Annotated in this window: 57 protein-coding genes and 1 riboswitch (1 of these 58 only partly in view); of the genes, 33 read left to right on the forward strand and 24 right to left on the reverse strand. The window is 69.1% G+C overall.

Going from position 1 to position 54585, the window contains the following annotated elements:
• Window positions 1–89 precede the first annotated feature (89 nt).
• A riboswitch (cobalamin riboswitch) is annotated at window positions 90–299 on the reverse strand.
• Window positions 300–378: 79 nt separating this feature from the next.
• On the reverse strand, window positions 379–1473 hold the full coding sequence (locus QSK35_RS35925; protein WP_285752164.1) for a S1 family peptidase: 1095 nt from the start codon (window positions 1471–1473) through the stop codon (window positions 379–381).
• Window positions 1474–1635: 162 nt separating this feature from the next.
• On the opposite strand from QSK35_RS35925, the gene QSK35_RS35930 reads away from it, so the two are divergent.
• A complete protein-coding gene (locus tag QSK35_RS35930; RefSeq protein WP_285752165.1) occupies window positions 1636–2130 on the forward strand; it encodes a DUF1269 domain-containing protein in 495 nt (164 codons plus the stop codon).
• Between the two features lie 3 nt (window positions 2131–2133).
• Here the strand turns inward: QSK35_RS35930 and QSK35_RS35935 are convergent, their stop codons facing one another.
• Entirely contained in the window at window positions 2134–2400 is a 267-nt protein-coding gene (locus tag QSK35_RS35935; RefSeq protein WP_352244181.1) for a UBP-type zinc finger domain-containing protein, read from the reverse strand.
• Window positions 2401–2439: 39 nt separating this feature from the next.
• Between QSK35_RS35935 and QSK35_RS35940 the strand changes: the two genes are divergently transcribed.
• The 5 genes from QSK35_RS35940 to QSK35_RS35960 are packed head-to-tail and all read left to right on the forward strand — an operon-like array spanning window position 2440 to window position 7027.
• Complete coding sequence (locus QSK35_RS35940; protein ID WP_285752166.1) at window positions 2440–4110, forward strand: NAD(P)/FAD-dependent oxidoreductase; 1671 nt, start codon at window positions 2440–2442, stop codon at window positions 4108–4110.
• Complete coding sequence (locus tag QSK35_RS35945; protein WP_285752167.1) at window positions 4107–5498, forward strand: ATP-binding protein; 1392 nt, start codon at window positions 4107–4109, stop codon at window positions 5496–5498. The genes QSK35_RS35940 and QSK35_RS35945 overlap by 4 nt, the downstream gene beginning before the upstream one ends.
• Window positions 5499–5558: 60 nt before the next feature.
• A complete protein-coding gene (locus QSK35_RS35950) occupies window positions 5559–5990 on the forward strand; it encodes an SRPBCC domain-containing protein (protein ID WP_285752168.1) in 432 nt (143 codons plus the stop codon).
• Window positions 5980–6351, forward strand: a complete 372-nt coding sequence (locus QSK35_RS35955; protein WP_285752169.1) for a metalloregulator ArsR/SmtB family transcription factor — start codon at window positions 5980–5982, stop codon at window positions 6349–6351. Before QSK35_RS35950 ends, QSK35_RS35955 begins: the two co-directional genes overlap by 11 nt.
• Window positions 6323–7027 (forward strand): DUF899 domain-containing protein, encoded by a 705-nt coding sequence (locus tag QSK35_RS35960; protein WP_285752311.1) that lies wholly within the window; start codon window positions 6323–6325, stop codon window positions 7025–7027. Before QSK35_RS35955 ends, QSK35_RS35960 begins: the two co-directional genes overlap by 29 nt.
• Here QSK35_RS35960 and QSK35_RS35965 read toward each other — a convergent pair.
• The gene (locus tag QSK35_RS35965; RefSeq protein ID WP_285752170.1) at window positions 6985–7470 is read right to left on the reverse strand and encodes a DUF8453 domain-containing protein; all 486 of its coding nucleotides are present in this window, start codon (window positions 7468–7470) and stop codon (window positions 6985–6987) included. The two genes, QSK35_RS35960 and QSK35_RS35965, sit on opposite strands and share 43 nt — an antisense overlap.
• A gap of 234 nt (window positions 7471–7704) precedes the next feature.
• Between QSK35_RS35965 and QSK35_RS35970 the strand changes: the two genes are divergently transcribed.
• The 7 genes from QSK35_RS35970 to QSK35_RS36000 all read left to right on the forward strand — a co-directional run bounded on the left by QSK35_RS35970 (window position 7705) and on the right by QSK35_RS36000 (window position 14297).
• Window positions 7705–8127 (forward strand): hypothetical protein, encoded by a 423-nt coding sequence (locus QSK35_RS35970; protein ID WP_285752171.1) that lies wholly within the window; start codon window positions 7705–7707, stop codon window positions 8125–8127.
• Between the two features lie 111 nt (window positions 8128–8238).
• Window positions 8239–9627 (forward strand): ABC transporter substrate-binding protein, encoded by a 1389-nt coding sequence (locus tag QSK35_RS35975; RefSeq protein ID WP_285752172.1) that lies wholly within the window; start codon window positions 8239–8241, stop codon window positions 9625–9627.
• Window positions 9624–11435 (forward strand): ABC transporter permease, encoded by a 1812-nt coding sequence (locus tag QSK35_RS35980; protein ID WP_285752173.1) that lies wholly within the window; start codon window positions 9624–9626, stop codon window positions 11433–11435. Before QSK35_RS35975 ends, QSK35_RS35980 begins: the two co-directional genes overlap by 4 nt.
• Complete coding sequence (locus tag QSK35_RS35985) at window positions 11432–12124, forward strand: ABC transporter ATP-binding protein (protein WP_285752174.1); 693 nt, start codon at window positions 11432–11434, stop codon at window positions 12122–12124. Before QSK35_RS35980 ends, QSK35_RS35985 begins: the two co-directional genes overlap by 4 nt.
• Window positions 12121–12771, forward strand: coding sequence for an ABC transporter ATP-binding protein (locus QSK35_RS35990; RefSeq protein WP_285752175.1), 651 nt, complete (start codon window positions 12121–12123; stop codon window positions 12769–12771). The genes QSK35_RS35985 and QSK35_RS35990 overlap by 4 nt, the downstream gene beginning before the upstream one ends.
• A complete protein-coding gene (locus tag QSK35_RS35995) occupies window positions 12768–14006 on the forward strand; it encodes a choice-of-anchor P family protein (RefSeq protein WP_285752176.1) in 1239 nt (412 codons plus the stop codon). The genes QSK35_RS35990 and QSK35_RS35995 overlap by 4 nt, the downstream gene beginning before the upstream one ends.
• Before the next feature lie 3 nt (window positions 14007–14009).
• The gene (locus QSK35_RS36000) at window positions 14010–14297 is read left to right on the forward strand and encodes a hypothetical protein (RefSeq protein WP_285752177.1); all 288 of its coding nucleotides are present in this window, start codon (window positions 14010–14012) and stop codon (window positions 14295–14297) included.
• On the opposite strand, the gene QSK35_RS36005 is transcribed toward QSK35_RS36000, so the two are convergent.
• Window positions 14294–15496 carry a diacylglycerol/lipid kinase family protein gene (locus QSK35_RS36005; RefSeq protein WP_285752178.1) on the reverse strand — a complete coding sequence of 401 codons (1203 nt, stop codon included), beginning with the start codon at window positions 15494–15496 and terminating at the stop codon, window positions 14294–14296. The genes QSK35_RS36000 and QSK35_RS36005 overlap by 4 nt on opposite strands.
• A gap of 85 nt (window positions 15497–15581) precedes the next feature.
• Between QSK35_RS36005 and QSK35_RS36010 the strand changes: the two genes are divergently transcribed.
• The gene (locus tag QSK35_RS36010) at window positions 15582–16919 is read left to right on the forward strand and encodes a DUF2252 domain-containing protein (RefSeq protein WP_285752179.1); all 1338 of its coding nucleotides are present in this window, start codon (window positions 15582–15584) and stop codon (window positions 16917–16919) included.
• 5 nt (window positions 16920–16924) lie between these two features.
• Here the strand turns inward: QSK35_RS36010 and QSK35_RS36015 are convergent, their stop codons facing one another.
• From QSK35_RS36015 to QSK35_RS36030, 4 genes are all read right to left on the reverse strand, one after another.
• On the reverse strand, window positions 16925–17773 hold the full coding sequence (locus tag QSK35_RS36015) for a leishmanolysin-related zinc metalloendopeptidase (RefSeq protein ID WP_285752180.1): 849 nt from the start codon (window positions 17771–17773) through the stop codon (window positions 16925–16927).
• A 41-nt stretch (window positions 17774–17814) separates the two neighbouring features.
• Entirely contained in the window at window positions 17815–19101 is a 1287-nt protein-coding gene (locus tag QSK35_RS36020) for a 3-hydroxybutyrate oligomer hydrolase family protein (RefSeq protein WP_285752312.1), read from the reverse strand.
• Window positions 19102–19188: 87 nt separating this feature from the next.
• Window positions 19189–20064 carry a hypothetical protein gene (locus QSK35_RS36025; RefSeq protein ID WP_285752181.1) on the reverse strand — a complete coding sequence of 292 codons (876 nt, stop codon included), beginning with the start codon at window positions 20062–20064 and terminating at the stop codon, window positions 19189–19191.
• A 263-nt stretch (window positions 20065–20327) separates the two neighbouring features.
• The gene (locus QSK35_RS36030; protein WP_285752182.1) at window positions 20328–21467 is read right to left on the reverse strand and encodes an HNH endonuclease signature motif containing protein; all 1140 of its coding nucleotides are present in this window, start codon (window positions 21465–21467) and stop codon (window positions 20328–20330) included.
• 455 nt (window positions 21468–21922) lie between these two features.
• Between QSK35_RS36030 and QSK35_RS36035 the strand changes: the two genes are divergently transcribed.
• Window positions 21923–22102 (forward strand): hypothetical protein, encoded by a 180-nt coding sequence (locus tag QSK35_RS36035; RefSeq protein ID WP_285752183.1) that lies wholly within the window; start codon window positions 21923–21925, stop codon window positions 22100–22102.
• 18 nt (window positions 22103–22120) lie between these two features.
• Here the strand turns inward: QSK35_RS36035 and argG are convergent, their stop codons facing one another.
• Entirely contained in the window at window positions 22121–23569 is a 1449-nt protein-coding gene (gene argG, locus QSK35_RS36040; protein ID WP_285752184.1) for an argininosuccinate synthase, read from the reverse strand.
• Between the two features lie 112 nt (window positions 23570–23681).
• On the opposite strand from argG, the gene QSK35_RS36045 reads away from it, so the two are divergent.
• The 3 genes from QSK35_RS36045 to ilvD are packed head-to-tail and all read left to right on the forward strand — an operon-like array spanning window position 23682 to window position 26896.
• On the forward strand, window positions 23682–24626 hold the full coding sequence (locus QSK35_RS36045; RefSeq protein ID WP_285752185.1) for a polyprenyl synthetase family protein: 945 nt from the start codon (window positions 23682–23684) through the stop codon (window positions 24624–24626).
• A gap of 38 nt (window positions 24627–24664) precedes the next feature.
• A complete protein-coding gene (locus QSK35_RS36050) occupies window positions 24665–25198 on the forward strand; it encodes a hypothetical protein (protein WP_285752186.1) in 534 nt (177 codons plus the stop codon).
• A gap of 9 nt (window positions 25199–25207) precedes the next feature.
• A complete protein-coding gene (ilvD, locus tag QSK35_RS36055) occupies window positions 25208–26896 on the forward strand; it encodes a dihydroxy-acid dehydratase (RefSeq protein WP_285752187.1) in 1689 nt (562 codons plus the stop codon).
• Between the two features lie 63 nt (window positions 26897–26959).
• Here ilvD and QSK35_RS36060 read toward each other — a convergent pair whose 3' ends face one another.
• Window positions 26960–29221, reverse strand: a complete 2262-nt coding sequence (locus tag QSK35_RS36060; protein ID WP_285752188.1) for a glycosyl hydrolase family 95 catalytic domain-containing protein — start codon at window positions 29219–29221, stop codon at window positions 26960–26962.
• Window positions 29222–29374: 153 nt separating this feature from the next.
• Between QSK35_RS36060 and QSK35_RS36065 the strand changes: the two genes are divergently transcribed.
• The 4 genes from QSK35_RS36065 (at window position 29375) to QSK35_RS36080 (ending at window position 32890) form a co-directional block, all read left to right on the forward strand.
• Window positions 29375–30130, forward strand: a complete 756-nt coding sequence (locus QSK35_RS36065; RefSeq protein WP_285752189.1) for an alpha/beta fold hydrolase — start codon at window positions 29375–29377, stop codon at window positions 30128–30130.
• Between the two features lie 54 nt (window positions 30131–30184).
• Window positions 30185–31519, forward strand: coding sequence for a M28 family peptidase (locus tag QSK35_RS36070; RefSeq protein WP_285752190.1), 1335 nt, complete (start codon window positions 30185–30187; stop codon window positions 31517–31519).
• Between the two features lie 95 nt (window positions 31520–31614).
• Window positions 31615–32589, forward strand: coding sequence for a TAXI family TRAP transporter solute-binding subunit (locus tag QSK35_RS36075; RefSeq protein ID WP_285752191.1), 975 nt, complete (start codon window positions 31615–31617; stop codon window positions 32587–32589).
• Window positions 32590–32605: 16 nt separating this feature from the next.
• Window positions 32606–32890 carry an Rdx family protein gene (locus QSK35_RS36080; protein ID WP_285752192.1) on the forward strand — a complete coding sequence of 95 codons (285 nt, stop codon included), beginning with the start codon at window positions 32606–32608 and terminating at the stop codon, window positions 32888–32890.
• On the opposite strand, the gene QSK35_RS36085 is transcribed toward QSK35_RS36080, so the two are convergent.
• Window positions 32891–33751: an SDR family NAD(P)-dependent oxidoreductase gene (locus QSK35_RS36085; protein WP_285752193.1), complete on the reverse strand. Its 861-nt coding sequence runs from the start codon at window positions 33749–33751 to the stop codon at window positions 32891–32893.
• Window positions 33732–35051 (reverse strand): cytochrome P450, encoded by a 1320-nt coding sequence (locus QSK35_RS36090; RefSeq protein WP_285752194.1) that lies wholly within the window; start codon window positions 35049–35051, stop codon window positions 33732–33734. Before QSK35_RS36090 ends, QSK35_RS36085 begins: the two co-directional genes overlap by 20 nt.
• Window positions 35052–35148: 97 nt before the next feature.
• Here QSK35_RS36090 and QSK35_RS36095 point away from each other — a divergent pair, with 97 nt between their 5' ends.
• The 6 genes from QSK35_RS36095 to QSK35_RS36120 all read left to right on the forward strand — a co-directional run bounded on the left by QSK35_RS36095 (window position 35149) and on the right by QSK35_RS36120 (window position 38997).
• Complete coding sequence (locus QSK35_RS36095; protein ID WP_285752195.1) at window positions 35149–35733, forward strand: TetR/AcrR family transcriptional regulator; 585 nt, start codon at window positions 35149–35151, stop codon at window positions 35731–35733.
• A gap of 40 nt (window positions 35734–35773) precedes the next feature.
• Window positions 35774–36775: a glycoside hydrolase family 88/105 protein gene (locus tag QSK35_RS36100; RefSeq protein ID WP_285752196.1), complete on the forward strand. Its 1002-nt coding sequence runs from the start codon at window positions 35774–35776 to the stop codon at window positions 36773–36775.
• A 184-nt stretch (window positions 36776–36959) separates the two neighbouring features.
• A complete protein-coding gene (locus tag QSK35_RS36105) occupies window positions 36960–37415 on the forward strand; it encodes a hypothetical protein (RefSeq protein WP_285752197.1) in 456 nt (151 codons plus the stop codon).
• A gap of 40 nt (window positions 37416–37455) precedes the next feature.
• Entirely contained in the window at window positions 37456–37641 is a 186-nt protein-coding gene (locus QSK35_RS36110) for a hypothetical protein (RefSeq protein WP_285752198.1), read from the forward strand.
• Window positions 37642–37787: 146 nt separating this feature from the next.
• Window positions 37788–38327, forward strand: coding sequence for an RNA polymerase sigma factor (locus tag QSK35_RS36115; protein WP_285752199.1), 540 nt, complete (start codon window positions 37788–37790; stop codon window positions 38325–38327).
• Between the two features lie 34 nt (window positions 38328–38361).
• A complete protein-coding gene (locus QSK35_RS36120) occupies window positions 38362–38997 on the forward strand; it encodes a hypothetical protein (RefSeq protein WP_285752200.1) in 636 nt (211 codons plus the stop codon).
• Between the two features lie 286 nt (window positions 38998–39283).
• On the opposite strand, the gene QSK35_RS36125 is transcribed toward QSK35_RS36120, so the two are convergent.
• Window positions 39284–39757 (reverse strand): hypothetical protein, encoded by a 474-nt coding sequence (locus QSK35_RS36125; protein ID WP_285752201.1) that lies wholly within the window; start codon window positions 39755–39757, stop codon window positions 39284–39286.
• Between the two features lie 194 nt (window positions 39758–39951).
• Here QSK35_RS36125 and QSK35_RS36130 point away from each other — a divergent pair, with 194 nt between their 5' ends.
• Window positions 39952–40806 carry an NAD(+)/NADH kinase gene (locus QSK35_RS36130; RefSeq protein ID WP_285752202.1) on the forward strand — a complete coding sequence of 285 codons (855 nt, stop codon included), beginning with the start codon at window positions 39952–39954 and terminating at the stop codon, window positions 40804–40806.
• Between the two features lie 85 nt (window positions 40807–40891).
• Window positions 40892–41281, forward strand: coding sequence for an SCO5389 family protein (locus tag QSK35_RS36135; RefSeq protein ID WP_285752203.1), 390 nt, complete (start codon window positions 40892–40894; stop codon window positions 41279–41281).
• Here QSK35_RS36135 and QSK35_RS36140 read toward each other — a convergent pair.
• Window positions 41268–42611 carry a hypothetical protein gene (locus QSK35_RS36140; protein ID WP_285752204.1) on the reverse strand — a complete coding sequence of 448 codons (1344 nt, stop codon included), beginning with the start codon at window positions 42609–42611 and terminating at the stop codon, window positions 41268–41270. The genes QSK35_RS36135 and QSK35_RS36140 overlap by 14 nt on opposite strands.
• 123 nt (window positions 42612–42734) lie before the next feature.
• The gene (locus tag QSK35_RS36145) at window positions 42735–44999 is read right to left on the reverse strand and encodes a M4 family metallopeptidase (RefSeq protein WP_285752205.1); all 2265 of its coding nucleotides are present in this window, start codon (window positions 44997–44999) and stop codon (window positions 42735–42737) included.
• A 238-nt stretch (window positions 45000–45237) separates the two neighbouring features.
• Between QSK35_RS36145 and QSK35_RS36150 the strand changes: the two genes are divergently transcribed.
• Complete coding sequence (locus QSK35_RS36150; RefSeq protein WP_285752206.1) at window positions 45238–45606, forward strand: HNH endonuclease; 369 nt, start codon at window positions 45238–45240, stop codon at window positions 45604–45606.
• Here QSK35_RS36150 and QSK35_RS36155 read toward each other — a convergent pair.
• From QSK35_RS36155 to QSK35_RS36180, 6 genes are all read right to left on the reverse strand, one after another.
• Window positions 45592–46044, reverse strand: a complete 453-nt coding sequence (locus QSK35_RS36155) for a DUF8820 family protein (RefSeq protein WP_285752207.1) — start codon at window positions 46042–46044, stop codon at window positions 45592–45594. The genes QSK35_RS36150 and QSK35_RS36155 overlap by 15 nt on opposite strands.
• Window positions 46045–46061: 17 nt before the next feature.
• Window positions 46062–47240, reverse strand: coding sequence for a DUF6745 domain-containing protein (locus tag QSK35_RS36160; RefSeq protein ID WP_285752208.1), 1179 nt, complete (start codon window positions 47238–47240; stop codon window positions 46062–46064).
• A gap of 194 nt (window positions 47241–47434) precedes the next feature.
• Window positions 47435–49471: a hypothetical protein gene (locus QSK35_RS36165; RefSeq protein WP_285752209.1), complete on the reverse strand. Its 2037-nt coding sequence runs from the start codon at window positions 49469–49471 to the stop codon at window positions 47435–47437.
• A complete protein-coding gene (locus QSK35_RS36170; RefSeq protein WP_285752210.1) occupies window positions 49471–50607 on the reverse strand; it encodes a 5'-methylthioadenosine/S-adenosylhomocysteine nucleosidase family protein in 1137 nt (378 codons plus the stop codon). Before QSK35_RS36170 ends, QSK35_RS36165 begins: the two co-directional genes overlap by 1 nt.
• Before the next feature lie 18 nt (window positions 50608–50625).
• Window positions 50626–51333 carry an NUDIX hydrolase gene (locus tag QSK35_RS36175; RefSeq protein WP_285752211.1) on the reverse strand — a complete coding sequence of 236 codons (708 nt, stop codon included), beginning with the start codon at window positions 51331–51333 and terminating at the stop codon, window positions 50626–50628.
• Between the two features lie 194 nt (window positions 51334–51527).
• Window positions 51528–52415, reverse strand: a complete 888-nt coding sequence (locus QSK35_RS36180) for an NAD-dependent protein deacetylase (RefSeq protein ID WP_285752212.1) — start codon at window positions 52413–52415, stop codon at window positions 51528–51530.
• Between the two features lie 40 nt (window positions 52416–52455).
• On the opposite strand from QSK35_RS36180, the gene QSK35_RS36185 reads away from it, so the two are divergent.
• Window positions 52456–53226 carry a dienelactone hydrolase family protein gene (locus QSK35_RS36185; protein ID WP_285752213.1) on the forward strand — a complete coding sequence of 257 codons (771 nt, stop codon included), beginning with the start codon at window positions 52456–52458 and terminating at the stop codon, window positions 53224–53226.
• On the opposite strand, the gene QSK35_RS36190 is transcribed toward QSK35_RS36185, so the two are convergent.
• Entirely contained in the window at window positions 53215–53757 is a 543-nt protein-coding gene (locus QSK35_RS36190) for a hypothetical protein (RefSeq protein WP_285752214.1), read from the reverse strand. The two genes, QSK35_RS36185 and QSK35_RS36190, sit on opposite strands and share 12 nt — an antisense overlap.
• Window positions 53758–53899: 142 nt before the next feature.
• Window positions 53900–54103, reverse strand: a complete 204-nt coding sequence (locus tag QSK35_RS36195; RefSeq protein WP_285752215.1) for a hypothetical protein — start codon at window positions 54101–54103, stop codon at window positions 53900–53902.
• Between the two features lie 179 nt (window positions 54104–54282).
• On the opposite strand from QSK35_RS36195, the gene QSK35_RS36200 reads away from it, so the two are divergent.
• Window positions 54283–54528, forward strand: a complete 246-nt coding sequence (locus QSK35_RS36200; protein WP_285752216.1) for a DUF4342 domain-containing protein — start codon at window positions 54283–54285, stop codon at window positions 54526–54528.
• Here QSK35_RS36200 and QSK35_RS36205 read toward each other — a convergent pair whose 3' ends face one another.
• A protein-coding gene (locus QSK35_RS36205) for an anti-sigma factor family protein (RefSeq protein ID WP_285752217.1) crosses the window boundary here: on the reverse strand, window positions 54529–54585 show its final stretch. 171 nt of this gene lie beyond the right edge of the window; 57 of the gene's 228 nt are visible here — the last part of the coding sequence; its start codon lies off the right edge, out of view; it ends in the stop codon at window positions 54529–54531. It lies immediately after the preceding gene.

A 54585-nucleotide genomic window follows, 5' to 3' on the forward strand; every position in this document is an offset into this window, starting at 1 on the left:
GGCGACACCGAGAGCAGCGAGGAGTAGACGGGCGCGCGCGACCGCCACGTCCTCCCGCCCTCCCTCGGGGCCGCGGACGCCCGCACGCGGACGCGTGCGGGGTGCTGGCAGGTCTTCGGACTCACGGGCGGGCCTTCTCAGGCGCCTACCGGCCGTCGCTTCCCAGACTCCACGTCCAGTGCTCAGTTGACGGCTTTCGTTCCCGTTCACCGCTGCGGGGCAGTCCCGGATTCACACCGGGTTCCCTCTTGCGACGACCGATCTGGATGATCGGCCGAACCAGCTCGCGAGCACAATACATGGCGTCGCGGAGCGATCATGCACCTACATGTTGTGCGCGTGTCGCCCGGTTGGAGCAACCGGGCGACACGGCGGATTTCACGCGGTGATCAGGGACAGGCCGAACTCGTCCAGGATCGGGTTGACCGGCTGGAACCACGTCTTGCCGCCCCCGGAGCAGTCGCCGTAGCCACCGGATGTCACGCCCTGCGCCTCGTTGCCGGACAGCCACGAGCCGCCGGAGTCGCCGCCCTCGGCACACACGCTCGTGCCGGTCATGTGATAGACCGTGCCCTCCGCGTAGTTGATCGTGTCGTCCTTCGACTCGACGTAACCGCAGTGCATTCCGGACGTCGAACCGGACCGGCAGATGCTCGCGCCGATCGGCGCCTCCTGCGATCCGTAGACGTAGTAGGCGTAACCGTCGTAGCCGTACACCAGCGGCTGCAGCGTCACGCCGTCAACGGTCCGCACGAAACCCATGTCACGCGTGGGGAAGATGGACCGCTCGACGTTCCCGAGGTCCTCGCCGTCGTGGTTCGTGGCGTGGTCGCCGGGACTGCCGCAGTGCCCGGCGGTGACGAACCCGCCCTCGACGGCGAACCCGATCGAGCAGCGCCAGGAGTTGTTGACGTAGTAAGGAAGTGCGCCCATGACCTCAGCGAGCGGGCGCGGCTTCGGCGGGGTCCGCTGGACCTGGATCGCCGGGTCGATCTCCTTCGCCTTGGCGATGAACGCCTCGGCACCGGGAGCGTTGTTGGTGATGCGCAGGACGACCGCGTTGGCGCGCACGTCGACGTTCCAGCTCCCCTCGGGAGCGTTGTCGATCCGGTCGACGCGGTTCTTGATCTCGGTGAGCGCCCGCTCGCTGCGGGCGACCGTGCGCACCTCGGCGCCCGGTAGCTCGACGGCCTTTGTGGACTGCACGACCAGTCTTCCGGTTGTGCTGTCGAACCACGCGCCGCCGAAGTGGTCGCCCAGTGCGGCACGGGCGGTCTGTTCGGTCTTGGCGGCCTTGGCCTCCTGGGCCAGCCGCAGGGTCACCTGGGCCGGGGTGAGGCCCAGGTCGCGTCGCATCGCCTCCGCGAGGGCCGGAGAGACGATGCGCGCCTTCGGCTCCGCCGCGTGGGCGGGAACCGCGAATGACAACGTTGTCAAAGCTGCGAGCAGAGCGGTGATCACCTTGGGTTTCATGCGCCACTTCCCCGTCGTGCCGCGGCGGCACTTCAAACGCTAGTGCCGATGCGCGCAGGGGAAACCGCTGTTCGGCGCACGAACTTTCACCCCGCCGGGGTGAGGTCCGCGCCCCGGCTCCCACGACACCGTTCAAGTACGACTCGGACGAAAGGGAGCGACATGGCAACGCTGACGGTCTGGAAGTTCGACAGCGCCACGGCGGCGGGCGAGACCATCGACGCGCTCGAGATCCTGGCGAAGCAGGAGCTCATCACCCTGCACGACGCGGCCACCGTGTCGTGGCCGCCGAACGCCAAGAAGCCGAAGACGCGGCAGCTGCGCAACCTCGCCGGCACCGCGGCGCTGGGCGGCATGTTCTGGGGAATGCTGTTCGGGCTGATCTTCCTGGTGCCGTTCCTCGGCGCCGCCATCGGCGCGGCGACCGGCGCGATCGCCGGGTCGATGACCGACGTCGGGATCGACGACGACTTCATCAAGGCGGTCCGCAAGGAGGTCGTGCCGGGGACGTCTGCGCTGTTCCTGTTGTCCAGCGATGCCGTGCTGGACAAGGTCAAGACCGCGCTGGACGACCTCGGGTACCGGCCGCAGCTGATCCAGTCCAACCTGTCCGAGGCGCAGGAGGCCGCGCTGCGCGAGATGCTCGCCGAGGCGTGACGCTCAGCCCGTGACCTGGTCGACGAAGCACCATCGCCACGTCTCCCCCGGCTCGACCGAACGGATCACCGGGTGGCCGGCGGCCGCGGCGTGCCTGCTGGCGTGCTTCTGCGGCGACGAGTCGCAGCAGCCGACCTTTCCGCACTCCAGGCACTTGCGCAGGTGGACCCATCCGGTGCCCTGGGCCAGGCAGTCCTCGCACCCGTCGTCGGTGCTCGCGGCCGGTTCCGGGCCGAGGTCGGCGAGGTGCGCGCACACGTTGGTAGTCACGGGAATGACCGTAGCCGGTAGCGGTGCTTGACTGACGGCATGACGACACCCGACAGAGTCGCGCGTCCCGCCATCCTCACGGTGGACGACGATCCCGCCGTGTCCAGGGCGGTGGCGCGCGACCTGCGCCGTCGGTACGGCGAGCACTACCGCATCGTGCGGTCGGAGTCCGGCGCGCAGGCCCTGGAGGCGTTGCGGGAGATCAGGTTGCGCGGCGAGGAGGTCGCGGCGCTGCTGGCGGACTACCGCATGCCGCAGATGAGCGGCATCGAGTTCCTCGAAGCGGCGATGGACGTGTTCCCGCTCGCGCGGCGGGTGCTGCTGACCGCGTACGCCGACACCGACGCCGCGATCGCGGCGATCAACGTGGTGGACCTCGACCACTACCTGCTCAAGCCGTGGGACCCGCCGGAGGAGAAGCTCTATCCGGTGCTCGACGAGCAGCTGCAGGCGTGGTCGGTGACCGACCGGCAGCCCGCGCGGCAGGTCCGGGTGATCGGGCACCGGTGGTCGCCGCGGTCCTACGAGGTTCGCGACTTCCTGGCCCGCAACTCGGTGCCGTTCCGCTGGCACGCCCTGGACGAGGGCGACTGCGAGGCGGCGCGGCTGCTCGCCGCGGCGGAGCACGACGGCAGCCGGCTGCCGGTCGTCGTGACCACCGATGGCGACGCGCTCGTCGACCCGTCCGACGCGGAGCTGGCCGCGCGGGTGGGTCTGAGCACCCAGCCGTCCGCCGAGTTCTACGACCTCATCGTGATCGGCGGCGGGCCGGCCGGTCTCGGTGCCGCGGTGTACGGCGGGTCCGAGGGGCTGCGGACCGTCCTCGTGGAACGACTGGCGACCGGCGGTCAGGCCGGGACCAGCAGCCGGATCGAGAACTATCTCGGTTTCCCCGACGGCGTATCCGGCGAGCAGCTCACTGAACGCGCGCGCCGGCAGGCGTTGAAGTTCGGCGTGGAGATGCTCACCACGCGCGACGTCGTCGGACTTGAACGGCGGGGCGGGGCGAGGGTGGTGCGCTTCGGCGACGGCACGGAGATCTCGGCGCACACGGTCATCCTCGCGACCGGGGTGTCGTACCGGATGCTCGACTGTCCCGGACTCGACCGGCTGACGGGCCGCGGCGTCTTCTACGGCGCGTCGACCACCGAGGGGCCGAGCTGCGCCGGACAGGACGTGTACCTCGTCGGCGGCGCCAACTCCGCGGGCCAGGCGGCCGTCTACTTCTCCCGGCACGCCAGGCGGGTCGTGCTCGTCGTGCGCGGCGACTCGCTGGAGCGCACGATGTCGCAGTACCTGATCGACCAGCTCGCCCGGATCGGCAACGTCGAGGTGCGCACCTGCACGGAGGTCGTCGCCGGCGACGGCGCGGACCACCTGGAGTCGTTGACGTTGCAGCACAACAAGACCGGCGAGACTCAGGTGGTGCCCGCGTCGTGGCTGTTCTGCTTCATCGGCGCGGCGCCCCGCACGGACTGGCTCGGCAACGCGGTGGCCCGTGACGACCGCGGTTTCGTGCTGGCGGGCCCGGATCTCGGGACACCCGCCGGGTGGGAGCTCGACCGCGCCCCCTACCACCTGGAGACCAGCCTGCCCGGCGTGTTCGTCGCCGGTGACGTTCGCGCCGACTCCGTGAAGCGGGTGGCGTCCGCGGTCGGCGAGGGCGCGATGGCCGTGACGCTCGTGCACCGCTACCTGGAGAAGTCATGACGCCCGACGAACTGCGCTCGCTGTTCCTCTTCGAGCACCTCGGCGACGACCAGCTCGCCTGGCTGGCCGAGCACGGGCACATCGAGACCAGGTCCGCGGGCACTGTCGTGCTCGCCGAAGGAGACCCGGCGACGTGTTTCTTCGTGCTGCTCGAAGGCACGGTCGCGTTGAGCCGCAACGTCGGCGGCCAGCGCGTCGAGACCAACCGCACGGACCACCGCGGGTCGTACTTCGGCGCCACCCAGGCGTACCTGGAGGCCGACGTCACGACCTACCAGATGACCGTCGAGTCGATCACCGACACGCGGATGTACCAGCTGCCCGCGGACGAGTTCGGCGCGATCGTGCGCGAGTGGTTCCCGATGGCCATGCACCTGCTGGAGGGCCTGTTCTACGGCATGCAGAACACCCAGCGGATCCTCGGCCAGCGGGAACGCCTGCTGGCGCTGGGATCGCTCTCCGCGGGCCTGACCCACGAGCTCAACAACCCCGCCGCGGCCGCGGTGCGTGCGACCGCGGCGTTGCGCGAACGGGTCGCCGGGATGCGGCACAAGCTCGCGATGCTGGCGTCCGGCGCGATCGACGCCGAGGTGCTGCCGAGCCTGGTGAAGCTGCAGGAGGCCGCGGTCGAGCGGGTCGCGAAGGCGCCTCGGCTCGGCCCGATGGAGGCCAGTGACGCCGAGGACGAGGTCGGCGACTGGCTGGACGCGCACGGCGTGACGGCGGGCTGGGACCTGGCGCCGATCCTGGTCGCGGGCGGCCTGGACGTCGAGTGGCTGCAAGACGCTCTGGGCGAATGCCCGGTCGCGGCAAAGGACCCGGCACTCCGTTGGCTCGGCTACACGGTCGAGACCGAGATGCTGATGAACGAGATCGAGGAGGCCACCACCCGAGTGTCCACTTTGGTCGGTGCGGCCAAGCAGTACTCCCAGATGGACCGCGCGCCGTTCCAGGTGGTCGACGTGCATGAGCTGCTCGACTCGACGCTCGTCATGTTCGGCGGCAAGCTCAGCGCTATCCAGGTGGTCAAGTCGTATGACCGTTCACTGCCACCGATTCCGGCCTACGCCGCCGAGCTCAACCAGGTGTGGACGAACCTGATCGACAACGCCCTGCAGGCCATGGACGGCGGCGGAACGCTGACCGTGCGGACGTTCCGCGAGAACGACTCGGCGGTGATCGAGATCGGCGACACCGGCACCGGCATCCCGCCGGAGGTGAAGCCCCGAATCTTCGAGCCGTTCTTCACGACGAAGGCGGTCGGCCAGGGCACCGGCCTCGGCCTGGACATCTCGTGGCGGATCGTGGTCAACAAGCACCAGGGCGACATCCGCGTCGAGTCCGCGCCGGGCGACACGCGTTTCCAGGTGGTTCTCCCCATGGGTTGACGCAACCGTTCAGTTGCCATAGTGTCGCAACCAACGGGTTGCCATACTGTGGAGGTTGTCATGGGTTTTCCTGATCGCATCGAGCGGACCGTCGACGTCGCGCACCCGCCGGCCAAGGTGTGGGCGGCACTCACCACCGCCGAGGGGCTCGCGTCCTGGTTCGGCAACACCGCGACCATCGACCTGCGTCCGGGCGGCGCGGCGCGCATGACGTGGACCGAGGGACACGTGGCCGAGATGCGGGTGGAACGGGTCGAGGAGCCGTCGGTCTTCGGGTTCACCTGGCACATCTACGGCCTGCCCGAGGACGACCCGCGGCGCACCTACGTCGAGTTCACGCTCGCACCGACCGGCACCGGGACCCGCCTGACGGTCGTCGAGTCCGGCTTCGCCCAGCTGCCCGACGACATGCACGACAAGGCGTTCAACGGCAACACCGACGGCTGGCGCAGCGAGCTCGGCGAACTCGTCGCGTACCTCGATGCGGCCTGACGCCGAGGCGGTCGCCGAGCAGGTCTTCATCGCCCTCGCCGACCCGAGCCGGCGCGGCATCCTGGCCGCGCTGGCCGCGGGCGGGCCCGCGACGGCAACCGACCTCGCCGACCGGCTGCCGATCACGCGGCAGGCGATCGCCAAACACCTCGCCCTGCTCGCCGAAGCCGGACTGGTGACGGCCGAGCCCGGCGAACGGCGGCGCGTGCGGTACCGGCTGCGCTCGGCGCCGATGCAGGTGGCACAACAGTTCCTGGCCGCGCTGGCGCGCGACTGGGACGGCCCGCTCGCCGCGTTGCGGGAGCACCTCGACCAGAAAGGCGGACACGATGATGAAAACGCCCCCGATCGTCTCGGCTGAGGACTGGGAAGCGGCGCGGGCGGAACTGCTCGTGCGCGAGAAGGAGGTCACCCGAGCGAAGGACGCGCTGGCCGCCGAGCGGCGCCGGATGCCTTGGCTCGCGGTGGAGAAGCAGTACTTCTTCGACGGCCCGCGCGGCCGGGTGAGCCTGCCGGAGTTGTTCGAGGGACGCCGCCAGCTGATCGTCTACCGCGCGTTCCTCGAACCCGGCGTGTTCGGCTGGCCCGACCACGCGTGCCGCGGCTGTTCCCTGGTGGCGGACCAGGTCGCGGACGTCGCCCACCTCAACGCCCGCGACACCACGCTCGTCTTCGTGTCGCGGGCGCCGCAACCGGACATCTCACGCGTGAAGGCGCGAATGGGCTGGACGATGCCCTGGTACACGATGACCGACTCGTTCGACGCCGACTTCGGTGTGGACGAATGGCACGGCACCAACGTGTTCTTCCGGTCCGACGATCGGGTGTTCCGCACGTACTTCATCAACAACCGCGGCGACGAGGCGATGGGCGGCACCTGGAGCTATCTCGACCTCACGCCGCTGGGGCGGCAGGAGAACTGGGAGGACTCGCCTTCGGGCTACCCGCAGTCCGCGCCGTACGCGTGGTGGAACTGGCACGACGCATACGAGAATCAAGCCTCTGGCCAGACCAGTTCCCAGGTCTCGTCGCCGTAGAGGGACTCGTACCGGAACCCCAGCCGCAACCTCGTGGTGAGCAGCTCGGCGAACTCGGCGTGAGCGCGGCTGTCGTAGTCCGGCACCCTCAGGAGGAACTCTCGGTATCCGACCTCAAGGATCGAGCCGGTCGTGAACGTCGCGGCGGACGGGCGCCACTCGGTCAGGGTGTCGCGCACCTGGTCCATCGCCGCTTTCCCGAACCTGCCGACTCGTGTCCCGTCGAGCTCGACCCACGAGTCCGTGATGACCGCCGGGCCGATGCCGACGTTGGACAGCACGAGTCCGGCCGTGTCGCTGACATGAAACCTGGCGCCCATCTGCAGGACCGGGCGGACCAGCTTCCGGTTGTGCAGCCGGGTGGCGCGCGCCTGGCTGTACGAGATCCACAGTGCCAGCGCCGCAATTACGGTCGCCGCCACGGACGTGACCAAGCTCGCCACGTGGCATCCCCTCTCATCGATGTCGATCAGTGTTCTGGACGTCCCAGCACACACCGTCGCCGCAGCTCACACCCCCGGAACCGTCCCAGCGTCCCAGAATGCGCCGAACCCGTTGTCAGCCGCGACAACCGAAGGCCACCCTCTCCCCTGCGATCACCACGGGGAAAGGGGAAAACCGTGCGAGCAAGAAAACTCTTGGCGCAACTGGCAGTGGCCGGTCTCGTCATCGGGGGCATGACAGTAGCGGCGCCGGCCGCCCACGCGGACTCCAGCGCGTGCAACCAGGCGTTCGCGGACGTCCCAGGTGAGGTCGAGTACAACGGCAACGGCCGTGACGTGAACCTGCCCGCGACGCTGCATGGCAAGAAGGTCCACCTGAAGAACGGCCGGGCGTTCAACCAGTCCTACGCGACGGTGGACAACCCGAGCCGCGGCGACATCATCTCGATCGACCGCGCCACCGACTCCGACAAGCTCAACACCACCAAGAAGTGGTGGCGGACCGACGAGATCCGCGGCTGGGAGTACTGCCAGGCGAACACCGATTCCAAGTGGCGAACGCCGACCATGAACAACTGGCATCGGCCGATGCGGGTCTGCCTGCGGCACAACGGGGCACTGCAGTGCTCCAACATCTGGTACGCCGACCAGAGCTGACCGCGCCGGGGGCGAGTGGGTCACGGTTCGATACCAACCAAGCGTCTGCTTGGGTGAATCACGTCGGATCTTCTCGCCCCTGAACCGATCAGGTGTGTACCGTTCGCCCACATGCGTTGCAGGACTGCCCTTGTGGCGCTAGTGGCATGTGCGCTGATCGCAGGCTGTGGAAGCAGGCTGACGGCCGATCAGCGCGCGGCACTCGCCGCACCCCAGGGCGCAGCAGGCGAAGCACAACCGGGCACCCCTGCCGAAGACGGCACGGTGCCCGGCGACAACGGCACGCCGGGATCGACGGGTGACGCGAAACCGGCCCAAGGTCAGACACCGCCCGGCAGCATCGCGTCCGGATGCAGCGGAACCGGTGGCGCCACGGACAAAGGCGTCACCGCGGGCGAGATCACCATCGCCAACATCTCCGACATCAGCGGGCCGGTGCCGGGACTTTTCCAGTCCGCACAACAGGCGACGAAGGCGTTCGTCGAGTACTTCAACGCCACGCAGGGCGCGATCTGCGGCCGCAAGCTGAAGCTCGTGTCGTTCGACTCGCGCACGGACAGCGGCGGCGACCAGCAGGCCACCACGCAGGCGTGCGAGCAGGCGTTCGCGCTCGTGGGTTCGATGTCGGCGTTCGACCAGGGCGGTGGACCGGCCGCGGCCGGGTGCGGCATCCCGGACCTGCGGGCGTCCACGGTCACCGCGCAGCGGCAACGCACCGCGGTGACCTACGGCGTCGCGTCGAACCAGGTGAACCTCGTGTCGTCGGCGATGCCCGACCTCGTGAAGGCGAGTTATCCCGACACCGTGGGCAAAGCCGCGTTCCTGTACCTCAACGCGGACGCCAGCGCGCAGAACGCCCGCAGTTTCCAGAAGGCGGCCGAGGCCCGCGGGTTCACGTTCGTCTACACGCAGGCCATCGACATCGCCGACGTCAACTACGCGCCGTATGTCGCGCAGCTCAAGGAGAAGGGCGCGCGGATCGTGTACTGGGTCGGCTCGGCGCAGTACGCGGTGCGGCTGCAGCAGGCCATGCGACAGCAGGGGTACACACCGGACGCGTTCGTCACGGATCCGACCGCGTACGACCCGCAGTACGTGCGGCAGGGCGGCGCGGCCGTCGACGGCACCGTGGTGTTCACCAACGCCGCGTTGTTCGAAGAGGCCAACGCGCAGCAGAAGCTGTACCGGGAGTGGCTCGCCCGCGTCGCGCCCGGTGCGGCGCCGAGCTACTTCGGCATGTTCGCCTGGGCCGCCGCGCGGTTGTTCGTGCAGCTGGCGGTGAAGATCGGGCCGCAGCTCACGCGCAAGGCCATGCTCGACGCGATCAGAGGTGTGCACGACTACACGGGTGAAGGACTGGTCGCGCCCCAGGATGTTGGGGGCAAACGAACTTCGGCGTGCATGTCGCTGGTCCGGCTGAAAGGCGGGGCGTGGGCGAGGCTGGCGCCGGCGTCGGGCTACTCGTGCGGCAGCCTGATCGACACCGGGGTCGGCGGATGACGGCCCTGCTGGCGTACACGATCTTCGGGCTGGTGACCGGCGGCGCGTACGCCGTCGTCGCCGGCGGGCTCGTGCTGACCTACAGCACCTCCAAGGTGTTCAACGTCGGGCACGGCGCGATCGGCATGGTGATGGCCTTCCTGTACTGGGAGCTCGCCGAGAACCGCGGCCTGCCGCAGTGGCTCGCCCTGCTGATCGTGGTCGGCGGCTGCGCGCCGGTGTTCGGGCTGCTGGTCGAACGGTTCGTGATGCGCAGGCTCGCGGGCGCGCCCGTCGGCGTCACACTGGTGGCGGGCGTGGGCATCCTGGTCGGGCTGATCGGCGCGGCGCAGGTGATCTGGCCGCCCGCGGCCCGGCCCGTCCGGCCGTTCCTCGATCGGTACGGCGTCCACATCGGACAGTCGTTCGTCAGCGGGCACGATCTGGTGACGCTCGCCTGTGCGATCGCGGTCGCCGCCGGGCTGTACCTGCTGCTCAACCGCACCCGCACCGGGCTGGCGATGCGCGCGTGCGTGGACGCCCCGGAGTTGGCCGCGCTCTACGGCATCCGGCCGCACCGGCTGTCGGCGCTCAGCTGGGCGATCGGCTCGGCGCTGGCCGCGCTCGGCGGCATCCTGCTGACCCCGGTGGTGCAGCTGGACTACGTGACGATGACGCTGCTGGTGATCACCGCGTACACCGCGGCGTTGGTGGGACGGCTGCGCAGCCTGCCGTGGACGTTCGCGGGCGCGCTCGTACTGGGTCTCGTGCAGTCCTACGCCGTGGCGTACCTGCCGTCGTCGCAGTTCTGGATCTCCTTCCGCGCGGCGATTCCCGCGCTGTTGCTGTTCCTCGTACTGCTCGCACTCCCCCAGTCGCCGCTGCGGATCGGTGGCGTGCGCGGCTCGCGCGGGGTGGCCGTGCCGTCAGCAGGCCTGACCGCGCTCGGGGCCGCCGGACTGCTCGCCGTGGTGCTGGTGCTCGCCCTGCTCGTCGACAACACCGTCGCCGGGCAGCTCGCGCTGGCCCTGGTGTTCGGCATCGTGCTGCTGTCGATGGTGCTGCTCACCGGGTACGGCGGCGTGGTGTCGCTGGGGCAGTTCACGTTCGTCGGGGTGGGCGCGGTGACCGTGGCGCGGCTGGGCACCGCGTCACCGTGGGCGTTGCTACTGGGCGCGCTCGTGTCCGGCGCGGTCGGCGCGCTGGTCGCGTTGCCCGCACTACGCGTGCGCGGGTTGTACCTCGCGCTGGCCACGCTGGGGTTCGCGCAGCTGATGGACAAGCTCGTGCTGCAGTCCCCGATCGCGTTCGGGGTGCGCGGCAGCCTGCAGGTGCCCCGCCTGGTCTCCTCTGCGCAGGCTCAACTGCTGCTCGCGGCCGTGATGTTCGCGCTCGTCGGAGCGGGCGTGCTCGCGGTGCGGCGCGGCCGGCTCGGGCGGCGGCTGATCGCGGTCAAGGACAGTCCCGCGGCGTGCGCGACGCTGGGGGTGAACGTGCGCTGGATCAGGGTCGGCGTGTTCGCGTTGTCGGCCGCCATCGCGGGGCTCGCGGGCGGACTGTTCGCCCAGCTGCGGGAAACCGTGGCGGCGAGCGACTTCCAGCTGTTCAACAACCTGCCGCTGCTGCTGTTCGCGGTGATCGCCGGCGTCACGTCGGTGACCGGCGCGCTGGTCGGCGGAGTGCTCCTGATGATGCTTCCCGTGCTGCAGAGCGGGTTTCCGGCGCTGGCCGGCGTGGCGGTGGTGCTGCTCGGCGTCGCCGCGGCCGGACTGGCCCGCGACCCGAACGGGCTGGTGAGCTGGATCTTCCGCGCGTGGCGGCCGGCATGAGCACCCTGCTGGTCGACGGCGTGACGGTCCGCTTCGGCGAGGTGATCGCGGTCGACGACGTCACGTTCTCCGTCGGCACCGGCGTGACCGGGTTGATCGGCCCGAACGGCGCGGGCAAGACGACGCTGTTCGACGTCGTCAGCGGGCTGCGCCGCCCGTCGTCGGGCCGGGTGCTGCTCGACGGTCACGACGTGACGGCGAAGGGACCGCACCAGCGGTCGCGGCTCGGGGTGGCCCGGACGTTCCAGCGACTCGAGGTGTTCGGATCGCTGACGGTGTGGGAGAACGTGGTGGTGGCGCTGGAAAGCCGCCGCCGGCCCGCCCGGCTCGCCGACGACCTGCTGGACCGGGTGGGGATCGGTGAGTTCGCCGGGCGGCAGGCGGACGCCGTGCCGACCGGTGCCGCGCGGCTGCTGGAACTGGCCCGCGCGCTGGCCACCGACCCGCAACTGTTGCTGCTCGACGAACCGTCCTCCGGGCTGGACCGGCAGGAGACCGACGCGTTCGGCGCGCTGCTGCGTGAACTCACCGCCGAGGGGCGCGCGGTCGTGCTGGTCGAGCACGACATGGACCTCGTGATGGGCTACTGCGACCACGTGCACGTGCTGAACCTGGGCCGCCTGCTCGCGTCCGGCACACCGGACGAGATCCGGGCGCACGACGGCGTTCGGGAGGCGTACCTCGGATGATCGAGCTGACCGATGTGCACGCCGGTTACGGCCGGATCGAAGTGCTGCGCGGTGTCGATCTCCACGTCCCGCGCGGCACGGTGACCGCGCTGCTGGGACCGAACGGCGCGGGCAAGTCCACCCTCGTCAAAGTCCTCAGTGGACAGTTGCGAGCCACGTCGGGTCACGTGCACCTCGGTGGCGTGCACGTCAACGACGCGGCGCCGCACGACCTCGCGCGGGCGGGGCTGTGCACGATCCCGGAGGGCCGGGCGATCTTCCCCAACCTCACGGTCGCGGAGAACCTGCGGCTCATGCGCGGTGATCCCGGCATCGTGTACGACCGGTTCCCGAAGCTGCGCATCCGCCGCAACCAGCTGGCGGGCTCGATGTCCGGCGGCGAGCAGCAGATGCTCGCGTTCTCCCGCGCGCTGATCACCGATCCCGCGGTGCTGGTCATCGACGAACTGTCGATGGGGCTCGCGCCGGTCATCGTCGCCGAGCTGTACGACGTCGTGCGGGAGCTGGCCGACGAGGGGGTCACGATGCTGATCGTGGAGCAGTTCGCCGAGACGGCAAGCGCCGTCGCCGACCAGGTCGTCGTCCTCAAACACGGCGAGATCGCGGACGACGATCTGGCCACTGTCTACTTCGGAGGATCGGAATGAGGTACACGATAGCGATCCTGCTGGTCCTCCTCTCCCCCGCGCCCGCACACGCCGATGTCGGCGGGTTCACGCTCAACGCGCACGCGACGCCCGTGTCGGTGCTGCTGCACACCGACCTGATCCCGGTGCCCGCCGAACCCCAGGGCGAAGTGCATGTGTCGTACACGCAGACCGAGCTCGGGTCCGGCCCGATCGGCCGGTCGCTGGCGAGCTCGCTGTGGCCGGGCGCCGCCGTCGGCACCGGGTTGCCGCAGATGCTGGGCTTCGCGTACCCGGTGCAGGCCAACGCCGCGCACCCCGGTGGCCCGGCGGACGAGACGAAGTCCGGGATGCGCACCCACGCCGACGCCGCGCGGGTCGACTCGGCCGCGGGGGCGCAGCAGGAGGTTCCGTTCCTGCTGACCACGGACGGTCTGGCGTCGAGCAGCACCAGTGTGGTGACAGGCACCGAGGCCAGGTCCACCGCCGTGTCGTCGGCGGGGACTATCACGCTGCTGTCCGGGCTGATCAAGCTGTCCGGGGTGTGGTTCGAGTCGGTCGCCGTGAGCAACGGGGTCCGCGGCACGGGCACCAGCGCGTTCTCGATCGCGGCGTTCACCGTGGCGGGCCAGAACTTTCCGGTCAAGGCGCCGGGTGAGGTGCCCGACGGTCTGCTGAAGGCGTTGGAACCGCTGGGGGTCACGCTGACGTGGCCGAAGGCGGAGACGAAGATCGAGGGCACCTCGGCGACGTCGGCGAGCCGGGGGCTGGTGCTCACCGTGGACGTGCTGGCGTTGCGCAACAAGCTCGGCCTCGGCGGAATCCTCGACGGCGTCGTGGCCCCGTTGCTGCCGAAGGAACTGGCGCCGCTGCTGAACCCCTTGCGCAAGATGGAGTTCGTCGTCGGCGACACCGCGGCCGCCGCGAACGCCTCCCCCGGCGCGGGCGCACTGCCCCCACCCGCAGCGCAGGTTCCGGCAGCTCCACCACCGGCCGCGGTGCCTCCCGCCTCGGCCGGCACGCCGCCGGTCGCCGGGATCGCACCTCCCAAGGCGTCCACCCCGGCCCGCGCGTCCCGTTCCACACCACGGTCGCTGCTCGACTTTCCCGGTGTGCCCGCACTTCTCGTCGTGGCCGGCCTCGGGGTCGCCGCCGCGGGCGCGCAAGGCCTGCGTTCGCTGGGCGGGTTCCTGCTCGGCGGCGCTCCCTGTCCGTCCGGACATCCCACCGGTGTCCCCGACCTGCGCAACGGGTGAACCATGACCATCCACGACCACCGCCGCGCCCGCCTGCGGGCCGGGCTCGGCCTCGTCGGCACGCTGCTGATGGCGTGCGGGATCGCCGCGATCGGCTTCGCCTGGTGGGGCACCGCGCACACCGGCTACGTGTTCGAGCAGATCCCGTACCTGGTGTCGGGCGGGCTGCTCGGGCTCGGCCTGATCGGTGTCGGCGGCTTCCTGTACTTCGGCTCGTGGCTGACCAAACTCATGGAGGAACAACGGCAGACCGCGCAGGCGTTGCGGACGTTGCTGGAAGAGCGTTCCTAACGGCCCCCGAGCACGCGCGCCAATGCGACGACGGGGTTTCCCCGCAGCGTCACGGCCGGAGGCGCTGTGCCCGGCGGCACGCGCACCCGCAGCGCCCCCGGCATCGACCGGAACGTGAGTGGGACAGGAAGCCGGGCCGCCTCGCCGTCGATCGCGACGTCCAGCTCGCCGTGCCCTGAACGCACCACGAACTCCGGCGCGGTCCACGCGCGGTAGCGGGGCTTGCCGCGCGTCGTGACCATGACGATGCCGAGCACACCGCGGTCGAGCCGGCCCCGCGTGCCGTCCAGCCGGTAGGGGCCGTTGGACACCAGCAGGACATCCGCCGGCAGATCCTCGTCGAACCGCAGGTCGAACGAGTCGGCACGGGGCCCGAGCAGCTCGGGCAACAGGTCCGCGGCGGTGGCCGCCTTCGCCTCCCGGTACCCGCTCGACCGCACGACCGAGGCGTACACGCCGAGCGACGCGTTGTTCACGAACACCCGGTCGCCGAGCGCGGCGAGGTCCACCCGGTACTCGACGGCGTCGCCGAACGCGGCGAGAGCGGCCGCGACGTCGTCGCGGTCCAACCCGAGGTCGAGCGCGAAATGGTTGCGGGTGCCCGCCGGTACGCACACGAACGGAATGTCGTGGCGCCGCGCGACATCGGCGACCAGTCCCAACGACCCGTCGCCGCCCGCCATCCCGAGCACGTCCGCGTCCAGGGCCGCCCGCTCGGCCAGGTCGCGCAGGTCGTCGCCCGGACCCAGCACGATCGCACGGACGCCGAACTCGCGGGCTCTGCGTGCGAGCTCGAACCGTTCGGCCTTCCCACCCCCGGACCGCGGGTTCATCAGCAGAACGCCGCCACGGGCCGGACCCACCCGCGTGGTGCCAGTGTGGTCGCGGCCGAGCGCGAACCGGGCCGCGGCGATGGACAGCGCGAGCAGCCCGACCACGATGGCGAGCACCAGGAACGCCCGCAGGTCCGGCAGCGCGATGAGGCCGGCCAGCGCGAGCGCGGCGGCCACGAAGGCCACCACCCGTCGCGCTCCTCTGCGCACAAGCCCCATCCAGCACGTCACGAGTGCGACCGCGATCAGCAGCAGGGCCACCGCGAGCTGAACCGGATGCAGCGCACTGATGATCACGGCGATGACGGCGGCGGCGAACGCCAGCAGCGAACCAGCCGCTGCCGCGCGTTGAGCGATGGTGGCCATGATCCAACCCTGTGCCACCGCATCGCGTTCGGCTTCACCTGATGCGGAGGAGGTTTCCGGGGTACCGCCCGCCGATGATGCCGAGATGACGATCACGCGCCAGGAGCGCGCCGCGCGGGGAAAGGCGGCCCGGACGACCGCGCCCCGGTCCAGTCACGCGGAGTTCACCCGCGACGCGAACCCGTTGCAGCTCCTCGAAAGCCAGGACGCCACGCGGGTTCCTTCGCTGCTGCCGATCCGGTACGGCCGGATGGCCGCCTCACCCTTCGCCTACTTCCGCGGCGCGGCCCTGCCGATGGCCAGTGACCTCGCGGGCACCCCGGCGACCGGCTTCACCGTGCAGGCGTGTGGTGACGCCCATCTGCTGAACTTCGGGGCGTTCGCCTCACCGGAACGCAGGCTCGTCTTCGACATCAACGACTTCGACGAGACCGTGCCCGGTCCGTGGGAGTGGGACGTCAAACGACTTGCCGCGAGCCTGGATATCGCCTGCCGCCACAACGAGTTCTCGGCCCGGCAGTGCCGGACGACGGTGGCCGGCGCGGTCGCCGAGTACCGGCGGGCGATGCGCGAGTTCGCCACGAGCCCCGCTCTCGATGTGTGGTACGCCCACGCCGACGTGGACCTTCTGAACGCGACCCCCGCTCTGCGCGACCACCTCGCGAAGGCCCGCAAGCGGGACAACCTCGGATCGTTGCGCCGGTTCGCGACGACCGACGGCGGCGCCGTCCGGATCGCGCCCGATCCGCCCATCGTGCTGCCGCTGGGAGACCTGGACTCGGCGGATCTGCGGGTCCGGCTGGAGCAGCTGCTCGAGGCTTACCGGGCCACCCTGGTCCCGGAGCGACGCGTGCTGCTGGACCGCTACCGGCTGGTCGACATGGCGCACAAGGTAGTCGGGGTCGGCAGCGTGGGCACCCGCTGCTGGATGCTGCTGCTACTCGGCAAGGACGACGACGATCCCCTGTTCCTGCAGGCGAAAGAGGCGAGCCGGTCGGTGCTGGAACCGTTCGCCGGGCGCAGCCGCTACGCCAACGCGGGGCGCCGCGTGGTCGTCGGCCAGCGGATGATGCAGACCGTCAGCGACATCCTGCTCGGATGGGTGCGCGCGACCGGTTTCGACGGCCGCACAAGGGACTTCTACCTGCGGCAACTGCGGGACTGGAAGAGCTCGGCGAACGTCGAGGCGATGAAGCCCCAGGATCTGCACAGCTACGGCCGCCTGTGCGCGTGGACGCTGGCCCGCGCCCACGCGCGCACCGGAGACGACATCGCGATCGCGGCCTACCTCGGTTCGAGCGCGGCCTTCGACCAGGCGGCAGCCGAGTTCGCTCGGGTCTACGCCGACCAGAACGAACTCGACCACAGCGCCCTGTGCGAGGCGATCACCGCCGGACGCGTGGTGGCCGACACCGGCCACTGACGCTGTCAGGCCACCGGTTCGGCCGGCGAGACCTCGACGCGCTTCGGCCGTTCGAACCGTCCGTGCACCTCTTGTCCGACGGCGGCCGGTCCCACGACCACGGGCAGCTGATAGGGCTCAGCGGCTTCGAGGTCCACCTGGTAGCCGATGTCGATGAGGCTTCCGGCGGTCAGGCTGCTGATGGCGTTGCCGACCCCACCGATCCGGCTGGTCATGAGCTCGGTCCGGAACACCGACTCCCGCCAGTGGCTGTCGCGCGAACCGGGCCCGCCGTCGTTCTCGACCGGCACGGCCTGCGGCTGCTCGTCCGGGCGCAAGTGTCCATATTGGACCATAGCGACACGCCCGGTGAACCGCGGGTCGGTGCCACCGACTCCGGTCAGCAGGCCCATCTCCTCCCACATGGTGCCGATCCCCAGCACGTGCCCCATCTCGTGGGTGATCACGTCGAGAAGCGTGCCCTCGTCCTCCATCTGTCTGAGGTCCGCGGTGTCGAACCGCATGATCCCCTTGCACGGCAGGCCACCCACGCGCACGTGGGTCGGTCCGGCCTCGCCGAGAATCTGGCCGGGCCCGTCGATCTCTGCGCCCTCGGCCAGGATCAGCACATCGTCGATGACCTCGCCGTCCACCACGACCTCGGGCAGGTCGCCGACGATGAGCCGGGCCCAGCGGTCCGCCGCGCGGGCGAACGCCTCCTGCTGACTCGGCGTGAGGCCGCCGACGAACCGGACGGTGATGACGAACGGCGACGTCGTCGCGGCCACCTCCAGCGCTCGACCGGCGTCGGCGCGGGCTTCGTAGATGTCGGGCATGATCTTCCCCTGTCCAGACGAACGGATGCGTGTGTTCATCCGATGCCTCCAGGTCGGACCGACGTACAGGCGTCACCCGTTCAGCCCAACGGACAGGTACCGGTGTCCGCCGGTCGAGGCAGCGTCGCGGACGGCGGTGGCGGCGTGCCGTCGAGCCACCGCTCGAGCGCCTCGAATGCGCTCCGGTGGCACGGTGCGAGTGGCCGCAACCGATCCGGGTAGACGTCCACCAGCCCGTCCACGTGCGTGCCCTGTTCAACACGGTAGTACCGATGCTGGTGCCCTCGGGTCATCGCGGCGTAGACGTCCGAGTCACGGCTGATCGGCAGCAACACGTCGTACGTGCCGTGCAACGTGATCAGCGGCTTTTTCAACCGGCCGCTCAACGCGATCGGCGCGACGGCCGGACCGGCGATCGAACGCCGGGCGGCATAGTCGTAGTCGGCGTCGCACGCCGGGCTGCCCGGCACGCAGAACGGGACGCCCGCCTCCAGCGGCCCGTCGAAACCGGGATCGAGCTCCTCGCGGTAGATCCGCTGCGTGAGGTCCCAGTAGTAGCGGTAGTGGTAGTCCCACAGGAACTCGCTGCCCGCCGGGAACTCGGCCGCGACGAGGTCGGCGTGGGCTCGCTCGTCTCCGGCGAGATAGGCGGGGTACGCCCGCAACGCCGGCGGCAGGAACGTCAGCAGGTTCGGCCCCGGCACCGTCCACAAAGTACCTTCCCAGTCCACGCCACCGTCGTAGAGCCATGGCCGGTTCTCCAGCTGCCAGCGCACGAGGTAGCCGCCGTTGGACAGCCCGGTGGCGATGGTCCGGTGCGGCGGCCGGCCGTACCGTTGCGCCACCACAGCTTTCGCCGCGATCGTGAGCTGCGTCAGGCGCCGGTTCCACTCCTCGATCGCCGCGCCGTCGCGGTAGAACCGCACGCCGGTGTTGCCCTTGTCCGTGGCGGCGAAGGCGTAACCACGCGCCAGCACCCAGTCCCCGATCGCGCGATCGTTGGCGTACTGCTCCCGCACACCGGGCGAGCCGGTGACGACGAGCCCGCCGTTCCAGCGGTCCGGCAGCCGCAGCACGAACTGCGAGTCGTGCAGCCAGCCGTGGTTTGTGTTGGTAGTCGAGGAATCCGGGAAGTAGCCGTCGACCTGGATTCCCGGAACTCCGCTCGGCGTTGGCAGCGCGGCGCTCGTCAGCCCCGCCCAGTCCGCCGGATCGGTGTGCCCGGACGCGACCGTGCCCGTGGTCGTCAGGTCACCGAGGCACACCTGTTGCTGATACGCCGCACCCGGCACGTTGACGGGCGCGCAATGTCGCACGTCGGCAGGCGCGATGACGGCAAGAGTCAAGACGAGCAGCACGCACCACATGCCGGGGAACGTATTGCCGCTCACGTCAGCGCGACACGGTTCCCAGCCACACAAGACGGTGCGCGGATGTGGGGCGAACCCCCATGGTCACGGCAGCTCGGCGGGAAACGCGTACCAGCGCACGGCCAGCTGCCTGGTGGCGGCGGTCGGCTCCGGGTGCAGCAGGCAGTACCGCGTGACCAGCTCGCCGTACTCGGCGTCGAACCGAGCCAGCTCGGCCTCGGTCAGGTTCATCCCCGCACGACTCCCCTGTGCCCACGGCCCGAACTCGTCCCGATGCGCGGCGGCCCACGACAGCAGTTCCAACTCCCGGTCGTACTTGGCGTCCATGTAGCGCTCGTACTCCAGTCGTTCCTCGGCGCCCATCGCGGTCACGTCGGGGCGCCGCAGGTCGAGCGGCGCGAACCGCCACCGACCGTCCCGCCCTTTCCGGACGTGTCCCGCGGCCGCGAGCGCTCGCAGGTCGTCGGCGACCGGGCGGTCCAGTGCCGCGGCGAGCTCCTCGGTGCTGGCCGGGCCTTCGGCGAGCGCGGTGGTGAGCGGCCGCAACTCGGTGTGCAGCTTGATGTCGGTGCCGTTCAACTCCCGGCTCGGCATGCCACCGACGAGCAGCGTGCGCGCGTGCATCGCCAGCAACGCCGCGATCGGCAGCTCCGCGCACACCGCCATCAGCACGCTGATCCACGAGTCCGGCTCGCCCCAGCTCAGCACCACGTCGAACCACGCGTCACAACCCAACAGCGCGGCCGTGGCGGCCAACAGTCCTACCGCTGCCCGGCTGCGTTTTGCGCCCAGCCACGCGGCGCCGGCGAAGCACGCCACCAGTGCCAGGTCGAAGCCCACCCAGGCGAGCCTCCACTGCCCCTCGTGCCGGACGGGCAGCGTGAGGCCCAGATACGCCGTCCACGGCAGCAGGACTACGGCGGCTGACGCTACGAACAACAGGAGTACACGGCGAGACACATGATCGACGCTAGCGCGTGTCGGCCGGGGATGTCGTTGTGGATCGCGGGGAGTTCGGGTTTGGCTTTGGACGCGGCTGCGCCGCGACACGTTGGCATTTTCGCGCGGCCACGGCGCAAGGGCGCCGCGTCCGCGCGAAAATGCCAACGTACCGAAGTCTGTGGCTGGTTGCCGTCATGCCCCAGACACCGCCCAGACTTGCGTAGTTTGGTGCGGTTGCGGGCGTGGCCGGGATGAGTGGCTTGAGTTTCGTCGTTTGTTTTTTAGAACGGCGGATCAGTCGGGAAGCCGGCCAGAACCGGTTCCGGTTCCCGTACATAGGTCTTGCCTGAGGGCGCCTTGAAGATGAAGTGCCCGGGAATCGGCTGGGTCACCGCCCAATTGCTCTTGTGCTTCAACCGATGATGATGCTTGCAGAACGGGCACAGGTTGCACGCCGCCGTCGGACCGTCGGGATAGGGCACCGTGTGGTCGAGTTCGCAGCGCTGCGCGGGCATCATGCAGCCCGGCTGACGGCACGTCTGATCACGCGCCCAGAGGAACCGGCGTAGATGCTCCGGCGGGCGGTACGTGCTGGTGCCGACGTCGAGCAGCATCCCGGACTGCGGATCGGTCAACAGCCGCCGCCACGTCGAGTCGCCCGCGAGCTCGCGCGCCAGCTCGGCGCTGATCGGGCCGTAACCTGCCAACTCACCAGGGTGATCATCCAAGCCCATCAAGGTCGTGGAGGAGACGGTGACGTTCAGGTTGACCTTCACGCTCGGGGTGTGGTCGGGCGTGGCCAGCAGCATGTCCGCGACCACGTCCGCGCGGCGCTGGCTCAACGTCCGCGTGTCACCAGGGAACTTCGCCGCACGGGCCAACTTGTCCACCCGATGCGCAGCCGCAATACCGCGATCGGCCGGGAGCCAGGCGAACAGTTTCACCATGTCGTCGACGCGCTCCTCGATCCCGGCGATCCGCTCCGCCTTCCTGGCCTCCCGCCGCTCGGCACAGCCCTCCGGGTCCACCGCCATCACTATCCGCTGCAACGACCGCCGCAGCTGGGTACTGGTCTGCCCCGGCGCCTTGACCAACGCCCGCTCCTCGACCTCCGCGGCCTGGTCGGCGGTGAGCCGGTGGGTGTAGTTGAACAGGATCTTCGCCTTATAGGAGTCGATCTCCCCGGCCTGCAGGGCGTCGACCGTGCGGGGCAGCTTGGTGACGGTCTCCCGCGCGACCAGCAACTGATCCTCGGCCCACTTCGAGGTCCACTTCATCGCCGCGACGATCTCCGCCGCCGCGAACTCATCGTCGGCGGTGCCGATGGCGAAGTCGGCAAGCTGACGCAATAGCCGAGCCTGCCAGTAATCAACTTGCTTTTGCATGAACAGCATATTGTCGATAGCCGCCGCTCGGTCCATAGCACAAATCTACCGCAAGATCACAATTAAACGACCCACCTTGCAATGGAGACCACTATCGAGTGAAAAATCAAACAACGAAACACAAGCCACACACCCCAGCCACGCCCGCAACCGCACCAAACAACGCAAGTCTGGACAGGATCGGGACCCACCACAAAAGCCAACCACAGACTTCGGTACGTTGGCATTTTCGCGCGGACGCGGCGCCCTAGCGCCGTGGCCGCGCGAAAATGCCAACGTGTCGCGGCGCAGCCGCGTCCAAAGCCCAAAGCAACTACGCTTCGCTCGCGAGCGACCACTGCGCGTTCCTGGCAACAGGCCTTCCCGTGTGGACGGTAGGCGACGATCACCCCGACAAGGGCGGCCACTGGCCATCCGGCTGGGGCAAGCGACCCAGCGATCCGGCACACGCGAAGACAAAGGCCAACAAGCTACTCGCGAACATCCCAAAGATGATTCCCGTGTACGCACACCGCTACCTACCCGCAGGCCGCGACACGTCCGCCCACCCGGTCCTGTCCATCCACAGCCTGCACGACACGATCGTCTACGGCCTGGACCTGGCGGACTACATCGACCAGGAGTTCCGCACAGCCGAGGTTAGCGCGCCCTTCTGGCGTGACTACATCTAAGAAGGGCGCGCCACCCCATCAGTCGTTGCCCGCCTCCAACGCAGCGGCATCGAGCAACTCGTCCGCAGCCGAAACCACGCCCCGAGAAGCAATCGCCTCAGCGCCACCGTCAGGCATGGTCCCGATCAACTTCGTCGGCTCAACCTGAGGCTCGGTGATCAAGGCGGAGTGCCGGTTACCAACCATCCCCAGCCCGGCGAACAACTCCAGCTTCGCCCGAGAGTCAGCGATGTCGAGGTTGCGCATGGTCAACTGACCAATCCGGTCAACGGGCCCGAACGCCGAGTCCTCGGTCCGCTCCATCGACAGCTTGTCCGGGTGGTAGCTGAACGCGGGCCCAGTGGTGTCGAGGATCGAGTAGTCGTCACCGCGACGCAGGCGCAACGTAACCGAGCCGGTAATGGCAGCCCCAACCCACCGCTGCAAAGCCTCACGCAGCATCAGGGACTGAGGGTCGAGCCACCGCCCCTCGTACATCAACCGACCAAGACGGCGGCCATCGTTGTGGTACGCGGCGAGCGTGTCCTCGTTGTGGATGGCGTTGACCAGCCGCTCGTAGGCGATGTGCAGCAGGGCCATGCCGGGCGCCTCGTAGATGCCGCGGCTCTTGGCCTCGATCACCCGGTTCTCGATCTGGTCGGACATGCCCAGGCCGTGCCGCCCGCCGATCGCGTTGGCCTCCAGCACCAGGTCGACCGCGGACGCGAACTCCTTGCCGTTGATCGCAATGGGACGGCCCTGCTCGAACGTCAGCGTGACGTCCTCGGCCGGGATCTCGACCGACTGGTCCCAGAACCGCACGCCCATGATCGGCTCGACGATCTCGATGCCCTCGTTGAGCAGCTCCAGGGACTTGGCCTCGTGCGTCGCGCCCCAGATGTTCGCGTCGGTCGAGTACGCCTTCTCGGTCGACGCGCGGTACGGGAGGTCACGCTCGAGCAGCCACTCGGACATCTCCTTGCGGCCGCCGAGCTCCCCGACGAAGTGGGCGTCCAGCCACGGCTTGTAGATCCGCAGCGACGGGTTGGCCAGCAGGCCGTAGCGGTAGAACCGCTCGATGTCGTTGCCCTTGTAGGTCGAACCGTCGCCCCAGATCTGGACGTCGTCGTCGAGCATCGCCCGCACGAGCATCGTGCCCGTCACGGCACGGCCGAGCGGCGTGGTGTTGAAGTACGCGCGGCCGCCGGAGCGGATGTGGAACGCCCCGCAGGCCAGTGCCGCGAGGCCCTCCTCCACGAGCGCGGCCCGGCAGTCGACCAGGCGCGCGAGCTCGGCGCCGTAGGCCTCGGCGCGGCCCGGCACCGAGGCGATGTCGGGCTCGTCGTACTGGCCGATGTCAGCGGTGTACGTGCACGGCACCGCGCCCTTCTCACGCATCCACGCGACCGCCACCGAGGTGTCGAGGCCACCGGAGAAGGCGATGCCGACGCGTTCGCCGGCGGGGAGGGAAGTCAGCACTTTGGACACGGTTGGAATTATGCACGATTATGTATGAACATGCACGTCCGGGTTCACTCAACCGGGCGGACCTGCGGCGGAGCGGCCGGGCGGGCCCGAACAACGCACTAGCGTCGATCATGTGTCGCTGGAAGCCCTCACCACTCCCCGTTCCGCGCGTGACGTGCTCGAGTGGACCAGGCTGACGGTCACACCGCACCTCCAGGCGGCCGTCGCCGGGCTCGACGCGGCCAGCAGGCGCATCGCCGAATACCAGTTCGAACACGGCTCCTACCTCCGGTCCGCGCTCACCGTGCTCGCGGCCGAGGCCGTCGGCGGCACGGCCGACCCCCGGATCGTGACCGCCATCGAACTGGCCCACGTGCACTGTGAGCTGCACGACGACGTGGTACACGAGACGCGCCGCGGACAGGCCACCGCGTGGAGCCACTACGGCCTCGAGTCGACCGTCGAAACGGCCGACGAGCTGCTGGAGATCGCGTTTCACCTGCTGGCGGGCAACGGGCGGGCGGTGCGCATGCTCAACACCGCCCTGCTCGCCGTCGTGGACGGCGTGATCGAGGACGCGGAAACCGAAACGCCCGGCCCACCGGACCTGGCGGCCTGCGTCCGCCGGGCCACGTCGGCCGGCGCGCTGATGGCGTGCGCGTGCGCGATGGGGACGTTGTCCGGCGGGGGCAGCCGCGCGCAGGTCGAGCACCTGCGGGCGTTCGGCGGACACGTCGGCCTGGTGTACCAGCACGTCGAGGACCTGGTCGGCATCTGGGGTGAGCCGCGCTACGCGGACCTGCACCGGCGCCGCAGGTCGCTGCCCGTGGTGGCGGCGATGACGTCCGGCACCAGGGAAGGGCGCGACCTCAAGACGTTGTACCTGGCCGACGAGCCGATGGACGCGCAACGGGCGGCCGACCTGGTCGACGCCGCGGGCGGGCGCACGTGGAGCCTGCACGAGATCGACGGTCTGCTCGTGCGCGCGCTGCAGCGCCTGCGAGCGGCCGAACCGGGCGCGAAGGCCGCGGACGAGCTGTTCGCCCTGGCCCGCCACGCCGCGCGGCACGACCACTGAACTAGTGTCGGTCCACATTCGACTGGGGAGGTACCGGGATGTGGGGCCGACGCAAGACACCCGCGCGCAGACTCGCGGAAGCGGCCGGATTCAAGTGGGCGGGCGACGGGCCCGACCACGACATCATGGCGTTCCAGGTGTGCGGCCGGGCCGCGAACGTGCTGCCCGCGTTCGCGGCCGTCGCCGAGGAGCTGGCCGCGGACGAGGCGAACTACGAGCTGCTCCGGGGAGTCCTGGAGAACGTGCAGAACCTCGCCTCGCACGGCCTGCCGGAGTTCCACACGCCGGACGAGATCGTCGCGGTGCTCGGGCCACGCTGTACCGAGTACTGGAAGGCCATCGCCACGTTCTGGGACGCGGTCGCCGAGTGGCAGACCGACCGGGAGTCCAGCGAGGGCATCCGCGGCCTGCAGAACGAAGAGCTGCGCCTGATGTTGTGGCCCACCAAGCGGAGCCTCGCCGACGGCACGTGCGTGGGGCTCGCCGACGCCGTGCGGTTCGAGAAGGCCGGCGGTGAGCCCATTCCCGGACACAGCCACATCATGGCGGCACTGGAGCGCTTCGAGCGTTAGGTTCCGTTCATGACCGAGACACCGGACATCAAGCCGCGCAGCCGCGACGTCACCGACGGACTCGAGCGCACCGCCGCGCGCGGCATGCTCCGGGCCGTCGGCATGGGCGACGACGACTGGGCGAAACCGCAGATCGGCGTCGCGTCGTCGTGGAACGAGATCACGCCGTGCAACCTGTCGCTGGACCGGCTCGCGAAGGCGAGCAAGGACGGCGTCCACGCCGCGGGCGGCTACCCGCTGGAGTTCGGCACGATCTCGGTGTCCGACGGCATCTCCATGGGCCACGAGGGCATGCACTTCTCGCTGGTCTCGCGCGAGGTGATCGCGGACAGCGTGGAGACCGTCATGCAGGCCGAGCGGCTGGACGGCTCGGTGCTGCTCGCGGGCTGCGACAAGTCGCTGCCGGGCATGCTGATGGCGGCGGCCCGGCTCGACCTCGCGAGCGTGTTCCTCTACGCGGGCTCGATCCTGCCCGGCCAGGTCAAGCTGTCGGACGGCAGCGAGCGCGAGGTCACGATCATCGACGCCTTCGAGGCGGTCGGCGCCTGCGCCAGGGGTTTGATGAGCCGCGAGGACGTCGACCTGATCGAGCGCGCGATCTGCCCCGGTGAGGGCGCGTGCGGCGGCATGTACACGGCGAACACCATGGCCAGCGCGGCCGAGGCGCTGGGGATGTCGCTGCCCGGCAGCGCCGCTCCCCCGGCGACCGACCGGCGGCGCGACGGGTTCGCCCGGCGCTCCGGTCAGGCCGTGGTCGAGATGCTGCGCCGCGGCATCACCGCGCGGCAGATCATGACGCGCGAGGCGTTCGAGAACGCGATCGCCGTCGTCATGGCGTTCGGCGGCTCCACGAACGCGGTGCTGCACCTGCTCGCCATCGCGCACGAGGCGTCGGTCCCGCTGACCCTGGACGACTTCACGAAGATCGGCGCGCGGGTGCCGCACCTGGCCGACGTGAAACCGTTCGGCCGGCACGTGATGACCGACGTCGACCGCATCGGCGGCGTGCCGGTCGTGATGAAGGCGCTGCTCGACGCGGGGCTGCTGCACGGCGACTGCCTCACCGTCACCGGCCGCACCGTCGCCGAGAACCTGGCCGACATCGCGCCGCCGGACCCGGACGGCACGGTGTTGCGCGCACTGAGCGAGCCGATCCACCGCACCGGCGGCATCACGATCCTGCGCGGCTCGCTGGCCCCCGACGGCGCCGTGGTGAAGTCCGCCGGGTTCGACTCGGACGTCTTCACCGGCACCGCCAGGGTGTTCGACCGCGAACGCGCCGCGATGGACGCCCTGGAGGACGGCACGATCACCGCGGGCGACGTGGTCGTCATCCGCTACGAGGGCCCCAAGGGCGGGCCGGGGATGCGCGAGATGCTCGCCATCACCGCGGCGATCAAGGGCGCCGGGCTCGGCAAGGACGTCCTGCTGCTCACCGACGGCCGGTTCTCCGGCGGCACCACCGGACTGTGCGTCGGCCATGTCGCCCCCGAGGCGGCGGACGGCGGGCCGATCGCGTTCGTCCGCGACGGCGACCAGATCACCCTCGACGTCGCCCGTGGGACGTTGGACGTCGACGCCGATCTGGCCGCCCGCCGCGAGGGCTGGGCGCCGCTGCCCGCCCGGTACCAGCGGGGTGTGCTGGCCAAGTACGCCAAGCTGGTCGGCTCGGCCTCCCAGGGAGCCGTCTGCGACTAGGTGCTATGGGGGGAGCTTTCCAAGCGCCCAGCGCTTGGAAAGCTCCCCCCATAGCAACCACCGCTAGCTGAGGCCCCAGGGCTTGCCCGGCGTGGAGATCTTCACCGGTGCGACGGTCAGGTCGGGCACCGGCCCGTCCGGATGAACCACCGCCGTCTCGCCCGCGGCCAGGGTGATCTCGATGACCTCGCCGTCGACCCGCTTCCACGGCACCGGCTTACCGTCCGGAGTGGACACAGCGAGCTTGCCCGCGATGCCCGGCTTCACCCGCAGCGGCTCGCCGGCGAGGCTGCGCACGGACACCCAGGAGGTCTTGCCACCGCGGCGCACCGCGCTGACCGTGAACGCGCCCTGCGCCAGGAACTTGTCGACCGTGACGTCCTGCCAAGCCGACGGAATGGCCGGGAACACGCGAATCACGCCGCCCCAGCTCTGGCACAGCATGTCCAGCAACGACTGTGAAGCCGACAGCGGCGTCTCGACGACCGGGCCGGCCTCGGCGTACATCGTGTTGGCCGTGGCCGGGAACCGTGTGGTGGGGTCGAAGAACTTCAGCAGGTATTCCAACGCCTGATCACCGCGACCCATCATCGCGGAGATCGACGCGGCGCCGGTGTAGCTGTACCCGCGGTGCGCGCCCTGCAGGCTGTGCCAGTGCTTGAGCGACTTCTCGATCAGCTCGCGGTTCTCGTGCTGGTCCCAGTTCATCAGGTACAGCGGGTAGATCATCAGCAGGTGCGAGTAGTGCCGGTGCGACTTCGCGTACGGCACGCCCGCGCCGATCATCAGGCCCGTCGAGTCGACCGGGTACGGCGTCAGGTCGCGCAGCACCGTCTTCCACCGCGGGATCAGCGGGTCGTTGATCTTGAGGCGGGCGGCAGCGTCGAGCAGGGCCTGGCAGCCCCAGCGGATCAGGGCCAGGTCGAAGTTGCAGTCCGGCGCGGCGCCGTACTCCGGCGACAGCGTCGACGGCAGGTGCAGCTTGCCGTCCGACCCCGTGGTCAGGAAGCGCAGGTAGTAATTGATCGCGCGGCGCAACAACGGGAACACGGTGTCGCGCAATAGGTTTATGTCCATCGTGTGCCGATAGGACAGCCACGCGTTGTGCAGCGTCCACGGCAGGTTTCCAACCTCAGCGCCACTTCCGGGCTTGCCGAGATAGTTGCCCTTCAACCCGGTGCGGTCCGTACTCCTACCGACACCGGCGCAGTCGTCCTGGTACTCCGGCCGGACGTTCTTGATCATCTGGTCGATGTTGTCGCGCAACGTGGTGCTCAGCGCGTCCAGTTCGAGGTGGTTCGAGCCGTGGATGAGCCAGTACTCGAGCTGGATGTTGAGGTTCCACCACACCGCGGGCCACGGCGTCTGCTCCAGCCACGGGCCACAGGTCGCCATCACCGTGCCGCCCGCGCGGGTGCCCGACGCCGCCTTGTAGAGCTGGATCCAGTGGAAGCTCTGCAGGCGCTGGTCCGGAATGGACACGAAGCTGCGCCGGTAGAAGTTCTGCCACCACGACCGATGCGACTGCTCCAGCGCGGGCACGCCATCGGCCCGTGCCTTCCGCACGGCGTCCAACGCCTTCGTCGAGGCGTTCGTGCCGGGGAACGTGTGCGCCACCGAGAGGAACAGCGTCCGCGAGTCCTGCCCGTACGCGGTCGCCGTCCGGCCGCCCGCGGCGAGCGGCTGCTCGACGAGCTTCTCCTGACCGGAGGTCTTCGTCGTGAACGCCGGGTTCTTCACGTAACCGGACGGCGGCTCCTCGCTCTTCGAGCGAGGGCTGATCGCCTCCTCGGGGTGGAACACCCAGCGGACCTTCTCACCGCCGCTGGCCTTGGCATCCGCGACGAACACCGACCGGGTGCTGTGGATGAACGCCCGGAACTCGATCTTGCCGCTGCTGGTCGTGACGGTGCCGCGCAGCTCGGCGTCCCACAGGCTCAGCCGCCAGTCGACGCCGGTGATCGTGCCGACCGGTTCCAGCGTCAGGTGCCCGACGGGCAGCCGGCACACGCCCCAGCCGCTGCCGAACTGCGGCCGGTGGTCCTGCACCTCGGCGTGCTGCACGCTGAACCGGATCGCGTTGCGGTCCGGCTCCTTGCGCACGATCGACCCGAGGCGCCCATCACCGAGGAACGGCCCCTGTTGCCACTCGGTCGGCAGCTTCTTCCAGATCAGGTCCTGCTCGGCGAGGAACGCCGCCCAGTCCAGTCCCGCCCGAGCCTCCGGGGCCTGCTCGGCGGCGACAGCCGGACGAACCGCGGTGGCCGCCACCGCCGCGACCGTGGATCCGACGACGAAGCTCCGCCGCGACACCTCATGGGACATCTACGCCTCCGTTGGCTCGATCGCGCCAGACTGTAGCGACCAGACCTCCGATGTGTGAAGAGTCTTTGGTTCAGTCCACTGGACAACTCGGGTGGTCATGACTGCATCAGTCAACTAGTCATCGGAGGTACGGCCGCGCGAAATACTGGCGCGGTGACGACAGCCCGCGCCCACGACGGCACCCGGATCGCCTACCAGCGGCGAGGCAGCGGCCGGCCGCTGGTGCTGCTGGCCGGGCAGGCCAACAACCACACGTGGTGGGACCGGGTCCGGGACGACTTCCCCGGCACCATCACACTCGACTGGCGCGGCACGGGTGACAGCGACAAACCGGACATGCCGTACTCCACGCGCGGGTTCGCGCGGGACGTGATCGCCGTGCTCGACGATCTCGGCATCGAGACCGCCGACATCTACGGCACGTCCATGGGCGGCCGGGTCGCCCAGTGGGTCGCCGCCGACCATCCCTCACGCGTGCGGCGTCTGATCCTTGGCTGCACCTCGCCCGGCGGCCCGCACGCCGTGGAGCGGTCCAACGAGATCCGGCGCGCGTTGATCGGTCCCGGCGCCAACGAGGTGCTCGAAGAGCTCATGTACACGCCGGAATGGCGGAAGGAGAACCCCGGCCCGTACACGGTGCTGGGCGACCCCGGCCTGCTGCCGCACGCGCGCAAGCACCACCTGCTGGCCAGTAATGGCCACGACGCGTGGGACGCGCTGCCGCGGATCACCGCGCCGACCCTGATCCTGCACGGCACCGAGGACCAGATGGCGCCCGTGGCCAACGCTTCGCTACTGGCCCAACGGATTCCACACGCCGAGGTGCACCTGTTCCCCGGCGCCCGGCACGCCTACTTCGACGAGTGCCGGCCCGCGGCCAGTGAACTGGTAAGGGATTTCCTCGGTTAGTCAACCGACTCAAGTCGGTAGCCCCAGGCCCGATCACCACCTTACGTTCGCCAGATGCGCAGACGTGACTTTCTCGCCGCGGCGGCCGGCATCGCGGCAGTGGCGGCCAACCCCGCCGGCGCCCTGGCGGCCACGAAGCAGCGGCCCGGCGCGTCCGCGCTCCCCGACCTGGGTCTGGGCGATCTTCCCGTCGTGGCACGGGTCCGCGCGCGGCGAGCGCTGGAACACCTGAAGGTGCTCAGCGACCGGATCGGTCCCCGCATCGGCGGCACCGAGTCCGAGCACCGGGCGCGCGACTACCTGGTCGACGTACTGCGCGGCCTGCGCTACGACGTGACCACGCAGCCGTTCACCGTGCCGGACAAGTACCTCGCCGACATCGTCGTGCCGGACGGGCGCAGCTTCCAGTCCGGCGCGTCGAAGTCCGGTGCGCTGGGAAAAACTGTGCGCGCGCCGTTCGTCGATGTCGGCGACGGCTCGCAACTGCCCGACCTGACGGGCAGGATCGCGCTGTTCGTCAACGCGCCGGCCGGGGACGGTCCGACGCTGCGGGCGGTGGAACGCGGCGCGGTGGCCGTGCTGCTCGGCCGCGTGTCGACGACCGCGAACAAGTCGCCCGCCTTCTCGCCCGTGCTGACCCAGACGGTCGGCGTTCCGGTGCTGGGAATCGCCCAGGTGCACGTGGAACGGCTGCGCGCACTCGGCGCCGCCGAGCTGGCGATCACCACCACGCTGCACGCGAACCTCACGTCGTACAACGTGATCGCAGACCGGCGCGCCACGTTCCCCAACCGGGACGACAAGGTCGTCATGATCAGCGCCCACTACGACAGCGTGCCCGGCTCACCGGGGGCCAACGACGACGGCAGCGGCACCGTCCTGTGCCTGGAACTGGCACGGGTGCTGCGGCACCTGCCGACGCACAAGGCGATCCGGTTCGCGCTGTGGGGTTCCGAGGAGCAGGGGCTGCTCGGGTCCCGCTACCACGTCGGACAGCTGACCGGACCGGACATCACCCGCATCGCCGGGGTGTTCCAGAACGACATGGTCGCCACCAGCCACGACCCCGCCACGGCCTACTGGCTGCTGTCCGTGGACGGCAAGGACAACGCCACCACCCGTGAAGTCGCCGAGGCGGCGAAGCGCCTCGGCTACGACCCGCGCGTACACGGCCCGGTGGTGCGCGGCTCGAGCGACCACGTGCCGTTCCACGAGAAGGGCATCCCGGCGGCGAACTTCAGCTGGCGTGGCGAAGGCGGTCCCGCCCAACTGGAGCCGATCTACCACACGCCGGAGGACACGATCGCGGCCAACATCAGCCTGGAACGCCTCCAGGTGTCGCTGGAACTGATCGGCGCGGCGGCGTACCGGCTGGCGGCCACGCGGTAGCGCATCTTTACGTTCCCTTAGGACGCTCCCTCTCGGCTGTGACCGGCGACACAGCTAGCGTCCGAAGGACCATCAACGTCCAGGGGGACCTCGAAATGCGTCGCCGAACACTCAGCATGATCGCGCTCTCACTGGTCGCGGCCGGATGTGCACCGAGTCCCGCACATTCCGGCACCGCGACCACTGTGGGCAGCTGCGAGGCGAGCGCGCAGAGCATCAAGATCGCCACCGGTAACGCGGGTGGCGTCTACCACGCGCTCGGCGGCGCACTCGCCAAGTTGATCAGCGGCAACACGCGGATCACGGCGACCAGCGCGGAGACCGGCGCGTCCGTGCAGAACATCCAGGAGCTCACCGCGGGCAAGTACGACGTGGCGTTCTCGCTGGCCGACACCGCGGCGGACGCCGTCGCGGGTACCGGGGCCTTCGCCGGCGGACCGCAGAAGATCCAGGCGCTCACCCGCATCTACCCGAACTACACGCAGGTGGTGGTGCGCAAGGACGCCGGGATCGACGACATCGCCGGGATGCGGGGCAAGCGCATCTCCACCGGGTCCCCGAAGTCCGGCACCGAGGTCGTGGCCAACCGGTTGCTGAAGGCGGCCGGCCTCAACCCGGACACCGACGTGCAGGCGGCGCACCTCGGTCTCGCCGAGACCGCCACGGGCATGGCCGACGGCAGCCTCGACGGTCTCATCTGGTCCGGCGGCCTGCCCACGACGCAGCTCGCCGACCTCACGAAGTCCTTGAAGGGCAAGGTGAAGTTCCTCGACGTGCTGCCGTTGCTCGACGGGCTCAAGAAGATCAGCCCCGTGTACGACGACGGGGTCATCCCCGCGGCCACCTACGGCCAGCCAGCGGACATTCCGACCATCGTCGTGCCGAACATGTTGCTGGTGCGCGAGGACTTCCCGGCGCCCAGCGCGTGCGCCATCACGACGTTGATCTTCACGCGCGGCGAGGAGCTGGAAAAGGCGCACCCGGCCGCCAAGGACATCACCATGGACAAGGCACCGCAGACGGATCCGGTTCCGCTGCACCCCGGCTCCAAGCGCGCCCTCGGCGACTGACGCGATACTGAGCGGCGTGACGACCCGAGAACCACGTCTTGAGATCGAATACTGCACGCAGTGCCGGTGGTTGCTCCGCGCCGCCTGGACGGCACAGGAACTGCTCACCACGTTCAGCACCGAACTCGGTGAGGTCGCCCTGATCCCCGGCACCGGCGGCGTGTTCGACATCCGGCTCGCGGGCGAGACCATCTGGTCGCGCAAGGAGAACGACGGATTCCCGGACCTCGCCCCGCTCAAGCAGCTGGTCCGGGACCGCATCGCACCCGGCCGCGCACTCGGCCACACCGACCGGCGATAGCTACTTCGGACTGACCACCTTGTCCTGCCGGGCCCGCAACCTCGCACCCAGCTTCGACATCACCGTGAAGTAGTGCGTGGGTGCGATGCGCGCGAGCGCGTCGAACACGTAGGCGTCCGGCCCCACCAGAATCCGCGACTTCCCGCGCTCCACCCCGTGCTGGATGATCTCGGCCGCCTTGTCCGGCGTCGTCAGGGTGATCGCCTCGAACTGCGCCGCGATCTCCTCGTGCGTCCGCCCGCGCCCCTCGGGATCGTGGCGGATGCGCGCGTTGCGCACGATGTTGGTGCGGATACCGCCCGGATGCACGGTCACCGCACCGACTCCGGTGCCGAGCAGCTCCTGGCGCAGCGCGTCGGTGAACCCGCGGACGGCGAACTTCGAGGCGCAGTAAGCACTCTGGTGCGGCATCCCGAGCAGGCCGTACACGCTGGACGTGTTCACGATGACGCCGGAGCCCTGCTCTTTCAAAATCGGCAGGAACGCGCGCGTCCCGTTGACCACACCCCAGAAGTTGATCGAGAACAGCCACGAGTCGTCCTCGGGCACGGCGTCCGCGACGGTCGAAGCCGTTGTCACACCGGCGTTGTTGAACACCGCGGCCAGCGGCGCGGGCAGCCACGCGCGCACCTCGTCGGCGAACCGGAGCTGATCGGCGGCGTCGCTGACGTCGAGCACCCTGCTCAGCACCGGGCCGCTCAACGACGACGCCGTCTCGGCCAGACCGGTGGCATCGACGTCGGCGATGGCGACCGGGGAACCGAGGCGGGACAACCGTTGCGCGAGGCTGCGGCCGATTCCGGACGCGGCGCCGGTGATCATCACCGGGTGGCCGGCGATCTTACGGGGTGGTCGAGGCATCGGTCCTCCTGCTGGCCGACGAGGTGCGGGCGGTCCGGCGGTGCACGATCGCGCGGCCGCCTTTGGCCGGGGCGTTGGCGACACCACGCGACCTCCAGCGTTCCGCAGGTTCCCCGGTCGGCGCCAGGGTGAGATCACGAAGGATGGTGCGCAGCACGACGTTCATCTCCATGGTCGCGAACGCCGCGCCGAGACACCGCCGAACGCCGCCACCGAACGGAATCCACTGGTAGAGATCCGGCCGGACGCCGACGAACCGGTACGGATCGAACGTCCGGGCGTTCGGGAAGACCGAATCGTCGTCGTGCAGCAGCCCGATGCTGACCAGCACGACATAACCTTTCGGCACGGTCCAGCGGCCCAGCCGGAAACCGTCGGCGCGGACCTGGCGACCCACGAAGTCGATCACCGGCCGGGTGCGCTGCACCTCGAGGATCGTCGCGTCCAGCAACGTGCTGCCACCCGAGTCCACCTCGTCGACCAGCTCGCGCAGCAGCGAAGGGTGGCGGCGCAGTCGTTCGACGGCCCACGCCAGGGTCGTCGCGGTCGTCTCGTGCCCGGCCGCGAGCAGCGTCAGCAGCTGGTCCGCGATGTCACGATGGCTCATCGCCGAACCGTCGTCGTAGCGGCTCTGCAGCATCATCGCCAGGATGTCGTCCCGGTCGTCAAGACCGTCAATTTTGCTAATCAGCCGCTCGACGATGGCGTCATAGGAACGGCGCAACGCCCAGAACCTGCGCCATCCGATCCCGCCGCGAGGCAACGGCAGCACGGCGAGCCACGAACCGAGGTTGATCAGGCGCGGTAACAGCTCCCGCAGTTCCGAGAACTCCGCGCCCTCCGCGCCGAACACCGCGCGCAGGATGACGTTCAGGGTGATCCGAGTCATCGACGGCAGCGTCGCGAAGGCCTCGCCGTGCGGCCACGTCGCCACCTCGCGTTCGGTCTCCTCCTCGACGATCCGCTCGTAGGCGGCGAGCCTTCGGCCGTGGAACGGCGGGGTGAGCAGCTTGCGCTGCCTGCGGTGCTCCTCCCCCACCAGGGCGAAGATCGAACCAGGCCCGAGCACCCGGCCGAGGTTGCGGTCCATCTTGTCCGCGACCTCGGGACCGGACAGGAACAGCTGCTTGATCTCGGCCGGATCGCTGATCACCAGCGCGCGGCCGAACGTCGGAACGTTGATGGTGAACGAGTCCCCGAAGCGCTCGCGCATTCGCGGGATTCCGCGTCGCGGATGGGTCAGCGCGTAGGCGGCCTGCAGGAACCGCGGAGCGGATGGACCAGGCGGAAGTGTCGTCATCGACTATCACCATCCCGTGGTACGCCAGCGTACCAACCTGACGGTACGCCGATGTACCATTCGGCTCAAGAGCGGGAGAGGCAATATCGTGATCACCGTGCCGTCACCGACCACCACCGACCACCGGCGGCGGCTGCTCGACGGGCTGGCCGCGTCGATCGAGGAGAACGGCTACCGCCGCACGACGGTCGCCGACATCGTGCGGTACGCCCGCACCTCGCGGCGGACCTTCTACCAGTACTTCTCCGACAAGGAAGCCTGCCTCGTCGCGCTGCACCGGCACACGGCGACCCAGATGGTCGAGCAGATCTCCGGCGCCGTGGACTCCGCGGCCCCGTGGCGTGACCAGGTGCGCCAGGCGGTCGAGGCGTGGATCGCGTGCACGGAGGCACGGCCGGCGATCACGCTCAGCTGGATCCGCGAGGTGCCGTCGCTCGGCACGTCGGCCCGCGACCTGCAGCGCGACATCATGGAGTCGTTCATCGACATGATCCAGACGCTGACCGCGACCCCGGCCTGGCGCGAGGCGCGCACCACCCCGGTGCCCCGGCCGCTCGCGATCATGCTGCTCGGCGGCCTGCGCGAGCTGACCGCGACGACCGTCGAGGACGGCAGGCGGATCAGGGACAACGCCGAACTCGCGGTCGCCGCGAGCATCACCCTGCTCGGCCCGATGCAGTAAGGTCTATACCACCGCCGCGTCATGCCACTTTGGAGGCTTGATGGTCACGCGGCGCGCGTTTCTGCTGGGTGCGTCCACCCTTCCGCTCATCGGGGCCGCCCCGGCGTCCCCGCTCGACATCGGCCGGAGCGCCGCGGACTACTGGATCCGCACGGCCAGCCTCGGCGGCAACGACTGGCAGGACGCCACCCTGCACAGCGGGGTCATGGCCCTCTACCGCGCGACCGGCGCGACCAAGTACCGCGACTACACGCTCAGCTGGGCGAACAAGCACAACTTCAGGCTGAAGACGGGCAGCAGGCCGCACTTCGCCGACTACCAGGCGGCCGGGCAGCCCTACCTCGACCTGTACGAGGACAAGCCCGAACCGCGCCGGATCGAGGCGATCACCAAGGAGATCAACGCGACGATCGCCACTGGAAAAACTGATTACTGGACCTGGGTCGACGCCCTGCACATGGCGATGCCGGTCTTCGCCCGCCTCGGCCACGCCGACTACGGCGACAAGCTCTACAAGTGGACCCGCGCCCGGCTGTGGGACAACGGCCTCTGGTGGCGGGACAGCAAGTACGTGAACAAGAACGTCTACTGGTCGCGCGGCAACGGCTGGGCGATCGCGGCGCTGGCCAAGACGCTGGACGTGCTGCCCGCGTCGTCGCCGTACCGGGCGTCGTACGTGGCGGACCTCCGCGCGATGGCCGGCCGGTTGGCCCAGGTCCAGCGCTCGGACGGGTTCTGGAACGTCAATCTCGGCGACCCGAAGAACTATCCCGGCCCGGAGACGAGCGGCACGGCGTTCTTCACCTACGGCCTGGCCTGGGGTGTGCGCACCGGCGTGCTCGACGCGGCCACCTACCGGCCCGTCGCGCTGCGCGGCTGGGACGGCATGGTCAAGACGGCGCTGCACCAGTCCGGCAAGCTCGGATACGTGCAGGGACAGGGACAACAGCCGTCCGACCACCAGCCGGTCGGCCGCGACGACACGGCCAACTTCGGTGTCGGCGCGTTCCTGCTCGCCGCCACGCAGGTGGCGCGCATCTGAGTTCACCTCCGGTTCGCGTGTACGTCACGCGACCGATGTCTCACCGCAACGCCTCCGGAAGGGTCTGTGGTGCGGGCACCTCGAAGGTCCCGTACCGCAGAGCCTGGCGTGCGGGTGCGCCCCGACGCCCCGCGCGCTGGGCTGGTCACTGCGCTCGACGTTTCTGAGCGGGAGGACCCCTTTGATGAGCACCACCACGCATCCAGACCTGTTGGTGGCCAAGGCTCAGTACGAAACCTCGTTCGGCTGGCGCGTCGAGGTGGACAGCGGGCACGGACGGCTGGTGATGCGGGCGGGCTGGGACCTCGACGCCGTCATCCTGCCCGCCCGCCTCGCCCACCGCGCCCTCGCGGAGCTCCGGTTCACGATGCTGGAAGGGCCGGTCGTGGCCACCCCGGGCGGCCAGTGGCTGACGTTCCTGACGACGCTCGCCGCCACCCGCCAGCCGACCCTGCCGCTCGAACTCCGGCGCTCGAAAGCGCAGGCCGTGCCGCGCGGCGGCCAGGTCGTCCTACCTCAGACCCCGTCCACCCGCACCGACATCCGCGACTGGCAGTGGGTCGTCGCACCCCGCCAGCACCGCTCCCCGCCACCCTGGTGCACCGTCATCGCCGCGGCCCGGCGCGCTGCGCGCTGGTGAGTCCACAAAGGACTGACCGACCGTGTGAGAGGCTGTCGGCATGAGCAAACGGCTGTCGATCGGACTGGGCCTGTTACTGGCCCTGGTCGGGGCGGTGTGGACCTTCCAGGGGCTCGGCTACCTGGAGGGCAGCTTCATGACCGGTCAGAAGCTGTGGACCGCCATCGGCCTGCTGTGCGTCGGCGGCGGCCTCTGGCTGCTCGTCGCGGGCATCCGGCGCGAATAGCCACAGTGGACGTTTCAATCCGGTCACGATGCCTGTTAGTACAAATTCGGTTTCACTGCAAGGGGTTCCGCTAGGGCGGTGCTTCGATCAGTATGTCGCGGGTGCACAGTACGGTCCGGAAGCCGAGAGCGGAAGCACCCGGAGACTTGACCCTGCCCGCGGCCCAGCGCGGCGACGAGCACGCGTTCCGCGTGCTCTACCGAGCGACTCAGCCGAAACTGTTGCGATACCTGCGGGTTCTCGTCGGGCCGGCGGACGCCGAGGACGTGGCATCGGACGCGTGGCTGCACATCGCCCGTGATTTGACGAACTTCAAGGGCGACCTGGACGGGTTCCGCGCGTGGGCGACGACGATCGCGCGAAATCGTGCGATGGATCATTTGCGCAGGCGGCAGCGGCGGCCGGTGGTGGACGGCGCCGAGGAGCTCCTCGACTCACCGGCCCGCGAGAACACCGCCGAAGAGGCGATGGACGCCGTCGCCACCGACGCGGCGCTGGCGTTGATCGCGCGGCTGCCGAAAGACCAGGCGGAGGCCGTCCTGTTGCGCGTGGTCATGGGCCTCGACGCGAAGGCCGCCGCCGAGGTGCTCGGCAAGCGTCCCGGAGCGGTGCGCACGGCCGCGCACCGCGGGTTGCGCAAGCTCCAGGAATACCTGGATTCACCAGGGAGAACATCCCGAGAGTGACACTTTCGACGGGTACGGCGCTGAAGGACATGAGATGAGCACGAACCGCATCGGACGACGCACCGCTGAGCGACTGCTCCGCGGGCTGCCGCGGACCGGTCCGGACCGCCTGGACGACTTGCTCGCCGCGGCGGCCGCACCGGCCCGCGAGAGCGAGCTGTCCGGTGAGGGCGCCGCCATGGCGGCGTTCCGAAGTGCTCAGCTCGCTCCTGCGACGCACCCCCGGAGACGCTCGATGATCAAGATCGGACTGGCGAAACTGTTGACGGCCAAGGCCGCCGCCGTCGCCGTGGTGGCCGCCGGCGGCATCGCCGTGGCGGCCGCGGCGGGCGGTCTGCCCGGACCGGACAACGACGCACCCAAGCCCCAGCACGGCAACCAGGTCGTCGAGCACACCGGCAACGGTGAAAAGCCTGCCACCAAAGAGAAGGGCAACGGCGACAACCCGTCCCCGTCACCCTCGCTCAAGGGCCAGTGCCAGGCCTACACCGCGGGCGCGGGCGAAGACCACGGCAAGAAGCGCGACAACCCGTCGTTCGCCGCACTGGCCGCCGCCGCGGGCGGCGAGGACAAGGTGGACACGTTCTGCGCCGACCTGCTCGCGGACAAGCCCGGGAAGACCGATCCCGGGAAGTCCGACGAGCACCAGAAGGACAAGCCCAACCGCTGACATTCGGCGCCCCTGACTCTCCCCAGGGGTTTCGCCGGTTCCGGGACGGGCGGCGGCTGCTCCCCCACCCGCCGCCGCCCGTCCACCCCCAGACCTGGAGTGGCCATGTTCGAGGCGTGTCCGCACACCATCTCGGCCGGCAGCTTCCTGCTCGGACTGCTCACCGACGAGGAGACCTCCGAGTTCCGTCAGCACAGCGCGAGGTGCGTGCACTGTCAGTGGGAGATCATCGAGCTGATGCCGGGCGCGTTGTTCCTCGAGGAGCTCAAGGCCCGCAAGCGCGCCGCTAGCCTGCCTGAACCAGCACCGTGCACCAGATCTCGTTCTGGTCGCCAATGCCACAGTCGGCGATCTCGCCGTCGCGGATCTTCGTCCACACGCCCGCCGACCGCCAATGCCAGGTGCCCACGCGAGTGAACCGCTCGTGGTAGCCCCAGTTGTTGAACGTGAAGGCGTCGACGTCGTAACCGGTGCCGTTGCCGCCGCGCACCCCGTTGCCCATCGACAACTGGTTGCACGGCGCGTGCCAGAAGTTGCTGCCGGTGCCGCCGTCGCGGTTCCACACGTCGCAGAAGCCTGAACCGCTGCCCAGTGTCGTCGTGTAGTACATCGTCCGGCCGGTCCGGTTCTTCACCGCGCCGCAGAAGCGGCCGGTGCAGTTGCCCGCCTGCGCGGCGGGCGCCTCGACGACCGTGATGCCGGTCGCGACGGCGAGCGCGGTGGTGATCGTCGCGACCGCACGGCCCAAGCGCCTGTTCATCTTTCCCCCTCCTGAATCGGCCTGCGCGGGGCAGCCTCAGCCGCTTCACCAAGTAGGTCAAGGCAATCCGGCGTTTCTGGGACGCTGGGACGCGGACGCGTCCCTGAGCTGGGGGTTCTCCGGCGGCTGGGACGCGCGTGGACCGCCGGCTCTGGGGTCGCCCGACCCGCGCGAGCGGAGAAGACTCTGCTGACATGCATTCCGTCGGCATTGTGCTGCACCCGCGACGCGACTCCGCGGCGGCGGTCGAGGCCATGCTGGGCTGGGCGACCGGCCGCGGCATCGAGGTCCTCGGCATCGGCGCCGAGATCGAACGGCTGAACTGCGCGGCGACCGCCGTGCCCGCCGACGAGCTCGGCAGAAGGTCCGACCTGGTGGTCAGCCTGGGCGGTGACGGCACGATGCTGCGGGCGATGCGGCTGGCCGACGGGCAGCGCGCCCCGGTGCTCGGCGTCAACCTCGGCAAGCTCGGCTTCCTGGCCGAGGTCGACGTGCCGGAACTACCCGGCGCGTTGTCCGCGATCGACGACCACGCGTTCACGCTCGAACCCCGCCTCGCCGTGGACGCCGTCCTCAATGGACAGACACTCACCGCGTTCAACGACGTCGCAGTGGTGCGGGTGCCCGGCGACGGCAGCGCGGTGGTGGCGGTGCGCGTCGCGGGCCAGCGGTTCGTCAGCTACGCGGCCGACGCGGTCGTCGTCGCCACCCCGACCGGCTCGACCGCGTACAGCTTCTCGGCGGGCGGCCCGATCACCAGCCCCAACGTCGAGGCGCTGCTGGTCACGCCCGCCGCGCCACACTCCGCGTACAGCCGGGGCGTGGTGCTGTCCGTGCACGACACCCTCGACCTGGACATCCTGCCGGGCAGCGGGCGGCTGGCCGTCGAGGTGGACGGTCAGATCGGCGGCTACGCCTCGCCCGGCGACCGGATCGAGCTGCTGGCCCGGCCCGGCGCGGCCCGTGTGGTCCGCCTCGGCATGACGACGTTCTACCAGCGTGCCCGGCGCAAGCTGCGCCTCACCGACTCAGCGGAGATCGCGGAGTAGCAACCTGATCAGGTGACTTGCCAATGGGTAATGAAAACCACTATCAATAGTGGTGACCGTTCGTCCGCCCAGTGGAGGTCCGCCCATGTCGCTGCACGTTCCCGCCGACCTGCTCGAACGCGCCGAACGCGGCCCGGTCGACGACGCCGCGTTCGTCGCCTGTGTTCGCGAGTCGCTCCCCTACGCGTGGGAGGTGATCAGCGGTGTGGCGGCGGAACTCGAAGCGGGCGGGGACTTCGCCGACCACGAGATCCCGCCGCCCACCGAGACCGACCGCGGCCAGCTGCTGCGGGCGCTGGCGTCCGACGCGATCCGCGGCGGCCTGGAACGCCACTTCGGGGTGAAGCTGGCGTTCCAGAACTGCCACCGCGTCGCGGCGTTCCGTCCGTCCGCTGTGGACGGTGAGCGCTACCGCGCGTTCGTCTCGCCACGCGGCCAGCTGCTGAACCAGAGCCCGGAGCTCAGGAACTGCTGACCACCAGCACGGCACTGTGCGCGGGCACGTCGACCACGGTCTTCGTGCCCGACACGGTCACCGCCTTCGGCGCCGGCTTGAACTCGGCGCTCCCGCTGACGTTCGACCCGGCGATCGTGATCGCCGTGGAGTCCAGCGCGGGCGCGGTCAGCAGGTAGACGCTCGCCTTGCTCGCGTTCGACGGCAACGTGATGGTCGCGTTGACCGCGGAGGCGCTCTTGTTGTTGACGAACGCGTTGTTCCCGATGCCCCATGCGGTGATGTCGGTTCCACCGGTCACGGTCGCGGCGTGGTACGCACCGCTCCCGGCCAGCTTCCACAGCAGCTCACCGTAGTAGACGCCCTGCACCCCAACGGGTTTGAGACCCGAGTGCTTGATCGGCGAGTAGTGCAGCGGGAACTGCGTGGACGTGCCGCCGTGGAAGTTCACGCCCGAGCCCTGCCGTGACGCGATGCCGGACATGAAGTCGAGCGACCAGAGCGCCGCGGCCTGCACGTCGCTCACGCCGGCGGCGCCGCCGTGGAAGTACGAGTTCGCCTCGGTGACGCGCCACTGCGGGATCCCGTTGGCGGACCGGGCCTTCTGCATCGCCTTCTCGGCGTTGGGCAGCCGTCCGGACGAGTTGGACGCGAGCATGTCCGGGATCGACGCGTTGGTGTTCTTGGCGATGTACAGGTGCGTGGAGATGATCTTCAGGCTGTTCTTCTTCTGGTTCTTGGCGAACTCGTCCACCCACGTGGTCTTGTTGGCCTCACCCGGACCGTCGAACTTCGCGCCCGGCACCTTCGCCTTGATCGCCTTCGTGAACGAGGTGAACTTCGCCTCGTACTCGGCCTCGGTCTTGAAGTAGACGTTCGGCTCGTTGCCGATCTCGAACGCGATCAGGGCACCGCCCAGCGCCTTCGCGGCGAACTGTGCCTCGTCGGCGGCGTTCGACGCGGTGTTCGTCTTGAGGTTGATGCCGTAGATGACCTTCCAGCCGGTCGCCTTGACGAACGCGGCCAGCCTGGTCACGTCGGGTGGCGCGACCTCCTTCTCGGAGCCGCCCGAGCCCTTGGGGTTCCAGCTGGTCATGTCGACGAGGTTGCCGCCGAGGCGCAGCACGCTCGGACCGAGCAGCCGGAAGAGGCTGATCAGGTCGGATGACTTCGGGTCGAACATCCCCGCTCCGACGCGGTCCTTCTCATAGCTGAAACCGGCGAACCCGGTGGCGACCTGACTGTTGCTCGCCGGGTCTACTGAGACGGTTATCGCAGGTGCGGCCGTTGCCGATGCACCACCGAAGACGATCAGCGACAGGACTGTCGCGAGCACCGCTGCTCGACGCATGGAGATTCCTTCCACTCCTCGGCGGCGGCCCGTCGCACTATAGATCGGATGAATCAACCATGTAAACGCGCTCGTGAGTGATTAGGAGGGCTATGGCCCTCCTAATCACTCACGAGGATCGGGTCAGCTCAGGTTCACGCCCGTGTCGTCGATGACGAAGGACGTCTGCAGTGAGCCGTCCTCGACGCCGGTGAACTTGATGGTGACGGTCTGGCCGGCGAACGCGGACAGGTCGATCGTCTTCAGCACGTAGCCGCTCGCCTTGTTCAGGTTCGAGTAGGTGGCCAGCGTGGTGGTGCCCGCCGTGACGGTCAGCTTGTCGTAGGCGGTGCTGGTGGTCGTCTCATTGCTGTCGATGTGCAGGTAGAACGTGAGCGACGCCTTGCAGCCCGCCGGGATCGTCACCGACTGGGACAGCGAGTCGGTGTGGCTGCTGCCGTAGCCGTCGAGCCACGCGCTCCAGGTGCCACCGTGCGCGGCCTGGCCGTCAGCGGAGTGCTGGCCGATCACGCCGCTGCTGGCGGTCCACACCGTGTTGCCGGACTCGAAGCCGGGGTTGCCGAGCTTCTGGCCGGAGCAGCCGCCGGTGGTGCCGACCGTCCAGGTGAACGACGCGGACCCGCTCTTGCTCGTGCTGTCGGTCGCGGTGACCGTGACGTTCGACGTGCCCGCGGTCGACGGGGTGCCGGAGATCGTGCCGGTGCCGGAGTTGATCGACAGACCGGCGGGCAGGCCGGTGGCGGACCAGGTGTACGGCGCGGTGCCGCCGCTGGCCGACAGCGGCAGGTTCACCGCGCTGCCGACGGCGCTGGACTGGTTGCCGGGGTTGGCGACCGTGACGGTGCCGGTCGCACTGCAGGTCGGGTCGGCCGTCTGGGCGGGCACGCTGACCGCGTCCCAGGCCGCCTTGACCGTGTTGAACTCCGTGCAGCTACCGGGGAAGAGGTTCTTCGCCGCGGTCAGCGTCCACGTCCGGTACTTGAGGTAGGAGCTGCTGGAGGTCTTGAGCAGCATCGCGTTGTAGAAGATCTTGGCTGCGGACTGCACGCCGATGCCGGTGACGGACGAGCTGTTGCACGTGGTGCTGGCCGGCTGGCCGTTCGTCGGGTTGGATCCGTTGGCCAGCAGGTAGAACCAGTGGTTGCCGGGTCCGGCGGCCGCGTGCACCTCGGTGCTCGGAATGGAGCTCGAGTAGCAGTTGGGGTGCCCCTTCGCCGACGGGTTGTACATGTTGCGGATCGGGCCCTGGCCGACGAGGTTGATCTGCTCGCCCACCAGGAAGTCCGGCACGTCGTACGGCGAGGGCTCGTTGGCGAACGCCTCGGTCACCGCGCCGAAGACGTCGGCGACGAACTCCTGCGTACCCGCGCCCGAGATGCCGCCCGGCGTGTGGTCGTCGATGCCGTGGCCGAACTCGTGCGCCACGACGTCGATCGAGCTGATCCACTGGTTGGCGTTGTTGTGTCCGATCTGGACCTGGCTGCCGTCGTAGTACGCGTTGACGTCGTTGAGGCCCACGCGAACCGGCCAGCCGTTGCCCGCACCGTCGAACCCGTTGCGGCCCAGCCACTGCGAAAGCATCTTGTTCTCGGTCTCGACGGCGAACAACGCGTCGACGCAACCCGTCTCGCGGTTCGTGGCGTTGCCGTTGCCCCACGCGTCGTCGGAGCCGGTGAACGTCGTGTTGTTGGCCGCGTCCTGACAGGCGACGGCGCTCGTCGGGTCCTTCAGGGAGTACGTGCCGCCCGACTGCGTCGTGGCGATCTGCACCGGGTTCGGGCCGTTCCACGCGCTGGTGCCGGTGCCGTGCAGGACGTGCTCCTGCTTGTGCAGCACCTTGCCGTCCAGCGCGTCCACGACGACGTCGAGCTTGCTCGGTCCCTCGGAGTCGCGGCCGACGACCTGGACCTTCCAGCCAAGCCGTGGCGTGGCGCCCAGCGCGTAGACGACCTGGTCGATGCCGTTGACACCGTCCACAGTGGCCAGCTGCCCGCGGGCGACCGACTCGGCCTTCGCCTTGTCCACGGTCGGGTTCGTGCTGGGCAGGTTGATCGTCACGTCCTGCCCGACCGAGGTGCCGAGCACCTGTCCGGTCGAGTTGGTGGCCACGACGAAGTCACCGCCGACGACCTGGAGTCCCTTGTACGTACGGGTGTACGGGACGTACTTGAGCCCGTTCGTCGCCGAGATCACCCCGTGCCGCACGAACGCGTCGTCCGAGCTCGCGTGCAGCGCGGCCGGCTTGCTGTCGACCAGGCCGGCGGCCGCGTCGACGGCCATCGCCTCGGCCGTCTGCACGCCAGTGGTCGTCGGCTGTGCCTGCGCGGTCGCGGTGAAGAGTCCGGCGACCATCACGGCGGTGGCACATAAGACGGTTCTTTGTCGCATCGATGTTTCTCCCTCAGGCAGGGCGAACGGCGGCCCTCGGTTTGCAGGGGAAGGCCGCGTCCGGAAGAGGTGATCAGCGAGAGAAGGATCCGTTCCCACGTGCCAGAAGAACAACAGAAACTTCGCGCTAACTTATTAACAGCGCGCGATTGTCCCTTTTGGAAACCGACGGGGGTTTTCGCACCAATTGCCGCCGTGTCGCATGGGCCCGTTCGTTGTCGGCCAGTAGGCTCCGGGCATGGCGACCGGCGGCAGCAGGAAGGTGCGCGCCGCCCGCAAGCGCAAGCGGCGGATGGCCCGCGTCGAGCACGATCTCTCCGACGCGCAGTGGGATGCGCTCAAGGCCGCCTGGGGCGGCTGCGCCTACTGCGGCGCGCCCGCCCGGTCACTCCAGAAGGACTGCGTGCTGGCGTTGTCGCGGGGTGGGCGGTACACGCTCGACAACATCGTGCCCGCGTGCGGGCCGTGCAACGCCAGCAAGTGCAACGCCGAGGTCACCGGGTGGTTGCGGCGCAAACGACTGGACGAGCGAGCGTTCCTGCTGCGCCACCACGAGATCAACGCGGAGCTGGCGAACCGCTTCCCCGTCGGTTCAGTCGGCGACTAGAACCGTCCCGGACCGGTCCAGCGACCTGAACAGCGATCGCGTCTGGGCCAGGCTGCGCTCTCGCTGCCTGCGCACCAGCCACCGGCCAGGCGCCACGCCGGTCCCGCCGTGCTCCGGATGCACCAGGTAGACGGGCGCGGAGTTCTCGAACACGGCAATAGCCAGCCCCAGCCGATCGTGGAGCTGATCGGACCATCGGCACGTGTCCGGGTCGGCGACGAGCGTGTGCGGGTTGTTGCCCCCGGCGCCGCGGATGAGCTCGACTCCGCCGGGTGGCAGGTCGCGCGGGTTCAGGAAGGTCACGTCGGTCAGGTCCAGCGGGATGACGATCAGGTCGCCCTGCGCCTGCAGGCCGTCGATCACCGGGATGGTGACCTGTCGTTCCAGGTGGTCCAGCGCCGCCGTGCCGGACCGGTCGAGCAGTTCTGCGAGATTCATGTGATCACCTTTGAAGGTCAGGTCCGACGCTGAAGCCGGGCGTACTGGGCACCGGTGAGCCCGTACGTCCATCCGGCCGCGTCGAGCGGGTGGTCGAAGTGGGATGGGACGAACAGCCCGTAGCGGCGACGCGTGCCGTCGCGTTCCAGTGAGCCGTTCACGGCGAGCAGCAGTCGCGTTTGGACACTCCAGAACTCCGCCGGCAGGTCGTAGAGCCGGAGCACGCTGCCGGGGTTACCCGGATCCGGGGACTGGCTCACGAGCTCCATCCCGGCACCTTCGATGAAGGCGCCCCAGCCGATGTGCTCGATGGCGCAGCGCCGAACCTCGACGTTGCGCTCCGCGATGATCCGGTCCACCGCAGGCGCCTCGACCACCCAGTCCGGCACCGGCGTGCCATGCCACGCGTAGTGCGCCGAGCCGTCCGGGAACTCGATCGCCCTGCCGTGCAAGCGGAACTCGTCATACGCGGTACCTGGCACCGGTTCGACGCGGATCGCGGACGGCCGCTCGGCGAGCACGCACACGTCCTCGCGCGGCCACCACCAGCCGCAGGTGCGGGCGAGCGTCGCCCACAGCTCCAGCTGAGCGGAGTCCTCCGGGCTGTACTCCACACCGAGGGCCCGCCGGAACACGTCGTAATGCGCGATCCAGGCGGCCTCGTGCTGCCCGTACCAGTGGATGCCCAGCACCCCTGGCAGGTCCTGGCGGATCCGCCGGGTGAGGCCCTCCAGTTGTGGCGCCAGGACGTTGCGGATTCCCCGGTGCAGCAAGGTGACCAGATCGCCGCCCTGCCGCAGTTCCGCGATGGGATCGGGTGGAGGTTCGTGCGAGCGCCACCACGGATCCGGGTCCTGGGGAATGTGCTCGTCGAGTCGTCCTCGCAGCGAGCACAACAGGTTCGCGAGCTCGCTCTCCAAGGGGACGAAACCGTTGTGCGAGTACGCATTGACCGATGGCGGCACGAGCGGCGCCGCAGCCGAGGGTGCGCCGGTCCAGTCGAACCGGGGCTTCGGCCTGCCCGCCAATGCATACAGGGTGGTGATGGCGCGCTCGGCGGCCTCGCGGTCCGCCGGTGCCGCGCGCAGGGCGTGGCCCTGCCATTCGTTGCGAATCTCGACAGCCTCGAACCACAGATCGAGGGAACGAGCCGGATCACTGACGCGCCGGGACTCTCGCCGGCGGCGTGCGCTCATCGCGCGAGGGCGGTAACGCCCTTTCGATCAGACGACATGCGGGCAATGATCACAGGCTTGCGGCCGTCTAGTCAACCTCGAATTCCTACGGTAAAGATCACCGCCCGTCGCCTGCCGAAGGGCGCTCACAACGCTTGTGTTTACCCAAAAGGGCGGTCGGAGCGTCCCTATCCCGACAACCGACGGCCAAGTCACTAGTGCGGCCGAGGCTCGGGGGCGATACGAGAAGCAAGGGTCGTCGATACACCCACCGACTTCGCTGGTTCGGCTCCGCCGCGGATGTCATGGTCGATCCAGCTCTTCCCTTCCGCGGCGATGCCTTCCAGGATGTGCAGGGTGTGCGCAAACCCGGCCGAGTCAAGGCTTGTCTCAGACAGCGCTGCGGGACTTTCACCCTCGAGACGCCCCGTTTCAGGCTCTACGACCCGGATGCTCCGCGAGGGTCCGTTGAACAACGTGAGCTCCAGAGTGCAACTGGCGGCACCTTCCTCGACCACCTGGACTGAAGAGACCGCGTCGAATCGGTAGTTGCTCCGTTCCTGGCTTGTTTGCTCGACCCGCGCGAAGTCGAGCTCCGAACTCACCTCCCGCACCCCGTCCTGTGTGATCAGGAACAGTCGGATGTCGTACTTCGAATAGCGCCATGGACCTTTCTCCACACGTGCCCGCTTGTAGTTCTTCGCAGGCGCCTGCAGGAAGGCATGAGTGATGACCTCTCGCCACACGAGCCCGTAGTGACGCAGCGCCGCTTCGAGGAGCATGGTCTTGTCACAGTGGAGCCAAGCTTCCATCTCCCGCTCGGACGGACGCGTGTCCTCCAACTTCTTCTTCCACTTCGCATACGCGTCACGACGTGCTGCCATCTGCCGGTCGTACTCTCTTTGGTCCTCGATGAACCGTCTGCCCTCACTGACAATGCGGAACCAGCGCCGGATCGCGGCTCGCGCCGCGACCACTGTCACGATCATCGCTGCCACTGAGAAGATCCGATCCAAGATGACTTCCGTTGCGAGCACTGCTGTGGCCGCAACACCGAGCGAAGCCAACGCGAGGACAAGGACCGCGACCGTGAATCGTACCTTCGTGGCACGGCCGGTCCGGTAACTCTCGCGATGCTCCAACAGCGTGCCCCGCTCCCAGCGCTTCCTGACATCACCAACGAGGTGCCGGATGAGCCAGTTGACGCGGTCAACGGAGATCTTGCTGTCCTGGTACAGCTCCACGACCTCGTCCCGCAGTGTCACGCGAATCCCCGCGGTGTCGGTCAGCCACTGTTCGCGGTTCACGCCTTCCGGTACATACTTGCCGAAGTAGTAGGTGAACGATTGATCGACCCGGCTTGCGAACTTCGTGTTGAGCGCTCGGGGTCGCCTCCGACGTCCGGCATGATCACGTTCCTTGAGCGCCATCCGCTCGGACCGATAGCACCACTCGAACCCGGCCTGAGCCGCTACATACCCGGAGATGACGACGAACGCGCACGCAAGCAAGGGAACCGGCCCTCCCGGCCAGACCACCCGGCACAGGTAGCCGAAGGCGAGAACGACAAGCACAGAGCAGCCCGTTGCCACCGCCCAGTCACCTGGAACCGTCCTCACGTCCACTGGGGGCCGAGCCTTCGGGCCGATGGGTGCGGGGTGGAAGTACGCCCACACTCGGTTCTGCCGGTCATTCGCGAAGCGGGCTGCCTCAGCCCGCTGGCGTGTCTCGGCCCATAGCGTGTCCTTCATCCCACCCGTGATGACGAGGTCCAGATGACGGACGATCTCGTTCCGCTGAGGAGAGGGCAGAGCGTGCAGGCGCTCCAACGCGGATCCACAGTTGCGGTCCGAGTCCTGCAACCGGTTCAGCAGTTCGCACATCGCCAGGAGCGCGTCTTTCCAGCCGTCGTCCGCTTGGTCGTGGGCCAGCTCGGCGACATGCTCCAACTGATGGCGCTCAGCTGGATTGAGATCGCGCAACGATCGCTTGCTGAGCAAGGCGAGCATCTGGTGGAACCGCACCTCGCCGTTGTCGAAACCGGACGCGATGGCTTCGGTGATCAAATCCCGTGCCCGAAGTGGAACCCCATCCGCCAGGAAACGCAAACCGACTTTGTACTTCTCTTCTGGTGAGGCGTCCTGGAGCACTTGGTAGACGGTGGAGTTGTGCACGCACGAGGCCTGGATGCCAACGGTCGTCCCTGGCCCTGCGGTGTTGGCGACCGACTCGTTGGCGGGTTCGGATTCCATCAGGAGAGCCCGTTCGCCGCAGCGATGAGTGTCCCGATCTTCGTCGCCAGCTCGGCGACCTCCGCAATCAAACCGCGCAACCGCTTGAGCGCCAGTACCACCTTGCTCTGCCGCTCCGGCACGTTCTCCTTCAACGCAGTACTCGCGATGTCGAGTTCGGCCGTCGCCGCGGCGTAGGTCCCGTCGTCAAGCTGTCCGGCAGACCGGCTGCGTGCCAGTGCATCGCGGAAGACCGCCAACTCTCGCTCGAGGTCTGCCGCGGTGAATGCTTGAGGTGTGCCACCCATCACCACCGTGCTGCCGGTCACCCGCGCGGCTTGGATCCCCACCATTCCCGAAGCGATGTTGGTGATGTTCCCGTGGTGCTTCGGTTCCCCGGCCTCACGCATGGCGTGTTCCTCCTGTTGTCCCATCAGCTCTGCAGCTAGCCGCACTGCGAACGCCGCCGCGTTGGCGGCGGCCACCGGCTGCCACGCGGTGTCCCCAGCACTGTCTTTGGTGCCGTCCGCACGATCACTGATGCCGCGAATGATGGCCACTGGAGCGCCGCTCAGATGACCGGCCTGCGCCACTCCGGCCGCTTCCATCTCGATCGCTAGCGCGTCGTTGAAATGCTCCCGGATCCACCGGGCCTCGCTGGAGATCCGTGAGTTCTGCACGATCTCGCCTGCCGCGATTGCTCCGAAGTGGACATTCGGATTGGTATTCGTGTCGTCGGCCCAGTCGCCGGTCCGTCCGATGTGGGCCGCGAGTTGGGCGATCTCGTGTGCGATCTCCCAAACGCGGGGGCGCGCTTTGAGTCCATCGTCCTCGCTCGTGCCACCGTGATAGGCGTAGACATGTGTGGCCACCACGACGTCGCCGAGCGGCGTGCCCCACAGCGCACCGGCGACACCGACGAACAACACCGCTGTCGGCTTGAAGCACTGGATCGCCCGCTCGGCAAGAACCGCCGCGGAGTGGTTGCCCTTACCTGTCAACCCCAGCACCACCCGGCAATGCGTACCTCGCAACGTGCCGACTTCGAATCGGGTGCCTCGCTCGTGCACGTGCACCTGAGGATCTACCAACCTTCGCCGCACCGCCTGGTACTCGAGGTTCAGAGCGGTCAGCATCACCACGGCGTTGTCGTTCACTGGTCCCCTCATTCGTCGTCACAGGTCGGGCCGGGTAATCGGCGGCTGCAACGTCCTTCGCACGCCGGCCCTGAACAAGCGGGCCGGCCGCCCCTTTGTCGTTCTGCGATCCGGGCCGGCCTCCGCGATGAAACCGGGCACACCCTGGACCTTGCGATAGAAGTTCCGCGGATCGAGCCCGACACCCCACACCGCCTCGTAGACCTGCTGCAACTCGGCGATCGTGAACGTGTCGCCGCAGAACGCGGTCGCGAGTGACGTGTGCTCGAGCTTGGCACGGGCCCGCTCCACACCGTCCGCGACGATCTGGTCATGGTCGAAGGCAAGCCGCAATCGTCCGGCGATCACGGCGTCGACCGGTTGCCAGCTCGCGCCGGACGCGTCGGTACCGGCGACCGGCTCAGGGAGCCCTGGTGCGATGGCCAGGTAAGCGATCGACACAACCCGACCGCGGGGATCGCGACCGGGTGTTCCGTAGGCCCCCAGCTGCTCGAGATACAGGCTCGTGCCATCGAGGTCCGCCTCCTCACGCAGCTCACGGTGGGCCGCGGCCAAGATGTCCTCTTCGGCGTTGTTCAGAAAGCCGCCCGGTAGCGCCCGGCGACCGAGGTATGGCTCGACACCTCGTTCCACGAGCAAGACGTGCAGCTCTCCGGCCCGCAACGTGAGGATCACGAGATCGACCGCGAGTAACACCGCCGGAGGCGACCAGGACTGTTTGGGCACAGACCGAACATAGCTTACTGTCACTCTGACAGTAAGCGTCCGTTCGAGTGGGAGCGTTCGTACTCAGATCGGTCAATGGCGTCCAGCCGTACCAGTCGCGGTCGCTCGACTCGTGGCTCGCGTTGCCTGGGTGCACTCAACGATTCAGGTGGCGAAGCGGGCGTTCGCCCGCCCCACAGGTCGTCATCGGACGGTCACACCGCGCCAATCTGGTCGAGCCTTGCGACAAGGTCGGTCAGCGCCTGCCCCAGCGGCAGGTCCACCCGGACGGTCGCGTGCTCGTCCCCGCGCGTCTCCCCGCGGTTGACGATCAGCACCGGCACCCCGGCGGCCGCGGCCCGCCGGACGAACCGCAGCCCGGACATCACGGCGAGCGAGGACCCCAGCACCAGCAGGGCACGCGCCGAGTCGACGAGCCGGTAGCACTCCGCCACCCGAGGCGGCGGCACGTTCTCGCCGAAGAACACGACGTCCGGCTTCAGCACACCACCGCAGGAAGAACAGTCCGCGACCCGGAACGAGGCCACCAGGTCCGCGGCCAGGTCGACGTCGCCGTCCGGGTTGACCCGGTCCGGCGTGACGTCGAAGCCGGGATTGAGCGAGCGCAACGTCCGGTCGAGCGAGGCACGGGAGCTGAAACGCCTGCAGGACAGGCAGACGACCCGGCTGAGCGCACCGTGCAGCTCCACCACGTCCGAAGTGCCCGCGGCCTGGTGCAGGCCGTCGACGTTCTGGGTGATGACGCCGGCGAGGTGCCCCCGTTCAGCCAACGAGGTGACGGCGCGGTGGCCGTCGTTGGGACGCGCGGCGGCGATGGTGCGCCAGCCGAGGTGGCTGCGCGCCCAGTACCGCTGCCGGCTCGAGGCGCTGCCGACGAACTCGTCGTAGGTCATCGGGGTGTGCCGCCGCAGGCTGCCGCGCGCGCCGCGGTAGTCGGGGATCCCGGACTCGGTGGACAGGCCGGCGCCGCTGAGCACCACCACGCCGCCCGACGCCACGTGCGACGCCAGCTCGCCCACGTCCGTCGTGCGCGGCAGTGGCGGACCCGAGGGTGACCAGGTCAGCGTGGGCCGTGTTCGCATCAGGCCAGGATACGTTTACGCGCGGACTGGAGGTTCGATCATGGTCGAGTTGGCGGGGTTCGAGCGGTCAATGTTGCACCACGGCGGCTACACGCACGACGTCTACCGGGCCGGGACCGGGCCCGCCGTGCTCGTCCTGCACGAGATGCCGGGGATCCATCCGGGCGTCGTGGAGTTCGCTCAACGGTTGATCGCCGAGGGGTACACGACATATCTGCCCTCGTTGGTCGGACGGCCGGGCGAGCCGCTCGGCACCGGGGCGATCATCCGGTCCGCGGCACGCGCGTGCGTCGCCAGGGAGTTCCGGCTGCTGACCGACGGAACCAGCCGCGTGACCACCTGGCTGCGGGCGTTGGCCGCGAAGGCGTTCGACGAGTGCGGCGGCGTCGGCGTGGTCGGCATGTGCTTCAGCGGCGGGTTCGCTCTCGCCGCCGCGCTCGAACCCGCGGTCACCGCGGCCGTGATGAGCCAGCCGTCGCTGCCCGCCACGAAACGCGGCCGGGGCGCCCTCGGCCTGGATCCCGCTGACCGCGAACGGATTCAGCAGCGCGCGCAGGACGGCCTGTGCGTGCTCGGACTGCGCTTCAGCCACGACAAGCTGTCGCCGCCGGAGCGGTTCGAGACGTTGCGCGCGACGCTCGGCGAGGCGTTCGACTGCATGGAGATCGACTCGTCGCCCGGAAACCCGCACGGCATCCCGGAGAACGCGCACTCCGTGCTCACGGTCGAGCTCGTCGACGAGGCCGGGCACCCTACGCGCGAGGCACTGGACCGCGTGCTCGCGCTCTTCCGCGCCCAGCTACGCCACTGAACTGGGCGGGATCGCCGACCCGCGCAGCACGTGCTCCACGATGGCCTGGTCGATGACCTCGTCGGTCAGCGCCCACGGCACGCCGCCGACGAGCAGCCGCGCGGAGAGCCGCACGACCAGCCGGGGCACGCGCGACCATCTCGACACACCGGGCACGCGGCGCATCCCGTGTGGCTGCAACACGAGTCCCAACGGGACTTGACGAATCAGCTCAACCACATCGGCCGGCATCCGTTGCGGCACCACCCATGCGTTCGCGGCGGCGATCCGCACCGGCACACCGTCCGGATGCGCCCACAGCTCACCCCTGCGACGCAACAAGGGCAGGCCTTCGTCAACGTCCAGTTCGGTGGCTTCCGGATAGGGAACGGGCCTGGTTCGCGTGTCCAGCAAGCGATGTGTGACATCGTTACGCTCGACTCCGTGCATGGCGAGCCAGGCGCTCAAGGCCAGGATCAGGCTGTTGCTGTTGTGCGCCAGCGTGATCAGACTCCGCATGCCCGCTTCGAGGTCGGCGGTGCTCAGCCCCATGGGGTCCTCCCGTGGTCGACGGCGAATCCCGCTCACAGGGTGAGGTCGGCCAGGGTGGACGGTCGAGAGTCCGTATGCGACAAGTGGGACACGATCCCGCCAACATCCCGCACCGGCCTGGAATATTCGGCCGATCAGCCGGTTACGGCCGCGCGCGTTCGGCCTTCGTGACGTGGAACGGGATGCCCTGCTGGCACGTGGTCATCGTGCCGGGCGCCGGCGTTCCCTCCACCACGACCTCCGCGCCCGCGACCACCACGTCGTGGTCGCCGCCGAGCAGGAGGTAGCCGTTCAACAGCAGGCAGCCCGCCTCGACCCCTGCCTCCACTGTGCCGTGCAAAGTCATCTGAGCCCGCGTTCCGGTCGTTGTGGGTACTGTCGTAGTCGTGGTCGTCACAACAGTGGCGTTCCGAGGAGGAGGGGGCTCCGTCCGGGCGCACGCGGCGAGCACGAGCACCGCACAACAGATGATCACCCACATGGGAGACCTCCTCTCCCCTGCATTGTCGTCCAGGGAGAAGGGCCATGACAGTGGAACACGAACCCGAGCGGCTCAAGGGCAACGCGCTGGTCGAGCGGGTCAAGCAGCTCATCCACGAGGGCAACGTCCGGCGCATCCTGATCAAGAACGACAAGGGTGACACCGTGATGGAGGTTCCGGTGACGGCCGGCGTGGTGGCCGCGATCGCCGCGCCCGTGGTGACGGCGATCGGCGCGATCGCCGCGCTTGCCGCCGAATGGACCATCGAGGTCCAGCACAAGGCCGAGTAGTCACCGCGGGAAGTCGCGGAACGCCTCCAGCAGCCGGTCCCGCGTCTCGCCGGACAG

Source organism: Lentzea sp. NBRC 105346 (genome assembly GCF_030269605.1).
In the GTDB taxonomy this organism is placed as follows: Bacteria; Actinomycetota; Actinomycetes; order Mycobacteriales; family Pseudonocardiaceae; genus Lentzea.

Coding starts and splice junctions, on each gene's coding strand:
- QSK35_RS35925 (WP_285752164.1), bottom strand. CDS start 1,473: ATGAAACCCAAGGTGATCACCGCTCTGCTCGCAGCTTTGACAACGTTG.
- QSK35_RS35930 (WP_285752165.1), top strand. CDS start 1,636: ATGGCAACGCTGACGGTCTGGAAGTTCGACAGCGCCACGGCGGCGGGC.
- QSK35_RS35940 (WP_285752166.1), top strand. CDS start 2,440: ATGACGACACCCGACAGAGTCGCGCGTCCCGCCATCCTCACGGTGGAC.
- QSK35_RS35945 (WP_285752167.1), top strand. CDS start 4,107: ATGACGCCCGACGAACTGCGCTCGCTGTTCCTCTTCGAGCACCTCGGC.
- QSK35_RS35950 (WP_285752168.1), top strand. CDS start 5,559: ATGGGTTTTCCTGATCGCATCGAGCGGACCGTCGACGTCGCGCACCCG.
- QSK35_RS35955 (WP_285752169.1), top strand. CDS start 5,980: ATGCGGCCTGACGCCGAGGCGGTCGCCGAGCAGGTCTTCATCGCCCTC.
- QSK35_RS35960 (WP_285752311.1), top strand. CDS start 6,323: ATGAAAACGCCCCCGATCGTCTCGGCTGAGGACTGGGAAGCGGCGCGG.
- QSK35_RS35970 (WP_285752171.1), top strand. CDS start 7,705: ATGACAGTAGCGGCGCCGGCCGCCCACGCGGACTCCAGCGCGTGCAAC.
- QSK35_RS35975 (WP_285752172.1), top strand. CDS start 8,239: ATGCGTTGCAGGACTGCCCTTGTGGCGCTAGTGGCATGTGCGCTGATC.
- QSK35_RS35980 (WP_285752173.1), top strand. CDS start 9,624: ATGACGGCCCTGCTGGCGTACACGATCTTCGGGCTGGTGACCGGCGGC.
- QSK35_RS35985 (WP_285752174.1), top strand. CDS start 11,432: ATGAGCACCCTGCTGGTCGACGGCGTGACGGTCCGCTTCGGCGAGGTG.
- QSK35_RS35990 (WP_285752175.1), top strand. CDS start 12,121: ATGATCGAGCTGACCGATGTGCACGCCGGTTACGGCCGGATCGAAGTG.
- QSK35_RS35995 (WP_285752176.1), top strand. CDS start 12,768: ATGAGGTACACGATAGCGATCCTGCTGGTCCTCCTCTCCCCCGCGCCC.
- QSK35_RS36000 (WP_285752177.1), top strand. CDS start 14,010: ATGACCATCCACGACCACCGCCGCGCCCGCCTGCGGGCCGGGCTCGGC.
- QSK35_RS36005 (WP_285752178.1), bottom strand. CDS start 15,496: ATGGCCACCATCGCTCAACGCGCGGCAGCGGCTGGTTCGCTGCTGGCG.
- QSK35_RS36010 (WP_285752179.1), top strand. CDS start 15,582: ATGACGATCACGCGCCAGGAGCGCGCCGCGCGGGGAAAGGCGGCCCGG.
- QSK35_RS36015 (WP_285752180.1), bottom strand. CDS start 17,773: ATGAACACACGCATCCGTTCGTCTGGACAGGGGAAGATCATGCCCGAC.
- QSK35_RS36020 (WP_285752312.1), bottom strand. CDS start 19,101: ATGTGGTGCGTGCTGCTCGTCTTGACTCTTGCCGTCATCGCGCCTGCC.
- QSK35_RS36030 (WP_285752182.1), bottom strand. CDS start 21,467: ATGGACCGAGCGGCGGCTATCGACAATATGCTGTTCATGCAAAAGCAA.
- QSK35_RS36035 (WP_285752183.1), top strand. CDS start 21,923: ATGATTCCCGTGTACGCACACCGCTACCTACCCGCAGGCCGCGACACG.
- QSK35_RS36050 (WP_285752186.1), top strand. CDS start 24,665: ATGTGGGGCCGACGCAAGACACCCGCGCGCAGACTCGCGGAAGCGGCC.
- ilvD (WP_285752187.1), top strand. CDS start 25,208: ATGACCGAGACACCGGACATCAAGCCGCGCAGCCGCGACGTCACCGAC.
- QSK35_RS36060 (WP_285752188.1), bottom strand. CDS start 29,221: ATGTCCCATGAGGTGTCGCGGCGGAGCTTCGTCGTCGGATCCACGGTC.
- QSK35_RS36070 (WP_285752190.1), top strand. CDS start 30,185: ATGCGCAGACGTGACTTTCTCGCCGCGGCGGCCGGCATCGCGGCAGTG.
- QSK35_RS36075 (WP_285752191.1), top strand. CDS start 31,615: ATGCGTCGCCGAACACTCAGCATGATCGCGCTCTCACTGGTCGCGGCC.
- QSK35_RS36085 (WP_285752193.1), bottom strand. CDS start 33,751: ATGCCTCGACCACCCCGTAAGATCGCCGGCCACCCGGTGATGATCACC.
- QSK35_RS36090 (WP_285752194.1), bottom strand. CDS start 35,051: ATGACGACACTTCCGCCTGGTCCATCCGCTCCGCGGTTCCTGCAGGCC.
- QSK35_RS36100 (WP_285752196.1), top strand. CDS start 35,774: ATGGTCACGCGGCGCGCGTTTCTGCTGGGTGCGTCCACCCTTCCGCTC.
- QSK35_RS36105 (WP_285752197.1), top strand. CDS start 36,960: ATGAGCACCACCACGCATCCAGACCTGTTGGTGGCCAAGGCTCAGTAC.
- QSK35_RS36110 (WP_285752198.1), top strand. CDS start 37,456: ATGAGCAAACGGCTGTCGATCGGACTGGGCCTGTTACTGGCCCTGGTC.
- QSK35_RS36120 (WP_285752200.1), top strand. CDS start 38,362: ATGAGCACGAACCGCATCGGACGACGCACCGCTGAGCGACTGCTCCGC.
- QSK35_RS36125 (WP_285752201.1), bottom strand. CDS start 39,757: ATGAACAGGCGCTTGGGCCGTGCGGTCGCGACGATCACCACCGCGCTC.
- QSK35_RS36130 (WP_285752202.1), top strand. CDS start 39,952: ATGCATTCCGTCGGCATTGTGCTGCACCCGCGACGCGACTCCGCGGCG.
- QSK35_RS36135 (WP_285752203.1), top strand. CDS start 40,892: ATGTCGCTGCACGTTCCCGCCGACCTGCTCGAACGCGCCGAACGCGGC.
- QSK35_RS36140 (WP_285752204.1), bottom strand. CDS start 42,611: ATGCGTCGAGCAGCGGTGCTCGCGACAGTCCTGTCGCTGATCGTCTTC.
- QSK35_RS36145 (WP_285752205.1), bottom strand. CDS start 44,999: ATGCGACAAAGAACCGTCTTATGTGCCACCGCCGTGATGGTCGCCGGA.
- QSK35_RS36150 (WP_285752206.1), top strand. CDS start 45,238: ATGGCGACCGGCGGCAGCAGGAAGGTGCGCGCCGCCCGCAAGCGCAAG.
- QSK35_RS36155 (WP_285752207.1), bottom strand. CDS start 46,044: ATGAATCTCGCAGAACTGCTCGACCGGTCCGGCACGGCGGCGCTGGAC.
- QSK35_RS36160 (WP_285752208.1), bottom strand. CDS start 47,240: ATGAGCGCACGCCGCCGGCGAGAGTCCCGGCGCGTCAGTGATCCGGCT.
- QSK35_RS36165 (WP_285752209.1), bottom strand. CDS start 49,471: ATGGAATCCGAACCCGCCAACGAGTCGGTCGCCAACACCGCAGGGCCA.
- QSK35_RS36180 (WP_285752212.1), bottom strand. CDS start 52,415: ATGCGAACACGGCCCACGCTGACCTGGTCACCCTCGGGTCCGCCACTG.
- QSK35_RS36185 (WP_285752213.1), top strand. CDS start 52,456: ATGGTCGAGTTGGCGGGGTTCGAGCGGTCAATGTTGCACCACGGCGGC.
- QSK35_RS36190 (WP_285752214.1), bottom strand. CDS start 53,757: ATGGGGCTGAGCACCGCCGACCTCGAAGCGGGCATGCGGAGTCTGATC.
- QSK35_RS36195 (WP_285752215.1), bottom strand. CDS start 54,103: ATGACTTTGCACGGCACAGTGGAGGCAGGGGTCGAGGCGGGCTGCCTG.
- QSK35_RS36200 (WP_285752216.1), top strand. CDS start 54,283: ATGACAGTGGAACACGAACCCGAGCGGCTCAAGGGCAACGCGCTGGTC.